This window comes from Shinella sp. 1A1 (assembly GCF_055379515.1).
The window spans coordinates 3,310,001-3,367,255 of record NZ_AP039671.1 but is presented as its reverse complement, the minus strand read 5'-3'; the positions used below and the strand labels follow the sequence as shown (position 1 = coordinate 3,367,255).

47 protein-coding genes, 1 tRNA gene and 2 rRNA genes (2 of these 50 only partly in view) are annotated in these 57,255 nt (G+C 65.9%); 18 read left to right on the top strand and 32 right to left on the bottom strand.

Annotated elements, in window-relative coordinates:
* Window positions 1–831 carry the 3' portion of a methyl-accepting chemotaxis protein gene (locus ACZ48C_RS16350; protein ID WP_464781746.1) on the top strand. 738 nt of this gene lie to the left of the window's left edge, so the window shows 831 of its 1,569 coding nt (coding positions 739–1,569); its start codon lies off the left edge, out of view; the stop codon is at window positions 829–831.
* 204 nt (window positions 832–1,035) lie between these two features.
* Here the strand turns inward: ACZ48C_RS16350 and ACZ48C_RS16345 are convergent, their stop codons facing one another.
* A complete protein-coding gene (locus tag ACZ48C_RS16345; protein ID WP_464781745.1) occupies window positions 1,036–2,097 on the bottom strand; it encodes a lysine-2,3-aminomutase-like protein in 1,062 nt (353 codons plus the stop codon).
* Window positions 2,094–3,158: an EF-P lysine aminoacylase EpmA gene (gene epmA, locus ACZ48C_RS16340; RefSeq protein WP_464781744.1), complete on the bottom strand. Its 1,065-nt coding sequence runs from the start codon at window positions 3,156–3,158 to the stop codon at window positions 2,094–2,096. The genes ACZ48C_RS16345 and epmA overlap by 4 nt, the downstream gene beginning before the upstream one ends.
* A 151-nt stretch (window positions 3,159–3,309) precedes the next feature.
* On the opposite strand from epmA, the gene efp reads away from it, so the two are divergent.
* Together efp and ACZ48C_RS16330 are read left to right on the top strand one after the other, a co-directional pair.
* Window positions 3,310–3,879 (top strand): elongation factor P, encoded by a 570-nt coding sequence (gene efp / locus ACZ48C_RS16335; protein WP_119257232.1) that lies wholly within the window; start codon window positions 3,310–3,312, stop codon window positions 3,877–3,879.
* Between the two features lie 125 nt (window positions 3,880–4,004).
* Window positions 4,005–4,997: an adenosine kinase gene (locus tag ACZ48C_RS16330; protein WP_464781743.1), complete on the top strand. Its 993-nt coding sequence runs from the start codon at window positions 4,005–4,007 to the stop codon at window positions 4,995–4,997.
* Here ACZ48C_RS16330 and ACZ48C_RS16325 read toward each other — a convergent pair.
* Complete coding sequence (locus ACZ48C_RS16325; protein ID WP_464781742.1) at window positions 4,990–5,526, bottom strand: SH3 domain-containing protein; 537 nt, start codon at window positions 5,524–5,526, stop codon at window positions 4,990–4,992. The genes ACZ48C_RS16330 and ACZ48C_RS16325 overlap by 8 nt on opposite strands.
* Window positions 5,527–5,707: 181 nt before the next feature.
* Here ACZ48C_RS16325 and ACZ48C_RS16320 point away from each other — a divergent pair, with 181 nt between their 5' ends.
* Entirely contained in the window at window positions 5,708–6,712 is a 1,005-nt protein-coding gene (locus ACZ48C_RS16320) for a 2-hydroxyacid dehydrogenase (protein ID WP_119257229.1), read from the top strand.
* A gap of 187 nt (window positions 6,713–6,899) precedes the next feature.
* On the opposite strand, the gene ACZ48C_RS16315 is transcribed toward ACZ48C_RS16320, so the two are convergent.
* Together ACZ48C_RS16315 and recF are read right to left on the bottom strand one after the other, a co-directional pair.
* Window positions 6,900–7,664 (bottom strand): molybdopterin-synthase adenylyltransferase MoeB, encoded by a 765-nt coding sequence (locus tag ACZ48C_RS16315; RefSeq protein WP_464781741.1) that lies wholly within the window; start codon window positions 7,662–7,664, stop codon window positions 6,900–6,902.
* A complete protein-coding gene (gene recF / locus ACZ48C_RS16310; protein ID WP_318910455.1) occupies window positions 7,661–8,785 on the bottom strand; it encodes a DNA replication/repair protein RecF in 1,125 nt (374 codons plus the stop codon). Before recF ends, ACZ48C_RS16315 begins: the two co-directional genes overlap by 4 nt.
* Window positions 8,786–8,982: 197 nt before the next feature.
* On the opposite strand from recF, the gene ACZ48C_RS16305 reads away from it, so the two are divergent.
* The gene (locus ACZ48C_RS16305) at window positions 8,983–9,654 is read left to right on the top strand and encodes an HAD-IA family hydrolase (protein WP_464781740.1); all 672 of its coding nucleotides are present in this window, start codon (window positions 8,983–8,985) and stop codon (window positions 9,652–9,654) included.
* Between the two features lie 4 nt (window positions 9,655–9,658).
* On the opposite strand, the gene ACZ48C_RS16300 is transcribed toward ACZ48C_RS16305, so the two are convergent.
* Window positions 9,659–10,270, bottom strand: a complete 612-nt coding sequence (locus tag ACZ48C_RS16300) for a TetR/AcrR family transcriptional regulator (RefSeq protein WP_464781739.1) — start codon at window positions 10,268–10,270, stop codon at window positions 9,659–9,661.
* Between the two features lie 98 nt (window positions 10,271–10,368).
* Between ACZ48C_RS16300 and ACZ48C_RS16295 the strand changes: the two genes are divergently transcribed.
* On the top strand, window positions 10,369–10,605 hold the full coding sequence (locus ACZ48C_RS16295; RefSeq protein ID WP_464781738.1) for a hypothetical protein: 237 nt from the start codon (window positions 10,369–10,371) through the stop codon (window positions 10,603–10,605).
* Between the two features lie 55 nt (window positions 10,606–10,660).
* Here the strand turns inward: ACZ48C_RS16295 and ACZ48C_RS16290 are convergent, their stop codons facing one another.
* Entirely contained in the window at window positions 10,661–11,320 is a 660-nt protein-coding gene (locus tag ACZ48C_RS16290) for a peroxiredoxin (RefSeq protein WP_313195646.1), read from the bottom strand.
* Window positions 11,321–11,584: 264 nt separating this feature from the next.
* Window positions 11,585–12,166, bottom strand: coding sequence for an IMPACT family protein (locus ACZ48C_RS16285; protein WP_464781737.1), 582 nt, complete (start codon window positions 12,164–12,166; stop codon window positions 11,585–11,587).
* 160 nt (window positions 12,167–12,326) lie between these two features.
* On the opposite strand from ACZ48C_RS16285, the gene ACZ48C_RS16280 reads away from it, so the two are divergent.
* Window positions 12,327–12,515 (top strand): hypothetical protein, encoded by a 189-nt coding sequence (locus ACZ48C_RS16280; RefSeq protein ID WP_162911414.1) that lies wholly within the window; start codon window positions 12,327–12,329, stop codon window positions 12,513–12,515.
* 53 nt (window positions 12,516–12,568) lie between these two features.
* On the opposite strand, the gene ACZ48C_RS16275 is transcribed toward ACZ48C_RS16280, so the two are convergent.
* The 6 genes from ACZ48C_RS16275 to polA form a co-directional block, all read right to left on the bottom strand.
* Window positions 12,569–15,028, bottom strand: coding sequence for a glycoside hydrolase family 2 protein (locus ACZ48C_RS16275; RefSeq protein ID WP_464781736.1), 2,460 nt, complete (start codon window positions 15,026–15,028; stop codon window positions 12,569–12,571).
* Window positions 15,028–15,996, bottom strand: coding sequence for a DUF1839 family protein (locus ACZ48C_RS16270; protein WP_464781735.1), 969 nt, complete (start codon window positions 15,994–15,996; stop codon window positions 15,028–15,030). The genes ACZ48C_RS16275 and ACZ48C_RS16270 overlap by 1 nt, the downstream gene beginning before the upstream one ends.
* 1 nt (window position 15,997) lies before the next feature.
* Window positions 15,998–16,912, bottom strand: coding sequence for an amino acid--[acyl-carrier-protein] ligase (locus ACZ48C_RS16265; protein WP_464781734.1), 915 nt, complete (start codon window positions 16,910–16,912; stop codon window positions 15,998–16,000).
* A 4-nt stretch (window positions 16,913–16,916) separates the two neighbouring features.
* The gene (locus tag ACZ48C_RS16260) at window positions 16,917–18,089 is read right to left on the bottom strand and encodes an acyl-CoA dehydrogenase family protein (RefSeq protein ID WP_464781733.1); all 1,173 of its coding nucleotides are present in this window, start codon (window positions 18,087–18,089) and stop codon (window positions 16,917–16,919) included.
* Complete coding sequence (locus ACZ48C_RS16255; RefSeq protein WP_119257217.1) at window positions 18,086–18,340, bottom strand: acyl carrier protein; 255 nt, start codon at window positions 18,338–18,340, stop codon at window positions 18,086–18,088. Before ACZ48C_RS16255 ends, ACZ48C_RS16260 begins: the two co-directional genes overlap by 4 nt.
* A 423-nt stretch (window positions 18,341–18,763) precedes the next feature.
* The gene (gene polA / locus ACZ48C_RS16250) at window positions 18,764–21,751 is read right to left on the bottom strand and encodes a DNA polymerase I (RefSeq protein ID WP_464781732.1); all 2,988 of its coding nucleotides are present in this window, start codon (window positions 21,749–21,751) and stop codon (window positions 18,764–18,766) included.
* A 460-nt stretch (window positions 21,752–22,211) separates the two neighbouring features.
* Here polA and ACZ48C_RS16245 point away from each other — a divergent pair, with 460 nt between their 5' ends.
* From ACZ48C_RS16245 to dnaJ, 7 genes are all read left to right on the top strand, one after another.
* The gene (locus ACZ48C_RS16245; protein ID WP_119257215.1) at window positions 22,212–22,652 is read left to right on the top strand and encodes a MarR family winged helix-turn-helix transcriptional regulator; all 441 of its coding nucleotides are present in this window, start codon (window positions 22,212–22,214) and stop codon (window positions 22,650–22,652) included.
* An 81-nt stretch (window positions 22,653–22,733) separates the two neighbouring features.
* Window positions 22,734–24,125 (top strand): dipeptidase, encoded by a 1,392-nt coding sequence (locus ACZ48C_RS16240; RefSeq protein WP_119257214.1) that lies wholly within the window; start codon window positions 22,734–22,736, stop codon window positions 24,123–24,125.
* 203 nt (window positions 24,126–24,328) lie between these two features.
* Complete coding sequence (locus ACZ48C_RS16235) at window positions 24,329–25,276, top strand: lysylphosphatidylglycerol synthase transmembrane domain-containing protein (RefSeq protein WP_464781731.1); 948 nt, start codon at window positions 24,329–24,331, stop codon at window positions 25,274–25,276.
* 101 nt (window positions 25,277–25,377) lie between these two features.
* Window positions 25,378–25,809 carry a BA14K family protein gene (locus ACZ48C_RS16230; protein ID WP_119257213.1) on the top strand — a complete coding sequence of 144 codons (432 nt, stop codon included), beginning with the start codon at window positions 25,378–25,380 and terminating at the stop codon, window positions 25,807–25,809.
* 153 nt (window positions 25,810–25,962) lie between these two features.
* Entirely contained in the window at window positions 25,963–28,194 is a 2,232-nt protein-coding gene (locus ACZ48C_RS16225; protein ID WP_464781730.1) for a transglycosylase domain-containing protein, read from the top strand.
* Window positions 28,195–28,474: 280 nt separating this feature from the next.
* Entirely contained in the window at window positions 28,475–30,379 is a 1,905-nt protein-coding gene (gene dnaK / locus ACZ48C_RS16220) for a molecular chaperone DnaK (protein WP_119257211.1), read from the top strand.
* A gap of 226 nt (window positions 30,380–30,605) precedes the next feature.
* Window positions 30,606–31,742, top strand: coding sequence for a molecular chaperone DnaJ (gene dnaJ, locus ACZ48C_RS16215; protein WP_119257210.1), 1,137 nt, complete (start codon window positions 30,606–30,608; stop codon window positions 31,740–31,742).
* Between the two features lie 220 nt (window positions 31,743–31,962).
* Here the strand turns inward: dnaJ and ACZ48C_RS16210 are convergent, their stop codons facing one another.
* The 4 genes from ACZ48C_RS16210 to gcl form a co-directional block, all read right to left on the bottom strand.
* Complete coding sequence (locus tag ACZ48C_RS16210; RefSeq protein ID WP_464781729.1) at window positions 31,963–33,231, bottom strand: glycerate kinase type-2 family protein; 1,269 nt, start codon at window positions 33,229–33,231, stop codon at window positions 31,963–31,965.
* A 158-nt stretch (window positions 33,232–33,389) separates the two neighbouring features.
* Entirely contained in the window at window positions 33,390–34,274 is an 885-nt protein-coding gene (locus ACZ48C_RS16205; protein WP_119257208.1) for a 2-hydroxy-3-oxopropionate reductase, read from the bottom strand.
* 33 nt (window positions 34,275–34,307) lie between these two features.
* Window positions 34,308–35,087, bottom strand: coding sequence for a hydroxypyruvate isomerase (hyi, locus tag ACZ48C_RS16200; RefSeq protein ID WP_119257207.1), 780 nt, complete (start codon window positions 35,085–35,087; stop codon window positions 34,308–34,310).
* A 17-nt stretch (window positions 35,088–35,104) separates the two neighbouring features.
* Complete coding sequence (gene gcl, locus ACZ48C_RS16195; protein WP_464781728.1) at window positions 35,105–36,892, bottom strand: glyoxylate carboligase; 1,788 nt, start codon at window positions 36,890–36,892, stop codon at window positions 35,105–35,107.
* Between the two features lie 165 nt (window positions 36,893–37,057).
* Between gcl and bhcR the strand changes: the two genes are divergently transcribed.
* On the top strand, window positions 37,058–37,879 hold the full coding sequence (bhcR, locus tag ACZ48C_RS16190; protein WP_234186841.1) for an HTH-type transcriptional regulator BhcR: 822 nt from the start codon (window positions 37,058–37,060) through the stop codon (window positions 37,877–37,879).
* A 195-nt stretch (window positions 37,880–38,074) separates the two neighbouring features.
* Here bhcR and guaD read toward each other — a convergent pair whose 3' ends face one another.
* Both guaD and ACZ48C_RS16180 read right to left on the bottom strand, forming a co-directional pair.
* A complete protein-coding gene (gene guaD / locus ACZ48C_RS16185) occupies window positions 38,075–39,418 on the bottom strand; it encodes a guanine deaminase (RefSeq protein WP_464781727.1) in 1,344 nt (447 codons plus the stop codon).
* Window positions 39,415–40,656 (bottom strand): urate hydroxylase PuuD, encoded by a 1,242-nt coding sequence (locus ACZ48C_RS16180; protein WP_424548781.1) that lies wholly within the window; start codon window positions 40,654–40,656, stop codon window positions 39,415–39,417. The genes guaD and ACZ48C_RS16180 overlap by 4 nt, the downstream gene beginning before the upstream one ends.
* A gap of 140 nt (window positions 40,657–40,796) precedes the next feature.
* Between ACZ48C_RS16180 and ACZ48C_RS16175 the strand changes: the two genes are divergently transcribed.
* The gene (locus ACZ48C_RS16175; RefSeq protein ID WP_464781726.1) at window positions 40,797–41,744 is read left to right on the top strand and encodes a LysR family transcriptional regulator; all 948 of its coding nucleotides are present in this window, start codon (window positions 40,797–40,799) and stop codon (window positions 41,742–41,744) included.
* Here ACZ48C_RS16175 and xdhC read toward each other — a convergent pair.
* Genes xdhC through uraH form a run of 4 tightly spaced genes read right to left on the bottom strand, consistent with a single transcriptional unit; the run spans window position 41,734 to window position 46,798 of the window.
* Window positions 41,734–42,582, bottom strand: coding sequence for a xanthine dehydrogenase accessory protein XdhC (gene xdhC, locus ACZ48C_RS16170; protein WP_119257201.1), 849 nt, complete (start codon window positions 42,580–42,582; stop codon window positions 41,734–41,736). The genes ACZ48C_RS16175 and xdhC overlap by 11 nt on opposite strands.
* A gap of 4 nt (window positions 42,583–42,586) precedes the next feature.
* Entirely contained in the window at window positions 42,587–44,941 is a 2,355-nt protein-coding gene (gene xdhB / locus ACZ48C_RS16165; RefSeq protein WP_464781725.1) for a xanthine dehydrogenase molybdopterin binding subunit, read from the bottom strand.
* A 3-nt stretch (window positions 44,942–44,944) separates the two neighbouring features.
* Window positions 44,945–46,429 carry a xanthine dehydrogenase small subunit gene (xdhA, locus tag ACZ48C_RS16160; RefSeq protein WP_119257199.1) on the bottom strand — a complete coding sequence of 495 codons (1,485 nt, stop codon included), beginning with the start codon at window positions 46,427–46,429 and terminating at the stop codon, window positions 44,945–44,947.
* 3 nt (window positions 46,430–46,432) lie between these two features.
* A complete protein-coding gene (gene uraH / locus ACZ48C_RS16155) occupies window positions 46,433–46,798 on the bottom strand; it encodes a hydroxyisourate hydrolase (RefSeq protein WP_424548786.1) in 366 nt (121 codons plus the stop codon).
* A 160-nt stretch (window positions 46,799–46,958) separates the two neighbouring features.
* Between uraH and puuE the strand changes: the two genes are divergently transcribed.
* Both puuE and ACZ48C_RS16145 read left to right on the top strand, forming a co-directional pair.
* Window positions 46,959–48,377: an allantoinase PuuE gene (gene puuE, locus ACZ48C_RS16150; RefSeq protein ID WP_464781724.1), complete on the top strand. Its 1,419-nt coding sequence runs from the start codon at window positions 46,959–46,961 to the stop codon at window positions 48,375–48,377.
* A 121-nt stretch (window positions 48,378–48,498) separates the two neighbouring features.
* Window positions 48,499–48,984, top strand: coding sequence for an ureidoglycolate lyase (locus ACZ48C_RS16145; RefSeq protein WP_464781723.1), 486 nt, complete (start codon window positions 48,499–48,501; stop codon window positions 48,982–48,984).
* A 353-nt stretch (window positions 48,985–49,337) separates the two neighbouring features.
* Here ACZ48C_RS16145 and ACZ48C_RS16140 read toward each other — a convergent pair whose 3' ends face one another.
* From ACZ48C_RS16140 to ACZ48C_RS16105, 8 genes are all read right to left on the bottom strand, one after another.
* Entirely contained in the window at window positions 49,338–50,630 is a 1,293-nt protein-coding gene (locus ACZ48C_RS16140; RefSeq protein WP_119257195.1) for an NCS2 family permease, read from the bottom strand.
* Between the two features lie 234 nt (window positions 50,631–50,864).
* A complete protein-coding gene (locus tag ACZ48C_RS16135) occupies window positions 50,865–51,323 on the bottom strand; it encodes a YbaK/EbsC family protein (protein ID WP_464781722.1) in 459 nt (152 codons plus the stop codon).
* A gap of 55 nt (window positions 51,324–51,378) precedes the next feature.
* A complete protein-coding gene (locus tag ACZ48C_RS16130) occupies window positions 51,379–52,776 on the bottom strand; it encodes a DUF2793 domain-containing protein (RefSeq protein ID WP_464781721.1) in 1,398 nt (465 codons plus the stop codon).
* Between the two features lie 154 nt (window positions 52,777–52,930).
* The gene (gene araD / locus ACZ48C_RS16125; protein ID WP_464781720.1) at window positions 52,931–54,673 is read right to left on the bottom strand and encodes an L-arabinonate dehydratase; all 1,743 of its coding nucleotides are present in this window, start codon (window positions 54,671–54,673) and stop codon (window positions 52,931–52,933) included.
* Window positions 54,674–54,801: 128 nt separating this feature from the next.
* The gene (locus ACZ48C_RS16120) at window positions 54,802–54,975 is read right to left on the bottom strand and encodes a hypothetical protein (protein WP_464781719.1); all 174 of its coding nucleotides are present in this window, start codon (window positions 54,973–54,975) and stop codon (window positions 54,802–54,804) included.
* A gap of 14 nt (window positions 54,976–54,989) precedes the next feature.
* Window positions 54,990–55,066, bottom strand: a tRNA-Met gene (locus ACZ48C_RS16115).
* A 94-nt stretch (window positions 55,067–55,160) separates the two neighbouring features.
* Window positions 55,161–55,275 (bottom strand): 5S ribosomal RNA (rrf, locus tag ACZ48C_RS16110).
* Between the two features lie 119 nt (window positions 55,276–55,394).
* Window positions 55,395–57,255 (bottom strand): 23S ribosomal RNA (locus ACZ48C_RS16105) (it continues 936 nt past the right edge of the window).

Here is a 57,255-nt window from a genome sequence, read left to right as displayed (position 1 = left end):
CTCGTCGCCCGCACCCGCACGGGGGCGGAAAAGTCCGGCGAGATCGTGCGCCGCGCCGTCGCCGCCATGCAGGAAATCGAAAAATCCTCCAGCGAGATCACCAGCATCATCGGCGTGATCGACGAGATCGCCTTCCAGACCAACCTGCTCGCCTTGAACGCGGGCGTCGAGGCCGCGCGCGCGGGCGAGGCCGGCAAGGGCTTTGCCGTCGTCGCGCAGGAGGTGCGGGAACTGGCCCAGCGCTCTGCCAAGGCAGCCAAGGAGATCAAGACGCTGATCAACACGTCGGAGGCGCAGGTGCGCACCGGCGTCTCGCTCGTCGGCGATACGGGGCGTTCGCTCCAGACCATCGTCGCCGAGGTGCAGGAGATCAACGGCCACGTCCAGGCGATCGTCGAGGCCGCACGGGAACAGTCGATCGGGCTTCAGGAAATCAACATGGCTGTCAACGCCATGGACCAGGGTACGCAGAAGAACGCCGCCATGGTGGAGGAGACGACCGCCGCCGCCCAGGGCCTCGCCTCGGAAGTGCAGGCGCTGAACGCGCTTATCGGCCAGTTCAACGTCGGCGGTTCGGCTGCCGCCGGCCGCACCATGCACGCGCCGCATCTCCACGTCGTCCCCGCCGCGCCGCCGGCACCGCCCACCGCGCCCACGCCCGCGCCGGAGCAGAAGGTCGCCCGCAAGTCTCCGGGCCAATGGAACATCAAGGCTGCGACGGAGAAATCCCGCCCCGTCACCTCCCCCGCCCTCGCGCTCAGCGAAAAGCTCGCCGGCGCGCTCGGCGTGCGGCAGGAGAAGGGCAATGAGGGGGATTGGGAAGAGTTTTGAGACGGACGTGAAGCCGTAGTTCAGGCGAGAGCGCGAGGCGCGCCCAGTCCATTCTCCTCAGGGCAGGGCTATCGCCTACGGAATTCGGCATTGCTGCTCTTCCCTTCCCCAGCGGGGAGAAGGGGGATGGGGAGGCGTCTTCCTCCCATATGCAACAGCCCTCCCTCCCCGGAAGGCACCCGCTCGCGGAACGAAAGGCCGGCGCTAGGCCAGCCCTTCCTCCGGCGGATAGACATGCGTCTGCCCGCGGAAATCGCGCAGGCGAAAGCAGCCGTCGTCCGCTTCCTCCACCGCCGGCGAATCCGCCCGCACCTTGCCGTGGCCGCCGGGGATATCCAGGATATAGGCCGGCTGGCAGAGGCCGGAAACGCGGCCGCGCAGGCTCTCGACCAGCGCCCGGCCTTCGGCGAGCGTCAGGCGGAAATGGGCCGTGCCGGGGGCGAGGTCGGGGTGGTGCAGGTAATAGGGTTTCACGCGGTTCTCGACGAAGGCGCGCATCAGGCTCGCCAGCACCTCTGCATCGTCGTTGACGCCCTTGAGCAGCACCGTCTGGCTGATCATCACCATCCCGGCATCGACGATGCGGGCGATGGCGGCGCGGGCTTCGGCCGTGAATTCGCGCGGGTGGTTGGCGTGGAGCGCCACATAGGTCGTCTTGCCGGAGGCCTTCAGGGCTTCGATGAGCGCGGCGTCGATCCGCTCGGGATCGACGACGGGAACGCGGCTGTGGAAGCGGACGATCTTAACATGCTCGATTGCCGCAAGCCGCTCCATGATCGCGCGGAGGCGGCGCGGGGAGAGGACGAGCGGATCGCCGCCCGTCAGGATGACCTCCCATATCTCCGGCCGCTCCGCGATATAGGCGATGGCCGTATCGAGCGCCCCGGGCGACAGGGTGCCGAGCCCTTCCGGGCCAACCATCTCGCGGCGGAAGCAGAAGCGGCAATAGACCGGGCAGACATGCACGGCCTTGAGAAGCACGCGGTCGGGATAGCGGTGCACGATGCCCTCGACGGGGCTGTGCGCGAGGTCGCCGATGGGGTCGGCCCGCTCTTCCGGCAGGGTGACGAGCTCGGCGGCATCGGGGATGAACTGGCGGGCGATGGGATCGAGCGGATCGTCCGCGTCGATCAGCGCGGCGAGCGCGGGCGTAACGGCGACGGCGTAGCGCTCGGCAACGGCGGTCGCGGCGGGCCGCTTCTCCTCCGGCAGGAGGCCGGCGGCGGCAAGCTCGGCAACCGTGGTCAGGCTGCGCGCGGCCGTCACGGCGCGGTCTCCGCGACGGGGGCCCAGAGCACCTGGTCGATGCGCGACGCGCCGGTCGCCAGCATGACGAGGCGGTCGAAGCCGAGGGCGATGCCGCTCGCTTCCGGCATCATGGCAAGCGCGGCCAGAAAGTCCTCGTCGAGCGGATAGGTCTCGCCATAGACGCGGGCCTTTTCCGCCATTTCCAGCTCGAAGCGGCGGCGCTGCTCGGCGGCGTCCGTCAGCTCGCCGAAGGCATTGGCGAGCTCCACGCCGCAGGCATAGAGCTCGAAGCGCTCGGCGACGCGCGGATCGTGCGGCGTTGGCCGTGCCAGCGCGGCTTCCGCCGTCGGGTACTCGCAGAGGATGGTGGCGCGGCCGAAGCCGAGTGCCGGCTCGACCTTTTCCACCAGCACGCGGCTGAAGAGATCGGCCCAGGTGTCGTCATCCGCAACGCGGAGGCTTGCTGCCCGCATGGCGGCGGCGAGGGCCTCGCGGTCGGTCGCGCCATCGGTGCGGATCGTCGCGAGGAGATCGATGCCGGCATGGCGCGTGAAGGCATCGGCTACCGTCAGCCGCTCGGGCGGCAGCGCGGGATCGCAGGTCGCGCCGCGATAAGAAAGAAGGGAGACGCCGGCCGTTTCGGCGGCGAGCGCCAGCATCTCGCCGCAATCGGCCATCAGCACGTCATAGGTCTCGCCGGCGCGATACCATTCCAGCATGGTGAATTCGGGATGGTGCAGCGGGCCGCGCTCGCGGTTGCGATAGACATGGGCGAAGCAGGCGATGCGCCGCTCGCCCGCCGCCAGCAGCTTCTTGCAGGCGAATTCCGGCGAGGTGTGCAGATAGAGCGGCGTTTTCGTACCCGCATGGCCGATGGCGGCGGTCTCGAAGGCATGCAGATGCGCCTCGTTGCCGGGCGAGACCTGCAGCGTCGCCGTATCCACCTCGATGAAGTCGCGCGCGGCGAACCAGCCGCGCAGCGCCGCCTGGATGCGGTTTCGCGCCATCAGGAACGGCCGGCGGTCGGCATGGACGTCGGGCGTCCACCAGGGCGAGGGCTTCGGGCTTGTGGCGCTCATGTGACAGGTTTCTTCGGCGATGCCGGCGGCAAGACTGGTCTTTTGCCGGAATATAGGGTAGTTGCGGCCCCGAAAACGTATTTTCAGCGTTCGCGGAAACGTCTTGTGGCGGTCCTCTACGACGCGAACCATCCAGTTACAAGGAAGACTTATGGTAAAGATCATCGCCTCTTCCGTCCGCAAGGGCAATGTCCTCGAGGTCGAAGGCAAGCTCTATGTCGTGCTGACGGCGCAGAACTTCCACCCGGGCAAGGGCACGCCGGTCACGCAGGTCGACATGCGCCGCATCTCCGACGGCACCAAGGTTTCCGAGCGCTACCGCACGACCGAGCAGGTCGAGCGCGCCTTCGTCGAGGACCGCGAGCACAACTACCTCTATGAAGACGGCGACGGCTACCACTTCATGAACCCGGAAACCTACGACCAGCTCACCATGTCGCAGGAAGACATCGGCGACCTCAAGGCCTACCTGCAGGAAGGCATGACGGTCGTTCTTTCCGTGCACGAGGGCGTCGCGATCGCCATCGACCTGCCGCGCCACGTCACGCTCGAAATCACCGAGACCGAACCGGTCGTGAAGGGCCAGACGGCCTCCTCTTCCTACAAGCCGGCGATGCTGTCGAACGGCGTTCGCACGCTGGTCCCGCCGCACATCACGGCCGGCACCCGCGTCGTCATCGCGACGGAAGACGGTTCCTACGTGGAACGCGCCAAGGACTGATTTTCCCGACGGAAAATCCGCAAAGCCGCCCGCCGGAAACGGCGCGGCGGCTTTTTTCTTTCAACTTCCGCAAAATCCGTTATGACCGACCCCCGGCTCCTACCAAACCGAGACGGGACTTCTGCATGACCAAATACGACGTGCTGACGGTCGGCAACGCCATCGTCGACATCATCGCGCGCTGCGACGAGAACTTCATCACCGACAACGGCATCATCAAGGGCGCGATGAACCTCATCGACGCGGAGCGCGCGGAACTGCTCTATTCGCGCATGGGCCCCGCGCTCGAAGCCTCCGGCGGCAGCGCCGGCAACACCGCCTCGGGCGTCGCCAGCTTCGGCGGCAGGGCCGCCTATTTCGGCAAGGTCGCGGGTGACCAGCTCGGCGACATCTTCATCCACGACATCCGCGCCCAGGGCGTCCACTTCGAGACGAAGCCGCTCGCCGGCACGCCGCCGACCGCCCGCTCGATGATCTTCGTGACGCCGGACGGCGAACGCTCGATGAACACCTATCTCGGCGCCTGCGTGGAGCTCGGCCCCGAGGACGTGGAGGAACAGGTCGTCGCGGACGCCAAGGTCACCTATTTCGAGGGCTATCTGTGGGATCCGCCGCGCGCCAAGGACGCGATCCGCGAATGCGCGCGCATCGCCCATGCGAACGGCCGCGAAGTCTCGATGACGCTTTCCGACAGTTTCTGCGTGCACCGCTACCGCGGCGAATTCCTCGAGCTGATGCGCTCCGGCACCGTCGATATCGTCTTCGCCAACAAGGCCGAGGCGCTGGCGCTCTACGAGACGGAGGACTTCGAGGAGGCGCTGCGCCGCATCGCCGAGGATTGCCGGCTTGCCGCGGTGACGATGAGCGAGGAAGGCTCCGTCGTCCTGACGAAGGGCGAGCGGACGAAGGTGGACGCGATCAGCATTCCAAGCGTGGTCGACACGACCGGTGCGGGCGACCTCTATGCCGCCGGCTTCCTCTACGGCTATACGGCCGGGCGATCGCTGGCCGATTGCGGCCGGCTCGGCAGCCTTGCCGCCGGGCTCGTCATCCAGCAGGTCGGCCCCCGCCCGCTGCTGTCGCTGGCGGAGGAAGGCCGAAAGGCCGGCCTTATTTGAAGGCTTCGCCGGGATAGGCGCCCCAGATCTCGTTCTGCGAGACCCAGCCGGCCGTGCCGTCCACTTCGGCACGGCACCAGTCGCCATTGCATTCGCCGACCTTGACGACGACGCCGGGCTGGATCTTGGCGACCACCGTGGCGTTCGCCAGCGCCTCGCGGCGCATGTTGACGAAGATCTCGTCGCCCTTGCCGCGCATCCACGGCGCGGTCACGGCGGTGCGCTCGCCGGACAGCAGCGCCTGGTTGACCCAGCCCTCCGTGCCGTCGGCATCGCGGATGCGGCGCCAGTTATCGTATTCCTGGATGATTTCCACCGGCACGCCGGATTTCATGTAGCGCCAGGAGACGGCATAATCGACGCTCGGGCCGACGCGCAGGTTCACGCTCCTGGCCTTGAGGCTGACGAAGCGGGGAAGCGGCAGGCCGCTCGGCCCCTTGGCCGCCTGCGCATGGGCGAACTCCACGCCGGCGACGGAAACGAGAATGCCCGCAAGGGCGGCGAGGCTGAAACGCACGAGGTGACGCATGGCAAGATCCGCACAAACTGAGGAAGGCATCGGGCTGCCGAACCGGAGCGGAGTGGCAAATCGCGCGGACCGCCCCATGAGCGGATTGTCTTCGCGACCGGGTCTGGTAGAAAATGCCCCTGATGAAGCAATCCTTGCCCAACTTGGTTAAGGACCCGTCAACAGCACGCCGGAACATCCCATGACGCAGAAGAAAAAACCGAAGGTCTACATCACCCGCCGCCTGCCCGAGGTGGTGGAGACCCGGATGCGCGAACTGTTCGACGCCGAGCTCAACATCGACGACAGCCCGCGCACCCAGCCCGAACTCGTCGCCGCCGTGAAGAGCGCCGACGTGCTGGTGCCGACGCTGACGGACCGGATCGACGCCGCGCTGATCGAGCAGGCGGGGCCGCAGCTCAAATTGATCGCGTGCTTTTCCAACGGCGTCGACAATGTCGACGTGGAAGCGGCCGCGCGAAAGGGCATAACCGTCACCAACACGCCGAACGTGCTGACCGAGGACACGGCCGACATGACCATGGCGCTCATCCTCGCCGTGCCGCGCCGGCTTGCCGAGGGTGCGCGCATCCTGACCGACCGCAAGGGCGAGTGGTCCGGCTGGTCGCCGACCTGGATGATCGGCCGGCGCATCTGGGGCAAGCGCCTCGGCATCGTCGGCATGGGCCGCATCGGCACTGCCGTCGCCAAGCGCGCCAAGGCCTTCGGCCTCTCCATCCACTACCACAACCGCAACCGCGTGCGCCCGGACACGGAAGACGCGCTGGAAGCGACCTACTGGGACAGCCTCGACCAGATGCTCGCCCGCGTCGACATCGTCTCGGTCAACTGCCCCTCCACGCCCGCAACCTACCACCTGCTTTCGGCCCGCCGGCTCGAGCTGATGCAGCCGACGAGCTACATCGTCAACACGGCGCGCGGCGGCATCATCGACGAGACGGCGCTGATCAAGTGCCTCAGGGAAGGCAGGATCGCCGGCGCCGGCCTCGACGTCTTCGAGAACGAGCCGTCGGTCAATCCGAAGCTGTTGAAGCTGGCGTCGGAAGGCAAGGTGGTGCTGCTGCCGCATATGAGCTCGGCCACCATCGAGGGGCGCGTGGACATGGGCGAGAAGGTCGTGATCAACATCCGCACCTTCTTCGACGGGCACCGGCCGCCGGATCGGGTGTTGCCGAGCAGGGTGTAGATGGAGCGGCGGGCATACCCCCTCTGCCCTGCCGGGCATCTCCCCCACAAGGGGGGAGATTGGATGGGGCAGCGTCTCGCCGATCTTTAACGTTCCTGCATGAGCAAGGTTTTTGCGTCTTGCCGATCTCCCCCCTTGTGGGGGAGATGCCCGGCAGGGCAGAGGGGGGTGAGCGGCAAACGCCTCGTCAGGAACCGCTCTTCCGTCGCCTGTATTTCAGCGTCTCGAACCGCGCCGCTAATCCATCATAGAGCAAGAGCCGCCCGACCAGCGGCTCGCCGGCGCCCGTCACCAGCTTGATTACCTCCATCGCCATCAGCGTGCCGATGACCCCCGTCAGCGCGCCGACGATGCCGGCCTCCGCGCAGGCCGGCACGACGCCCGGCGGCGGGGCGTCGGGGAAGAGGTCGCAGTAGCCGGGATGAGGCGTGCCGTCCGGTCCCGCCTCATAGGGCTTCAGCACCGTCACGGAGCCGTCGAAGCGGCCGACCGCACCCGTCACCAGCGGGATGCGCGCGGCTTCCGCCGCATCCGCCGAGGCATAGCGCGTGTCAAAATTGTCCGAGCCGTCCACTAGCAGGTCGTAACCGGAAAGCAGGCGCGCGGCACTCTCCGCCGTCAGCCGTTCGGCGATGCCGGTGAAGCGGACATGCGGGTTGAGGCGGGCGACGGCGGCCTCGGCGCTGGCGACCTTCGCCGTGCCGATACCGGCGGTGTCGTGAATCACCTGGCGCTGGAGATTGGAAAGCGAGACCGTGTCGTCGTCGAGGACGCCGATATGGCCGATGCCGGCGGCGGCGAGATACTGGATGACCGGCGCGCCGAGGCCGCCCGCCCCGACGACCAGCACATTGGCCGCCTTCAGCTTCTGCTGGCCGGCGCCGCCGATCTCGGCGAGCACGATGTGACGGCGGTAGCGGTCGATCTCTTCGGGGCTCAGCGGATCGGTCATGGCAGGATGCCTCCGTTCGAGACAGTGAGGAACTGGGCGCGCTCGCCGAGCGCATCGAACATCGCCCGGTCCGTGCCGGTCATGAAGGCCTGCCCGCCGAGCGCGTCGACCCGGTCGAACAGCGCGGCGCGGCGGCCCTCGTCGAGATGGGCGGCGATCTCGTCGAGCAGCAGAACCGGCGCATGGCCGGTCATGCCGGCGACGAGCCCGGCATGGGCGAGGATGAGGCCGACGAGCAGTGCCTTCTGCTCGCCCGTCGAGCAGCGCTCGGCCTCCATGTCCTTCTCGCGGTGGCGGATGAGGAGATCGGCGCGGTGCGGGCCGTCCAGCGTGCGGCCGGCGGCGGCGTCGCGGTAGCGGCCCTCCTGCAACATGCCGAGATAGATCTCCTCGATCTCATAGGCCGGGCGCTGCCATTCCCCGTCGAGGAAGCCGGAAAGCCGCATCGTGGCGGAGGGGAACGGTCCGTCGTCGCGCGCCGCCTCGACAAGGCCGGAGAGGAGGCCGACGAGCTCGTGGCGCGCATGGGCCATGGCAATGCCGAGTTCGGCCATCTGCTTCTCCAGCGCCGTCAGCCAGGCGGGATCGGGCCGGTGATCGGAGAGGAGGCGATTGCGGCCGCGCATCGCCTTCTCGAAATCCGCCGCGCGGCGGCCGTGCTCGGGATCGAGCGACAGGACCAGCCGGTCGAGGAAACGGCGGCGATCGGCGGAAGGGCCGGTGAAGAGCCCGTCCATGGAGGGCGTCAGCCAGACGACGCGCAGGTGGTCGAGAAGCTCATCGACGGTGCGGGCCGGCGTGCCGTTGAGCCGGAGCTTTCGCGACTGGCCGTCCTCGCCGCCCTCCGTGCCGGTGCCGATATCCACCTCGCCCTGCATGCCCTCCAGCGTCGCGAAGACGGAGAAGCCGGCCTCGCTGCCGGCGCGCGGCACGTCGCCATAGGCGGCGCGGCGCAGGCCCCGGCCGGGCGACAGGAACGAGACGGCCTCCATGAGATTGGTCTTGCCGGCGCCGTTCTGCCCCGTCAGCACGACATGCCGGCCGTCGAGCGGCAGCGACAGGGCCGCATAATTGCGGAAATCCGTGAGCTTGAGGCGGGAAAGAAAGACCTTGTGCGGCATGGCGTGAGAGCTAGAGCATTTTTTTCGCCCGAGTGGAATCACTTCGCGGCACATTCGTGGGTGAGCAACAGAAAGATGGGGCGGCGGGCCCGGCGACGCAAGCGCGTCAAGCACGGTTGCCTGCGCGGCCCGCAGCGGGTAATCCAGAACTCCCGCCGCGCTTCGCATCCTCCCCTCCCAGCCAGCAGGTCCTCTCTTTGTCCGCACGCCCCATCTTCGATCGCAGCTTCTCCGCCTTCCTCTTCGACATGGACGGCACGATCATCAACTCCATTCCGGCGACCGAGCGCGTCTGGACGCAGTGGGCGCTGAAGCACGGGCTCGACGTCGCGACCTTCCTGCCGACCATGCATGGCGTGCGCGGCATCGACACGATCACGCGGCTCGGCCTGCCGGGCGTCGACCCGGTCGCGGAAGCGAAGGAGGTGGAACAGGCGGAGCTGGAGGATATCGACGGCATCCTGCCCATTCCCGGCGCCATCGCGTTCCTGTCCGCCCTGCCCGCCGACCGCTGGGGCATCGTGACCTCCGCGCCGGTCGCGCTTGCCCATCGCCGCCTTGCCGCCGCCGGCATTCCGCTGCCGAAGGTCATCGTGACGGCAGAAGACGTCACCAAGGGCAAGCCGGCGCCGGACGGCTACCGCCTCGGGGCCGAGCGGCTCGGCTTCGCCTCGTCCGATTGCCTCGTCTTCGAGGACGTGCCGGCCGGCATCCTCGCCGGCGAGGGTGCGGGCGCGCAGGTCGTCGTGATGACGGCGACGCATCATCACCCGATCGAGACCAGCCATCCGCTGCTGACGAGCTACGAAGGCGTCGCCACCGAGATTGACGCCGACGGCAGGCTGCGGCTGGTGCGCACGGCGGACTGAACGGTCAGCCGGCCGGTTTCGCGAGGATGCCGGCCAGCACCGTGTCGACCACGGCGTCCACCTCCTCGTCGGAAACGTCGAGCCGCTCGGTCAGGAGCCGCCCCCAGGCGAAGCTCGACAACAGTTCGGTGATCAGCTCCGGCCGGACATCCGCGCGCACCTCGCCGCGCGCCTGTGCCCTGGCGACGATGCCGCCGCTCTCGCGGCGGCGCTCGGCCATATAGGCGCAGAGCGCGGCGAGCGCATCCGGCTCGCCCTGCGCCTTCGCCAGCACGGAGCGGAAGACCGCGCCGCTCGTCCCCTCCCGCCAGGTCACCAGCAGGCTGGAAAGATAGGTGCGCAGGTCGTCGCGCACATTGCCCTTGTCCGGGAAGACGAAGCTCACGCGCTTGCGGCTGTGATAGACATCGAGCAGGAGGGCGGCCTGCGAGGGCCACCAGCGATAGATCGTCGGCTTGCCGGCGCGCGCGCGGCGCGCGACCGCCTCGATGGAGAAGCCGCCGATCCCGTTCTCCACCAGCACCGCTTCCGCCGCCGCAAGGATCGCCGCCTCGCTTGCCGGATTGCGCGTCGCGCCGATGGAGCGGCGGGCGGGCGTCGTCTCTGTCTCTGCCATGGCCTTTTCCTTTTTTCCGCTTGTAACACGGACGGCACTTGAACGGAACGTTTCGTTTCTATATAAACGAAACGTTCCGTTCCATAAAGGTTGCTCCCATGCCCCACACCGCATCCCCCCGCAAGCTCTCGAAATTCCACTTCGCGCTCGCCATGCTGCTGCCCGTCTATCCGCTGATCACCGCGCTTCTCTACCTCGTCCTGCCGCTCACCGGGGGCTGGACGACCTGGCAGCGCACGGCGGTCATCGCGCCGATCATGGTGTTCGCCATCGTCTTCGTCGTCTCGCCCTTCGTGCAGAAGCGGTTCGCCGGCTTCATCCTGCGCGGGGCATGAAAAAGCCGGGGTCTTTCGACCCCGGCTTCCTTGCTTTCCGAAGATGCCGCGGCGCTCAGGCGGCCGGCTGGCGGGTCTTGCGCAGGTAGGGCAGGACCGTGTCGAAGGCGCCGAAGCGCGTGATGGCGTCCTCGTTGGAAACGGCGGCGGTGATGATCACGTCGTCGCCCTGCTGCCAGTTGGCCGGCGTTGCCACCTGATGCTTGCTGGTGAGCTGGATCGAATCGATGGCGCGCAGGATTTCCGCGAAGTTGCGACCCGTCGTCATCGGATAGGTGAGGATCAGCTTGATCTTCTTGTCCGGGCCGATGACGAAGACCGAGCGCACGGTGGCGTTGTCGGCGGGCGTGCGGCCTTCCGAGCTGTCGCCGGCGGCGGCGGGCAGCATGTCATAGAGCTTGGCGACCTGGAGGTCCTTGTCGCCGATCAGCGGATATTCGACGTCGAAGCCGGTCGCCGTGCGGATATCGGCCTTCCATTTGGTGTGGCTGTCGACCGGATCGACGGAGATGCCGATGATCTTGACGCCGCGCTTGCGGAACTCGCCCTCGATGCCGGCCATGGCACCGAGCTCGGTGGTGCAGACCGGGGTGAAGTTCTTCGGGTGCGAGAAGAGCACGGCCCAGCCGTCGCCGATCCATTCGTGGAAGCTGATCGGGCCAACGGTGGTTTCAGCCGTGAAGTCCGGAGCGATGTCGTTGATGCGCAGGCTCATGGGTCTCGTCCTCTCTATTCGATCGTGCGGGAGCGCGGGCAAGCGCCCGCGAAGATAAGTCAGGCCGGGTAGATAGACCGAAATGCCGGCCTTGCCTATAGCCGCGCGCGCCTCGGGAAAACCGGGCGGAAGGGCAAGTTTGCGCCGATCCGCCGGCTTGCAAGACAGCGTTCGGCGAGTCCTTGCGAATGCGCCAAACCGTTCTCCCGGCAGGCCGCGCGGAGGAAAGACGATTTTATTTCGCCCCGAGGGGAAATTCCGGCTTCAGGCGCCGATTTCGGCCCGCCCGCTCGTCAGATCGACGATCAGCCGGCCGATCTCCCCGGCCTTTTCGACGGGGACGCGGAAGGCAAGGCGCGCGCCGGTATCGTGATACGCCTCTTCGTCCATCACCAGCCCGGCGAAAGCGCCGAGGCGCGCCTTGACCAGCGCGAGATCGGAAAAGCCGAGCGAGACGGTGAGCGCGACACGCTCAACATATTCGGTCTTCTCCGCCGCGCGCAGGCACATCGCCGCCGTGCCGCCATAGGCGCGGATGAGCCCGCCGCTGCCGAGCAGGATGCCGCCGAACCAGCGCGTGACGACGACCAGCGTGCGGTCGAGCGCCTGGCCGTCGATGGCCTGAAGGATCGGCTTTCCCGCCGTGCCGCTCGGCTCGCCGTCGTCGCTGAAGCGATAGACCTGGCCGATGCGGAAGGCCCAGCAATTGTGGTTGGCCGCGGGATCGGAGACCTCGGCGAGCCGCGCCTTCGCCTCCGCCTCGCTTTCCACCGGGCAGGCGATCGCCAGGAACCGGCTCTTGCGGATTTCCTGCTCGAAATGTTCGGTGCGGTCCAGCGTATACACGGCCAGCCTTCGGCGGTTTCGGTTCGGTCGAGCCTGTCTCGTAGCCCCTCCCTGCCCGGCGTTTCAAGCATGGAATAGATCACTAATTCTATAGACTATTGACACATGCCACGTTTTCGCCATGATGTTGACCGGATCGTAACAACGCGGAGGCGATGGCATGATGTATCTCGGTGGCGTGACGCTCGGCTACTTCAACCTCTATCCGGTCGGCTTCCAGCCGAAGACCGAAGAGGCGGATCGCGACGATGCGCGCGGCGCGGCGACGGAAGACAGGCTTCCGCTGGAAGGCAGCCGGCTTTCCTCCTCCCGCCGCCCGGTCCAGTGGCCGCTGCACGTTTTCTTCTGAGATGACCCTTACAGGAAATCATCGGTGATTTCCTGTAGTCCGCCCGCGATCTCCTAGAAGGAGACGACGGAATCGGCGCCGATGCCGCGGATTTCGCCGGCCGGGCGCGCCGCCGGGTCCATGCCGGCGCGGGGCGCAAAGCGCAGCACCTTCACGCCGCCCGGCGCGAGGTGGAACCAGTTGTCCGAGGGCAGGAAGCCTTCGGCCTCGATGGCGACGGACTGGACGAAGCGGTCCGTGGAAAGTTCCAGCAGCCATTCTCCATCGTCCTGCCGAAGCTCGGCCGACAGCATTGCCGAACAGAGCGCCTTCGCCCGGCCGCGCGGGAAGTGGAACGCTTCCGCGATCACCGTTCCGTTGCCGTCGACCAGCCGGCCGACCGTGACATCGTGCGATGGCGGGCCGAAGCGGAAGGCATAGGTCGTGTCGAAGAACGCGCCGAAGAGGTCGGTCGCCGGCAGCGTCTTAGCCGAATACGGGGCGAGCCGGACCTCCCGCCGCCCGCCGACGACCGGCTGGCGGCCTTGGCGCAGGCAGGAAAGCTCCAGCGTCAAGGTCTGTTCTTCCGCACCGTCGTTGATGACATGCACATCGAGCCCGTTCGTGCCCTCGTCGGAAAGTACGAGCTGCACCGGGCGGAAGGCGCGGCGCAGGGCATGCCATGCGGATTTCGGCAGGCCCGTCGCATCGACGATGCCCCAGCCCGCGCCGGGCAGCAGGTCCTGGAAGGTCCAGACCAGCGCGCCGTTGCAGGTGGATTGCGGCCGGCGCCATTCGGCGAAGGTCGCCTCCATCACCTCGCCGGGGACGGCGCGGGAAAGGTCGAGATAGCGACCGGGATCCTCGCGGCGCAGGCGCGCCGGGTCCTCGCCATAGAGCAGGCCGAGATAGTGGTCGCGCACGTCCTCGAAATCCCAGGAGGCGCCGCGGTCGCGCGGCACGCGGGCCTTCCAGCGCGGATCGTGCACGGCCGGCACCGGCAGGTGCGCGTCGAGCGTCTCGCGTTCCGGCACATTGGCGAAGGCGAGGCTTTCGGCGGCGAAGCGCACCTCGGCGCGCCGCGCATCCTCCAGCGGCCGGCAATAGGCGCCGACGCCGTAATAGTGCGTCACGCCGGCATTGGGCGCAAAGGGCATGGCGCCGCCGCCCGGCGAATTCTCGACATAGGGCACGTCCGGCCGGTGCGCGGCGACGAGTTCGGGCAGGATTTCGCGGGTGAGCGGCCCGGCCCAGGCGCTTTCCGGCAGGCCGAGCATCGCCGCCTGCTGGTCGATCTCGCTGCCGCCGCACAGGACGGCGAGCGACGGGGAGGCGGCATTGGCCTCTAGGAACTGCGCGATTTCCTTGCGGACATTCCCGATGAATGCGGGATCGTTAGCCGGATAATCGAAATTGGCGAACTGAAAGTCCTGCCAGACCATCAGCCCCAGCTCGTCGCAGAGCGCGAAGAAATCCGGCACCTCATAGGTCATGGTACCGCCGATGCGCAGCATGTTCATGTTCGCATCCGCCGCCAGTTTCAGGAGCGGCGCATAGCGCTCGCGGCTGCCAGGCAGGTCGACGATATCGGCATTGGTCCAGACCGCGCCGCGGCAGAAGATTCTCGTGCCGTTGACATGCAGCGCGAAATCCCGGCCGTCCGCGCCGCGGTCGATCTCGATGCGGCGGAAGCCGGTGCGGCCGAGCCTGTGGCGTGCGCCGTCCACGACGAGATGGATATCGTGCAGCACGGGCGCGCCATGCGTGCGCGGCCACCATGCCGCGACCTCGGGGATGGCGAGGCTTGCCGCAAACCGGCCCTCCCCGTCCCGCGTGGCGACAACGGCCATGCCGGCGCATTCGATGCGCGGCGATGCGGCACCATCGAGGCGGAGGCGGATATCGAGCCGGCCGGTGCCGTCCTCCTCCAGACGGGCGGCGATGCGCACATCGGCCGGCAGTGCGGGCGCGGGCCGTAAGAGGCGGACCGGCCGCCAGGGTCCGGCGGCATGGACCTGCGGGCACCAGCCGGGCATGCGGCCGAGCAGCGTGGTGCGGACGAGCCGAAGGCCCTGCGGCGTGATCATCTGCGGACGCCAGCGGGCGCGGGGGCCGCGCTTTTCCAGATGCGGTTTCAGGGCGCGGAAGCAGAGGACGAGACGGTCGCGGCCCGTCAGCGTGACGGGCAGATCGTGGCGCACGAACATGCTGTCGGAGGAGAGCGCCGGCGCGCCGTTCCACCAGACCTCCGTCACGGTCGCGAGCCCGTCGAAATGCAGCATAGCCTCGCCCGGCGCCTCGCCGGCAAGGTCGAGGACGTACCAGGCGTCGAGATGGTCGAGCGGCTCGGGCGCCGTCCGGTCGAAACGGCCGGCGCGCTCCAGCGCCCCGGCGACGGTGCCGGGCACGGGGGCGTCGATGAAGCCGGAGAGGCCGTCGAGCCCTGCCGGATCGGCGATCGCGCCGGCCGGCGTCAGCAGCATGCGCCAGCCGTCCGAGAGCATCCTGCCGGTCGCGGGCACGCCGTCCTCCATCAGCCGATCCGCGCGGCAAGCGCCGCCATCAGGCCATCCCAGGCTTCGGCGGCCGGGTCGAGCGCGGTCGCGAGCGGTTCGAACCGACGGCGCGTCACGGCGCGGGCAAGCTGGAACTGCACTGTCTTCGCGGTCTCCGAGACCTTGCGCGCGGCATCGGCGGCGTCCTTTAGGTGGCCGTCGGGCGCGAGCCAGTCGAGATGGCTGCCGGCAAGCTCGAAATTGGCGCCGACCTGGCGCAGCGTGTTGAAGGCATATTTGTGGAAGAAGCCGAAGGGACGGTCCGCCACGGCCTCGACCTGCGCCGGAAACACCCTGGCAAAGGCCGCAAGCGGGTTTTCCGCCGGGCGCCGGGCGAAGTGGACGGCGAGCAGGCGCTTCGCCTCGCGGCGAAGATGGGCCTCGTCGGGCAGCCTTTCCGGGAATTTCGCGAATTCCGTATAAGGCAGGAAGGGCAGGTCCGCGGGATCGTCATTCCGGTGGAATAGGCCGTCGAAGTCCTCGCCCTCCAGCCGGAAGAAGCCGGCATTGTGGAAATAGTCCAACCGCTTCGCCGCAAGGTCGAGCCGGTTGATCGCGACGGTCGTCTTGCCGTGCTCCTGCCGATAGGCGACGCCGCGCGTGTCCGGCATGTAGAAACTGTCCATCTCGACGAGGCAGAGCCGGCCGCGGGCGATCTGCGTCGCGACGTGGTCCTCCACCCGGTCGAAGATGGCAAGCTCGGTGCTGCGGATGCCGTAGAGGGTTTCGAGGTCTTCCAGCGGCACCTTGAAGAAGGTGAACTGGTCGCCCTCGAAATCCTGCGCCAGCGTGAAGCCGAGCATCGCCTCGGGCGGGGCGCCGAGCGCGTTCAGCACCTCGATCCACAGATCGACATAGCAATTCGTCTCCGGCCACATGCGCTCCGCGTCGTGCAGCGCGTGCGGCCGGTAGGTTTCGGGGTCGAGCCCGGCGAAGACGGCGGCCATGTCAGTCCTGGTATCCCAGCACCTTGCGGACATCGGCCGGCCAGACGGCGATGTCGAGGCCGTGGCGGGCGAAAAGCGCGAGCGCGATGCGCTCCAGGCCGAAACCGACGCAGGCGGTATGCGCAACGTCGCCGTTCTCGAGATGGAGGCCCCATTTCGCGCCGAAGGCGTCCTGATGGTAGTTGAAGCTCATGCAGGCCGTCGGCTTGGCGGCCGAAGTCACGGGGATGAGCAGTTCGAACTTCAGGTTCTGGTCGCGCTGATTGTTGGCGAGCATGCGGCCGGCACGGCCGAAGAACGGGTCATTGGCGACATCCATCGTCACGTCGAGGCCGAGCCGGCCCATCATCTCGAGGCCACGGTCCATCCAGCTCTGGCGGAAATCCGTCACATGACCCTCGGTGCCCATGCAGACATATTCGCGCATGCGGAAGAGCTGTTGGCGGGCGGGATCGTTGGAGGGCTCGTGCCGGAAGCAGTAGGACTGCAGGTCGTAGAGCCCGCCCTTCGCCGGCAGGCGGCCGCGCTTGGCGATGGTCGGATAGAGCGGGTAGCAGGCCGCCGGCGTCAGCACGATGTCCGTCGCCTTCTGGTCCTTCGTCCAGTCGTCGCCGACCTCCATGCATTGCAGGAGGCTCATATGGTCGAGCTCGCTGCCGCAGAAGCTGTGCACCGTGCCGGCAAGCTGCGGGAAGCTCTTCATGTAGCCGCTGCTTTCGAAATGCGCGCGGCTCATGCCGGGGGGAAAGCGCATGGCTTCCGCGCCGTCGGCGCCGCCATAGGCGTCGATCAGCCGCTCGAAGCGGGCGATGACGTCCTCGAAGACGCCGCTGCGGCCGTAGAGGCCCTCGACGCCGGTATCGATGAGAAGACCGGTATCGAAGAGCCGGTCGAGAAGCGAGGTCTGCATATCCATGGTGTCACCCGATCAGGCTGGTGTCCTGCTTGTGAACGAGCAGGAGGTTCGACGTGTTGCCGAGGATGCGGTCGTTGGAGATCATGAGCTGGGCGGAATGCGCGTCGCGCAGGTGCCGGCCGAGGCTGAAGGGCGTGCCGTTCTTGTAGCCCATGATGCCGCAGATCAGCATGGCCTGGTTGACGATCGAAAGGATCGTTTCCGAAGCGGCGATCTTGACGTTGTTCATCGCCACCGCGAAGCCGACGGAGGAGAGCCGGTCCGCATCCGCCTTGGCCGCCTCGTATTCACGAAGGCCGGCGACCGTGCTCGCCTTGACGAGCTGGAGAAGGTTGGAGGCTTCCGCGAGGCGCAGCGCGCCGGGCGGTGTGACGCCGGGGCTCTTGCGGGCGGCGGCGCGCACGAAGGCCTGCGCCCGGGCGACCGCGTTGACGGCGATGCCGTACCAGACCGCGCTCCACAAGAGGTGCGAGGTGGCGAGCATCGACTGGGCGGCGATCTCGGCGAAAGGCTTCGGCAGGATCTGCGCCTTCGGCGCCTCGCCCTTGAAGAGCCAGCCGTCCGAGCAGGTGCCGCGCATGCCGAGCGTATCCCAGACATGGGTCCGCTCGATCGTGTACTGGTCCCTGGTGAAGACGGTCATGACCTGGTCGGTCGAGGCGGCGTCGGCATGGGCGCGCGAGGTGATGAGGATCGCGTCGGCATGGGCGCCGTAGGAGATCACCGTCGCATCCTTGGTGAGGCGGCAAGTGTCGCCCTCGACCTCGATGGCGCAGATGCTGTTGCGCAGGTTTCCGCCGATGCCGCCCTCGGTCGTCGCCGAGGCGAGCAGCAGTTGCCCGGCGGCGATCCGGCGCATGAAGCCGGCGTGCCAGGGATCGTCCGCGCCGTGCGAGACGAGGCTCGACAGCTTGATGTGGTGCATGGCGAAGACCATGGCGGCGGCCGCACAGCTCTGGCCGACCAGCGAGCAGATCTCGGCGATTTCCGAAAGCGAGGCATCCTCGCCGCCGAGCGCGGCGGGGATCTGGATCGACAGCAGCCGTTCGGCGATCATCGCGTCGACCGCTTCCCGGGGGAAGCGGCCCTTGGCGTCCACGTCGTCGGCATGCGCGGCAGCCACGGCGGCGACGCGCTCGGCGCGCTCCGTGTAGCCTCTCCCGACAGTGACGGTCATTCGGCCGCCTCCGCGCTGCCGACAAGGCTTTCCACCGCCCGGGCGATAGCCGCGATGCTCTGGAAGGACTTGCGGTTGAGCAGGCTGTCGGGGAACTCGATGTCGAAGGCGTCCTCGATGCCGAGCATCACCTGAACGGAAGCGAAGGAGGAAAGGCCCGCCGCGTAGAGATCGGCATCGTCCGCGAGCTGATCGACCGGAACCGGAAGGCCGCCATGCTTGCTGAGGATTTCACGGATTTTCTGCTTCATGCTTTTCTCCCATCGGGCTCGTCCGGCCAAACATCTGGCCGCCATTCATCCTGCCCAATGACTTAGGCCCGGCCGGATAAGATCGACTGAAGGGACATGGATAAGATTTCGTGAACCGCCTCGCAGCGCTGCTCCAGCCTGGAACGCGTGCCTATCGCCATTTCTGAAGAAAAGATGAGAAGGCCCGGATTTTCGGGCGATTGCGCGAGAGGCCAAGTGTTTCGCAACGATACGAATCGGGGCCATTCAAGCTTTATCAACCATAAGGCGAAAAGCTGCCCGAAAACCGCAATCGCTCACCAAAATGGGGGATTACGGCGCCGCCGAACACGGCATCGGCGATTGACGCCGTGCCGTATCGTGCCGGACAGGGAGCGCGTACCTTGCCGGCTCAGATCGTCCCGACGGGCCGCGCGGCCTTCGTCAGTGCGCCTCGTCCCAGTTGGTCGCGGCACGTGCATCCACTTTCAGCGGCACCTTCATCGACAGCGCCGGCATGGAGGCGTTTTCCATGATGTCGACGATGACGGGAATGGTCTTGTCGACCTCCCCGTCCTCGACCTCGAAGATCAGTTCGTCATGCACCTGCAGCAGCATGCGGGCGGACAGGCCGGCAGCGGCGAGCGCGGGCTCCATCTTCACCATGGCGCGGCGGATGATGTCGGCGGCCGAGCCCTGGATCGGCGCGTTGATCGCGGCGCGCTCGTTGAAGGCGCGCACCGACGGGTTGGACGACTTGATCTCCGGGTAATGGGCGCGGCGGCCGAAGATCGTCTCGACATAGCCGTTCTCGCGGGCGAAGGCCTTGGTACTGTCCATGTAGTCCTTGATGCCCGGGAAACGCTCGAAATACTTCTTGATGTAGTCGCCCGCCTCCGAGCGCTCGATGGAGAGCTGGTTGGCGAGGCCGAAGGCCGAGATGCCGTAGATGATGCCGAAATTGATCGCCTTGGCGCGGCGGCGGATTTCCGCCGGCATGCCTTCCACCGGCACGCCGAACATTTCGGACGCGGTCATGGCATGGATGTCGATGCCATCGGCGAAAGCCTGCTTGAGCTGCGGAATCTCGGCGACATGGGCGAGCACGCGCAGTTCGATCTGGCTGTAGTCGGCCGAGACCAGCCTGTTGCCGGGCGTCGAGATGAAGGCCGTGCGGATCTTGCGACCTTCGGCCGTACGCACCGGGATATTCTGCAGGTTCGGGTCCGAGGAAGAGAGGCGCCCGGTCGTCGTCGCGGCGAGCGCGTAGGACGTGTGCACGCGCTTCGTCTCGGGATGTACGAAACCGGGCAGCGCGTCGGTATAGGTGGATTTCAGCTTGGTGAGCTGGCGCCAGTCGACGATCTTGCGCGGCAGCGGGATGCCCTGCGCGGCAAGGTCCTCCAGAACCTGCGCGGAGGTCGACCACTGGCCGGTCTTGGTCTTCGATGCGCCCGGAAGACCCATCTTGCCGAAGAGGATGTCGCCGAGCTGCTTGGGCGAGCCGATGTTGAAGCGTTCGCCGGCAAGTTCGTAGATCTCTTCCTCGAAGCCGGCCGCGCCCTGCGCCAGCTCGCCGGAAAGGCGCGAGAGCACCTGCCGGTCGATGGTGATGCCGCGCTCCTCCATGCGAGCCAGCACGGGCACCAGCGGGCGTTCCAGCCGCTCGTAGACCGCCGTCATGCGCTCGGCCGCAAGGCGCGGCTTCAGGACATGCCAGAGCCGCAGCGTCACGTCGGCATCTTCGGCCGCATAGGCGGTGGCGCGAGCGATATCGACCATGTCGAAGGTCTGCGCGCCCTTGCCGGAGCCGGCGACCTCCTTGTAGGCGATCGGCTTGTGGCCGAGCCAGCGCTCGGAAAGCGTATCCATGCCATGGTTGCCCGCGCCGGCATCCAGCGCATAGGACATCAGCATCGTATCGTCGAAGCCCTGCATGGTGATGCCGTGCCGGCGCATGACGAGATAGTCGTATTTGAGGTTCTGCGCGACCTTGAGGACGGACGGATCCTCCAGCAGCGCCTTCAGCCGCTCCAGCGCGGCGCGGACCGGGATCTGCCCCTCGGCAAGCCCGCCGCCGAGGAGGTCCCCGACGCCGGTCTTGTGGTTGACCGGCACGTAGCAGGCGCGGATCGTTATGCCCGACGGGTCCTTGGAATTGTCGGCGATGGCGAGCGAGAAGCCGCAGAGCTCGGCCTGCATGGCGTCGAGCGAGGTCGTCTCGGTGTCGAAGCCGACGAGGCCGGTCTCGCGCGCTGCCGCGATCCAGTGGTCGAGCGCGTCGAGGTCGCGCACCGTCTCATAGGTCGAATGGTCGATCGGGCCGGCGGAGAAGCGCTCGGCGCGGGACTTTGCAAGGGCCGCGGGCGTGGCTTCGCCGGGCTTTGCGGTCGGCAGCAGGGTCTCGGCGGCCTCGGCCGCTGTCTCGTCGCCGTCAAGATCGAGCGCGGGACCGGCGACCTCGCCCTTGTCGAGATCCGGGCCATGCGCCTCGGCGCCCCATTCGACCGGCACGCTCGCCGCCTCGATGGCGCCGGCATCGCAGTCGCAGGCTTCCGCGACGCGGCGGGTCAGCGTGGTGAATTCCATGGCCTTCAGGAAGGCGATGAGCTTCGGCCCGTCCTGCGGATGCAGGATCAGGTCGTCCAGCGGCATGTCGAGCGGCGTGTCGGTCTTCAGGGTGACGAGCTGGCGCGAGAGCAGCACGAGCTCGCGGTTGGCGATGATGTTCTCGCGGCGCTTGACCTGCTTGATCTCGTCGGCGCGGGCGAGCAGCGTGTCGAGGTCGCCATACTCTTCCAGAAGCTGCGCAGCGGTCTTCGGGCCGATGCCGGGCACGCCCGGCACGTTGTCGGTCGAATCGCCGGTCAGCGATTGCAGGTCGATCATCTTCTCCGGCGGCACGCCCCATTTCTCGATCACTTCGGGAATGGAGATCTGCTTGTCCTTCATGCCGTCATACATCGAGACGCTCTGCGTCACGAGTTGCATGAGGTCCTTGTCGGAAGAGACGATGGTGACGTCGGCGCCATCGGCCTCGGCGAGGCGGGCATAGGTGGCGATCAGGTCGTCCGCCTCGAAGCCTTCCTTCTCGATGCAGGGCAGGTTGAAGGCGCGCGTGGCGTGGCGGATCAGGCCGAATTGCGGGATCAGGTCTTCCGGCGGCGCGGTGCGGTTCGCCTTGTACTGGTCGTAGAGTTCGTTGCGGAAGGTCTTCGAGGAATAGTCGAAGATGACGGCGAAATGCGTCGGCGTCACGCCTACGTCGGTATTGCGCGCATCCTTCAGGAGCTTCCACAGCATGTTGCAGAAACCCGAGACGGCATTGACCGGCAGCCCGTCCGACTTGCGGTTGAGCGGCGGGATGGCGTGGAAGGCGCGGAAGATGAAGCCGGAGCCGTCGACGAGGAAGAGATGATCACCTTTTTTCATGGGGTGAATGGATAGCGCGGGCCGTCTGCCACGTCCATCTCTCATTGCGGATACAGGCCCTCCCCAACCCCTTCCCCCAAGGGGGAGATACCGGCAGGCAGAGGAGGTTTCCCGGCCCTGCGAAGCCTCACGCGAACGTTACCAATTTGTAATTTTCAGCGGGGCAGGAATCCCTTGAAAAGCCACATTCGGACCCACAGATATTGGTCATCGGCACCTGATCAAAGCCGTTGTCTGGCATACGGCCTGTCCCCCGCCGCGCCAGACGAGGACAAAGGCCTCATCCCCCTCTCCGGGCCTTTGTCCATAATTCGCAGAAGCCGCCGCGACACGCCTCCTGTCGCCGGCGGCTTCTCGCATTTCGGGGCCTCCGCACGGATATACGAGACGCCTTCGCGCCCACGCGGATCGCGGGCGATCCGACATTGTCTTCCGCCGCGAACCGGCATAGCTTTCCCGCATGGACTTTGATCGCAAGGAGTCGGCAGCCTACCTCGCCAATCTTCTGGCGAAGGCGGCCTCGCGCGCCCTCCATGCGCGGGCGGACGGCGCGGGCTTCGCGCCCGGCCAGTTCCCGGTCCTGCTCGAACTGTGGGGCGGCGACGGCCTGACCCAGCGCGAACTTCTCGACCGGCTCGACATCGAACAGGCGACGATGGCCAACACGCTCTCGCGCATGGAGCGCGACGGACTGATCTTGCGCCGCCGGCACCCGAAGGACCGGCGGGCGCAGCTCGTCTTCCTGACGACGCGCGGCAAGGCGCTGCGCGAGACCGCGATGGCCGCCGCATCCGCCACCGAGGAGGCGCTGTTCCAGGGCTTCCGGCGCTTCGAGCGGGAGCTGCTTCTGGAATATATGCGCATGGTGCTCGCCAATCTCGGCCGCGATCCGCGCGTCTGACCGTCGCAAGACCGTCATACGATTTGCCCTCGCCGAGGCGATCGGTCTAATGTCGCCGCGCAATTCGCAAGGGATTCGACCATGACCAACATTCTGCCCGTCCTCGATCGCGCCAGCGCCGGCATTCCCGCCAGCCTCGAACGGCTTTTCGAGCTGGTGCGCATCAAGTCCATTTCCACAGACCCGGCCTTCAAGGCCGATTGCCGCAAGGCGGCCGAATGGCTGGTCACCGAGCTGCGCTCGCTCGGCTTCGACGCCACCGTGCGCGACACCCCCGGCCATCCGATGGTCGTCGCCCATCATGACGGCGCGCGTGCCGATGCCCCGCATGTGCTGTTCTACGGCCATTACGACGTCCAGCCGGTCGATCCGCTGAACCTTTGGGACCACGATCCCTTCGAGCCGGCGGTGCGTGATGCCGAAGGCGGCCGCCGCATCATCACCGGCCGCGGCACCTCCGACGACAAGGGCCAGCTCCTGACCTTCGTCGAAGCCTGCCGCGCCTACAAGGAAACGGCCGGCACGCTGCCCTGCCGCGTCACGATCCTCTTCGAAGGCGAGGAAGAGTCCGGCTCGCCCTCGCTGAAGCCCTTCCTCGAAGCCAATGCGGCGGAGCTGAAGGCCGATTTCGCCCTCGTGTGCGATACCAGCATGTGGGACGCCGACACGCCGGCGATCTCGGCGGGCCTGCGCGGCCTCGTCGGCGAGGAGATCGTCATCAAGGCGGCCGACCGGGACCTGCATTCCGGCTATTTCGGCGGCGCGGCGGCAAACCCGATCCACATCCTTTCCGACATTCTCGCCGGCCTTCACGACGAGACGGGCCGCGTGACGCTCGACGGCTTCTACGAGGGCGTCGAGGAGACCCCGACGCAGATCAAGGCCGCCTGGGAAAAGCTCGGCAGCTCGGCGGAAAGCCTTCTCGGCGAGGTCGGCCTGTCGATCCCGTCCGGCGAGAAGGGCCGCTCCGTGCTGGAGCTCACCTGGGCGCGGCCGACCGCCGAGGTCAACGGCATCACCGGCGGCTATACCGGCGAGGGCTTCAAGACCGTGATCGCGGCGGAAGCCTCGGCGAAGGTCTCCTTCCGCCTCGTCGGCAAGCAGGATCCCGCGAAGATCCGCGACGCCTTCCGCGCCTATGTCCGCTCGAAGGTCCCGGCCGACTGCTCGGTCTCCTTCCACGCCCATGGCGGCTCGCCGGCCATCCAGCTTCCCTACGATTCGGCGCTCTTGGAAAAGGCGAAGTCCGCGCTGTCGGACGAATGGCCGAAGCCGGCCGTCGTCATCGGCATGGGCGGGTCCATCCCCATCGTTGGCGATTTCCAGAAGATGCTCGGCATGGAATCCTTGCTCGTCGGCTTTGCGCTGTCGGACGACCGCATCCATTCGCCGAACGAGAAATACGAACTGCGTTCCTTCGAGAAGGGTATCCGCTCCTGGGTACGGATCCTCTCCGCGCTGGCGGCGCGTTGACGCAGAAGTGATGACGCGGCTGGCTGGCATTCACCGGGCGAACCGGAAATGCTGGCCAACCGACCAACGACAAGAATGGCCGCGTCGCACCGCGCGATGACAGGCCCATGATGGGGAAGGGTGAGGATGGCGCCAGCACGGACTGCGAAGGCAACCTGCTGCTCGAACGACGGCCTGTCGAAGACGGCCGAAGGCGGGGCGGCATGAAGCGACTGCGGAAATTCTTCTGGCCGCTCGTCAGCACCCTCGCGATCGTCCTGTCGGTCTATGTCCTCTATAAGGACCTGCGCGGCCTTTCGCTCGACGAGTTCATGGCCAGCATCAACGCCATTCCGGTGTCCGGCTGGATCCTCGCCTGCGGGGCGACGCTTGTCGCCTATGCGGCGCTCGCCGGCTACGACCACCTGGCGCTGGAGCATCTCGGCCACCGCATCTCGCTGTGGTTCATCACCCTCACCTCCTTCACCACCTATGCGCTGTCGCACAATATCGGCGCCTCGGTGTTTTCCGGAGCGCTGGTGCGCTATCGCGCCTATACGTCGAAGGGGCTCACCGGATCGGAGGTGGGCGTTCTCGTCGCCTTCTGCTCCTTCACCTTCGCGCTCGGCACCTTCATGCTGTTCGGCTTCGTGCTGGTGCTGGAGCCGGAGATCATCGAGCGCTTCGCCGATTTCCTGCCGATCGAGGCGGCCTTCTCGACGGGGGTCTTCATCCTCGCGGTGGTCGCGCTCTACGTGGTGGGCAGCCTCGTCGGCTTCCGGCCGATCGACACGCGCTGGCTCAAGCTCGAATATCCCAAGCCCTCGCTCGTCTTCCGCCAACTCATCATCGCACCGATCGAACTGATCGGCGCGGCGGGGATCATCTATTTCGTGCTGCCGGCGGAGGGCAATCCCGGCTTCTTCGTCGTGCTCGGCATCTTCCTCGCCTCCTTCTCCGTCGCGCTCCTCTCCCATGCGCCGGGCGGCATCGGCGTGCTCGAGCTCGTCTTCCTCGCCGGCCTGCCGGACATGGATCCAGCCGTGGTGCTGGCGGCGCTCGCCGTCTTCCGCCTCTTCTACCTCATCGTTCCCTTCGTCATGGCGCTGGTCGTCATCCTCGTCTTCGAGCGATCACGTTTTCTTGCGCGAGCGAGGAACGGAGAGGATTGAAACCAGGAATAGTTTCGGTTCATCTTCGGTTCAGTCGAATTGTTTCATGCTCTGATCCGTCCAGATCATTGTGAAGCAATGAAAAACCAAGGGAGACCGACATGAAGACAACGATCAAGACCGGCCTTTCCGCCGCCATGGCCGTCGCCATGTTCGCCACGACGTTCGTCCCCGCACAGGCTTTCGCCGTTCCGATGCCCAAGGCCGGCGTTTCTCAGAGCAGCGACGTCGAGCAGGTGCAGTATCGCAGGAGACATGGCGGCTGGTATCACGGCCACCGCGGCTATCGTCATGAGCGCCGGGGCTATCGCCGCCATTCGGACGGCTGGTGGTATCCGCTGGCCGCCTTCGGCGCAGGCGCGATCATCGGCGGCGCGATCGCCAACGACGGCTATTCGCGTCCGCGTTACGAAGGCATCAATCCGCGCCACACCGACTGGTGCTATGCGCGCTATCGCTCGTACCGGGCCTACGACAACACGTTCCAGCCCAATTACGGCCCGCGCCGCGAGTGCCTCTCGCCCTACTATTGAGACGGCCTTCCGGGCGGCCTTCGGGCCGCCCGATCCCGTCGACCCGATTCCGTCGAATTGACGGCAGCGCGTTCACCGCTTCTTAACGACCCCTTAAATCGCCGCATTTAAGGTCCACCGACCGGCGATATCAGAGGGTTCATCCGACCGCTTATGGCAGGCAACCGAAAATCCCAGCGCATCGAACCGTCCTTCCGGGGAGCGGCAGGGCGAGACGACGACGATGATCTCCATCTCGGCGCGGAGGATCGTGTGGCCGGCGGCGGGCGGAACGGCCGCGGCAAGCCGCCGAAGGCCGCCAGGGCGCGGCGCGGCGAGAAGCGGCGGCGGCAGCCCTCGCTCGGCATCTTCGGCCTCTTCCGACGGCTCGTCTACTGGTGCCTGGTGCTCGGTCTGTGGGGCGCCATCGGCGTCGGCGGACTCGTGCTCTACTACGGCTCGCGCATGCCGAGCGCCACGAGCTGGGCGATCCCCGACCGGCCGCCGAACGTCAAGATCCTCTCGGTCAACGGCGACATCATCGCCAACCGGGGCCTGACCGGCGGCGAGGCGCTGTCGCTGGAGAACATGTCGCCCTACATTCCGCAGGCGGTCATCGCCATCGAGGACCGGCGCTTCTACTCGCATTTCGGCATCGACCCGCTCGGCCTTGCCCGCGCGATGCTGACGAACGTGACGTCCGGCCGCATGGTGCAGGGCGGCTCGACCCTGACGCAGCAGCTCGCCAAGAACATGTTCCTCTCGCCCGAGCGCACGCTGGAGCGCAAGGTGCAGGAAGTGCTGCTCTCGATCTGGCTGGAGCACAAATACACCAAGGACCAGATCCTTGCGATGTATCTCAACCGCGTGTTCTTCGGCTCAAACTCCTACGGCGTGGAAGCGGCCTCGCGGCGCTACTTCAACAAGTCGGCGCGCGACGTCAATCTCGGCGAGGCCGCGCTGCTGGCGGGCCTCCTGAAGGCGCCCTCCCGCCTTTCGCCGGCGCGCGATCCGGAAGCGGCGGAGGCGCGCGCCCAGGTCGTCCTCGGCGCGATGCGCGAGGAGGGCTACATCACCGACGCGGAGATCAAGACCGCGATGTCGCAGAGCCCGGCGCGGGCGAAGAGCTACTGGTCCGGCGCCGAGCACTATGCCGCCGACATGGTCATGGCCCAGCTTCCCGGCATGATCGGCGACATCAAGGAAGACCTCGTCATCGACACGACCATCGATCTCGACCTCGAGAAGAAGGCCGACGAGGCGATCTCGAAGATCCTCGACAAGGACGGCGCCAAGTCCAATGCCTCGCAGGCCGCCCTCGTCTCCATCGACGGCACGGGCGCGATCCGCGCGCTGGTCGGCGGGCGCGACTATGCCGAAAGCCAGTTCGACCGCGCCTCCAAGGCCAGGCGCCAGCCCGGCTCGGCCTTCAAGCCCTTCGTCTATGCCGCCGCGCTTGAAGCGGGCCGCTCGCCGCTGTCGCTGCGCAACGACGCGCCCGTCAGGATCGGCAAGTGGACGCCGGAGAACTACGACCAGAAATATCGCGGCGAGGTGACGCTGGCCGCGGCCTTCGCCGAATCGCTCAACACCATCGCCGCCCAGCTCGTCATGGAAGTGGGGCCGGACGAGGTGGTCAAGCTCGCCCGCCGGCTCGGCATCGAATCGGACCTGCAGGCCAATGCCTCGATCGCGCTCGGCACCTCCGAGGTGACGCTCGTCGAGCTGACATCGGCCTATGCGCCCTTCATGAACGGCGGCTACAAGGCGACGCCCCACATCATCCGCCGCATCTCGACCGCCGAGGGCAAGGTGCTCTACGAGAACACCTACGACAATCCGCCCCGCGTGCTGGAGCCCAACATCGTTTCCATGATGAACGGCATGATGATGCGCGTGATTTCGCAGGGCACCGGCAAGAACGCCCGCATTCCCGGCTGGCCGGCCGCCGGCAAGACCGGCACGACGCAGTCCTTCCGCGACGCGCTCTTCGTCGGCTATACCAGCAACCTGACGACCGGTGTCTGGTTCGGCAACGATGACGGTAAGTCGATGAAGAAGGTGACGGGCGGCGGGCTTCCGGCGCGCGCCTGGAGCCAGTTCATGACGGCGGCCCATGCCGGCCTTTCGCCCTCGCCGCTCTTCGGCACGGCGGGCGGCGACCCGCTGCAGGCCACCGAGCCGGCGCCGGAAGGCGACCAGCTCTTCGACATCATCTCGCGCACGCTCGGCACCGACGAACGGCCCACGGACACCGGCGCGGCCGTCGCCAACGAGCAGACCGGCACCGTGCCGCTGGATAACGGGCCGCTCGACGACGGGATGATCCCGCCGGCCGAGGTCGGCGGCGATGGCCGGCCGGCCACGCACCGCACGACGCTTCTCGACATCCTGATGGGCGGCTGACATCCGCATCAAACCTGCACCGCGCGGTACGGACCGTTCTGCCGGCTTGACGCCCGCCGGCAAGCTCACCACATTGCCGGCGGCGACCCTTTCACCTTGCCGGACACGCTGATTTTGCGCGCTTTGCGCCTCGTCCATGTCTTGCAGTCGTCTGGAGGGGTCCTTATATACCCCGCAAAGCTTCGGTTCAGACCGGCGCTTTCGACAAGACCATACCATTAGGGGCTGCCAAAAGAATGCCTGAATGGGTTCCGGCAGCTCGCTTCAAGGAGAGAATGACATGGCTAAAGTAATCGGTATCGACCTCGGAACGACCAATTCCTGCGTCTCCGTCATGGATGGCAAGGACGCGAAAGTCATCGAAAATGCCGAAGGCGCGCGCACGACGCCTTCCATGGTCGCCTTCACCGAAGACGGTGAGCGGCTGACCGGCCAGCCGGCCAAGCGCCAGGCGGTCACCAACCCGGAAAACACCCTGTTCGCCGTCAAGCGCCTCATCGGCCGCCGCTACGACGACAAGCTCGTCGAGAAGGACAAGGCGCTCGTTCCCTACAAGATCGTCAAGGGCGACAACGGCGACGCCTGGGTCGACGCCCGCGGCAAGGGCTATTCCCCCTCGCAGATCTCCGCGATGATCCTGCAGAAGATGAAGGAAACCGCCGAATCCTACCTCGGCGAGACCATCACGCAGGCCGTCATCACGGTTCCGGCCTACTTCAACGACGCGCAGCGCCAGGCGACCAAGGACGCCGGCAAGATCGCGGGTCTTGAAGTGCTCCGCATCATCAACGAGCCGACGGCTGCCGCGCTCGCCTACGGCCTCGACAAGAAGGACGGCAAGACCATCGCCGTCTACGACCTTGGCGGCGGCACGTTCGACATCTCGGTCCTGGAAATCGGCGACGGCGTCTTCGAAGTGAAGTCGACGAACGGCGACACCTTCCTCGGCGGTGAAGACTTCGACATGCGTCTGGTCAACTACCTCGCCGACGAGTTCAAGAAGGACCAGGGCATCGACCTGAAGAACGACAAGCTCGCCCTGCAGCGCCTCAAGGAAGCTGCCGAAAAGGCCAAGATCGAGCTGTCGTCCTCGCAGCAGACCGAAATCAACCTGCCGTTCATCACGGCGGACGCTTCCGGCCCGAAGCACCTGACGATGAAGCTGACCCGCGCCAAGTTCGAAGCGCTCGTCGACGACCTCGTCCAGCGCACCGTCGCTCCGTGCAAGGCAGCCCTCAAGGATGCCGGCGTCACGGCGGCCGAGATCGACGAAGTCGTTCTCGTCGGCGGCATGAGCCGCATGCCGAAGGTGCAGGAAACCGTCAAGCAGCTGTTCGGCAAGGAGCCGCACAAGGGCGTGAACCCGGATGAAGTGGTCGCCATGGGCGCCGCCATCCAGGCCGGCGTTCTGCAGGGCGACGTCAAGGACGTTCTGCTCCTCGACGTGACCCCGCTGTCTCTCGGCATCGAAACGCTGGGCGGCGTCTTCACCCGTCTGATCGAGCGCAACACGACGATCCCGACGAAGAAGAGCCAGACCTTCTCGACCGCCGAGGACAACCAGTCGGCCGTGACCATCCGCGTCAGCCAGGGCGAGCGTGAAATGGCCGCGGACAACAAGCTGCTCGGCCAGTTCGACCTCGTCGGCATTCCGCCGGCACCGCGCGGCATGCCGCAGATCGAAGTCACCTTCGACATCGACGCCAACGGCATCGTGCAGGTCTCGGCCAAGGACAAGGGAACCGGGAAGGAGCACCAGATCCGCATCCAGGCTTCCGGCGGTCTTTCCGACGCCGACATCGAGAAGATGGTCAAGGATGCCGAGGCCAATGCCGAGGCCGACAAGAAGCGCCGCGAGGGCGTCGAGGCGAAGAACCAGGCCGAAAGCCTGATCCATTCGTCGGAGAAGTCCCTCAAGGAATACGGCGACAAGGTCACGGAAGACGACCGCAAGGCCATCGAGGAGGCGATCGCCGCCCTCAAGACCTCGGTCGAAGCCTCCGAGCCCGACGCCGAGGACATCAAGGCCAAGACCAACACGCTCATGGAAGTCTCCATGAAGCTCGGTCAGGCGATCTACGAGGCCCAGCAGGCCGAAGAGACCGCCTCCTCCTCGGGTGAGGCCGGCGACAATGTCGTCGATGCCGACTACGAGGAAGTCAAGGACGACAAGAAGTCGGCCTGAGCCTCCTGACATGCCGGCCGCGCCCGACGCGGCCGGTGCAACGGATAGTGAAAAGGCGGAAGTCAGCACGAAGGGAAACAAGGCAGCATGATCACTCCCGTTTATCGCGGCGATGACGTCATGGCCTTCCCTTCGCCCGGCTTCCGCCTTTCGCATGCGTGAGGCCAAGGCAAGCTTCCCCATCCATAATAACAAGACCGTTCCCGCGAAACGGACGTGAACCCGAATGGCAAAAGCTGATTTTTACGAGACGCTGGGTGTCTCCAGGACCGCCGACGAGAAGGAGCTGAAGAGCGCCTTCCGCAAGATGGCGATGAAGTACCACCCCGACAAGAATCCGGGCGATGCCTCCGCAGAACAGAAGTTCAAGGACGTCAACGAAGCCTATGAAATGCTCAAGGACCCGCAGAAGCGGGCGGCCTACGACCGCTATGGCCATGCGGCCTTCGAACACGGCGGCATGGGTGGCGGCGGCTTCGGCGGTGGCGGTTTCGGCGGCGGCGGCGGTTTCTCCGACATCTTCGAGGACATCTTCGGCGAGATGATGGGCGGCGGGCGCCAGCGGCGTTCCTCCGGTGGACGCGAGCGCGGCGGCGACCTTCGCTACAACATGGAAATCTCCCTCGAAGAGGCCTATGCCGGCAAGACCGCGCAGATCCGCGTGCCGACATCGATCACCTGCGACGTCTGTACCGGCTCCGGCGCCAAGCCGGGCACCAGCCCCAAGACCTGCGCTACCTGCCAGGGCTCCGGCCGCGTGCGCGCCGCACAGGGCTTCTTCTCCATCGAGCGCACCTGCCCGACCTGCCACGGCCGCGGCCAGACGATCAGCGATCCCTGCACCAAGTGCCACGGCAATGGCCGCATCACGGAAGAGCGCTCGCTGTCGGTCAACATTCCGGCCGGCATCGAGGACGGCACGCGCATCCGCCTTTCCGGCGAGGGCGAGGCCGGCGTTCGCGGCGGACCGGCGGGCGACCTCTACATCTTCCTGTCGGTGAAGCCGCACGAGTTCTTCCAGCGCGACGGGGCGGACCTCTACTGCGCCGTGCCGATCTCGATGACGACGGCGGCTCTCGGCGGCACCTTCGACGTCGCCACGCTCGACGGCACCAAGTCGCGCGTCTCGGTGCCCGAGGGCACCCAGGCCGGCAAGCAGTTCCGCCTGAAGGGCAAGGGCATGCCGGTGCTACGCTCCAGCCAGGTCGGCGATCTCTACATCCAGATCCAGATCGAAACGCCGCAGAAGCTCACCAAGCGCCAGCGCGAGCTGCTCAAGGAATTCGAGGAGATTTCCTCGAAGGAGAACAATCCGGAATCGGCGGGCTTCTTCGCCCGGATGAAGGAATTCTTCGAAGGCTGAGACCTTGGGAGACAAACGAAAAGCCCCGGCAGCGCCGGGGCTTTTTTGCATGTTCAATAGAACCGCAAACCTCTCCTCCGTCATGCCCGGGCTTGTCCCGAGCATCTGCAACGTCTCGATATTTCAATGCGTTGGCAGATCCTCGGCACAAGGCCGAGGATGACGACAGCGGGTGGAGCGAGGTTAAAGGCTCCGGCGTGCCGGAGCTTTCCCGCCTGGGCTACTGAATCAGGATCGCCCGGAAATCGTTGACGTTGGTGCCGGTCGGGCCGGGCACGAAGAGGTCGCCGAGGGCGTCGAAGGCGGTCCAGCTGTCGTTGCGCGACAGGAATTCGGCGGCATCTTTGCCCTTGTCGGCGAGGCGCGAGACCGTGGTGCCGTCGGCGAAGGCGCCGGCATTGTCCTCCGAGCCGTCGATGCCGTCCGTATCGGCGGCGAGCGCATAAAGGCCTTCGAGGCCATCGGCGGCGCAGGCGAAGGAGAGCAGGAACTCGCCGTTGCGGCCGCCCTTGCCCTTGCCCCTGATCGTCACGGTGGTTTCGCCGCCCGAGAGGACGACGACGGGTTTGTGGAACGGCCGGTCGCGGCGCACGACTTCCGCGGCGATGGCGGCATGCACGCGGCCGACTTCGCAGGCTTCGCCCTCGATGGCGTCGGAAAGGATGACGGCCTCGATGCCGGCTTCCTTCGCGGCGGCGGCGGCGGCTTCCAGCGAGACGGCGGCGGAGGCGACGAGCCTCACCTCGTTGCGGGCATAGCGCGGATCGGAGGGCAATGGCGGCTCGTCCGTGCCGCCCTCGATATGGCGCATGACGGCGTCCGGCAGGTCGAGGCGATAGCGCTCGATGAGGCGGAGCGCATCGGCGCGGGTCGTCTCGTCGGCGATGGTCGGGCCGGAGGCGACGAGGGCGGGATTGTCGCCCGGAATGTCGGAGACGACCAGCGAGACGACGAGGGCGGGATGGGCGAGCGCGGCCAGCCGGCCGCCCTTGATGCGCGAGACCTGCTTGCGCACGGCATTCATGGCGCTGATCGGCGCGCCGGAGGCGAGCAGCGCCTTGTTGACGGCGATCTCGTCGGCGAGCGTCAGGTCGCCGGCGGGCGCGGGCAGCAGCGCCGAGCCACCGCCGCAGACGAGGGCGACGACGAGGTCGTCCTCGGTGAGGCCCCGCACGGCGGCCATCAGCCGGCCGGAGGCGAGAAGGCCGCTGTCGTCCGGCACCGGATGGGCCGCTTCCAGCACCTCGATACGCTCGCAGGGCACCGCATAGCCGTAGCGCGTGACGACGACGCCCGTCAGCGGCGCATCCCACAGGCGCTCGAAGGCGCGGGCCATCTGCGCGGCGCCCTTGCCGGCGCCGATCACCACCGTGCGGCCCTTCGGCTTTTCCGGCAGGTTGGCGGCCAGCACCTTTTCCGGATCTGCCGCATCGACCGCGACGGAAAAGAGATGTTCGAGAAAGGCGCGCGGGTCGGCGATGATGGGCATGGGGTTCCTCCGGGTCTGCGGGTAGCTCATATAAACACAGCCCCTCATCCGCAAGCCAGCGCCCTCTCCTCCAAGACGGCGCGGCGGGACGAGGGGCTGTCTCTCCTCCTCAGGATGGGGTGACCGGGCGGGGCTCCCCTCCCCGCCCGGTCAGGCCGTCATGCGACGGCGTGGTTCGCCATGCGCTCCAGCGCAGTGACGAGACCGGAGTGATCGAGGCCCGCATCGCCGTGGGCCGCGCACTGATTGAAAAGCTCCTGCGTGGATGCCGTGTTGGGCAGCGCGACGCCGAGCGTCTTGGCCCCCTGAAGGGCAAGGTTAAGGTCCTTCTGGTGCAGCGAGATACGGAAGCCCGGATCGAAGGTGCGCTTGACCATGCGCTCGCCATGCACTTCGAGGATGCGCGAGGAGGCAAAGCCGCCCATCAGCGCCGCGCGCACGCGCGCCGGATCGGCGCCGGCCTTGGAGGCGAAGACGAGGGCTTCGGCGACGGCCTCGATGGTGAGCGCCACGATGATCTGGTTGGCGACCTTGGTCACCTGGCCGTCGCCGCAATCGCCGACGAGCGTGATGTTCTTGCCCATGAGCTGGAAGAGCGGCAGCGCCCTGTCGAAGCTTTCCTGCGAGCCGCCGGCCATGATGGAGAGCGAGGCGTTCTTGGCGCCGACCTCGCCGCCCGAGACCGGGCCGTCGACATATTCGGCGCCGGTCGCGCGGATCTTCTTGGCGAATTCCTTCGTCGCGATCGGCGAGATCGAGCTCATGTCGATGACGAGCTTGCCGGCCGAAAGGCCGTAGGAGACGCCGTTCTCGCCGAAGAGCACGTCCTCGACTTCCGGCGTATCCGGCAGCATGAGGATGATCGTATCGACGGTCTCGGCGAGCGCCTTCGGGCTGTCGACGATCTTCAGGCCGTTATCGACAAGCTCCTGCCGCGGCGCGATCGAGAACTTCGAGGTGATGACGGTGTGGCCGGCATCCTGAAGGTGACGCGCCATGGGCGTGCCCATGATGCCGAGGCCGATGAAACCGATATTTGCCATGATCTAACTCCCAGTCTTGAAATGGTTTGAGGCTCAGCGGCCGACTTCGGCCAGCCAGCCGAGGCCTTCCCCGGTGGTGGTGCGCGGCTTGTATTCGCAGCCGATCCAGCCGTCGTAACCGAGCGCATCGAGCGTCCTGAATACGAAGGGCCAGGCGATCTCGCCGGTGCCCGGCTCGTTGCGGCCCGGATTGTCGGCAAGCTGCACGTGGGGGATCTGCGCCTGGTGCTTCTTGAACGTACCGATCAGCTCGCCCTCGGTGCGCTGCTGGTGGTAGAGGTCGTACTGGATATAGAGGTTGTCGGAGCCGACCTCGGCGATGATCGAGGCCGCCTGATCCGGCGTGTTGAGATAGAAGCCGGGAATGTCGAAATGGTTGATCGGCTCGATCAGCAGCTTGATACCGTGCTTGCCGAGCTCGCTCGCCGCCAGCTTGAGGTTGGAGACGAAGGTGGTGCGCAGCACGCTGTCCGGCACGCCGGCCGGTGCGATGCCCGACAGGCAGTTGACTTGCTTGCAGCCGAGCGCCGTCGCATAGTCGATGGCCGAGGCGACGCCCCGGCGGAACTCGTCGACGCGATCCGGCAGCACCGCGATGCCGCGCTCGCCGCCGGCCCAGTTGCCGGCCGGCAGGTTGTGCAGGACCTGGGTGAGGCCGTGCTTCTTCAATTCGGCGCGCAGGGCTTCCTTGTCGAAATCGTAGGGGAAGAGATACTCGACCCCCTCGAAGCCGGCCTTGGCGGCCAGGGCGAAGCGCTCCATGAAGGGCACTTCATTGAAGAGCATGGTCAGGTTGGCCGCAAATTTCGGCATTGTATTCTCCCTCTAACTCAATCCAGCAGGGCGGCCAGCGTTGCCGTCGGCGCATCCTCGCCGCGTTCTGCCAGTTCCTCGAATTCGACGACAGCGTTGATGTCGGCGCCCATGGCGATGTTCGTGACGCGCTCGAGGATGAACTCGATGACGACGGGAACCTGGTGCTCCTTCATCAGCTTCTGCGCCGTGTTGAAGGCTTCCTGGAACTCGTTGGCGCTGCGGACACGGATCGCCTTGCAGCCGAGGCCTTCGGCGACCGCGACGTGATCGACGCCGTAGCCGGCTTCCGAGTCGGCATTCGCATTGATGTTGTCGAAAGCGAGCGAGACCTCGAAGTCCATGTTGAAGCCGCGCTGGGCCTGCCGGATGAGGCCGAGATACGAGTTGTTCACGACCACATGCAGGTAGGGCAGCTTGTGCTGGGCGCCGACCGCAAGCTCCTCGATGAGGAACTGGAAGTCGTAGTCACCCGACAGCGCGACGATCGGACGATCCGGATCGGCGGCGCGCACGCCGAGCGCTGCCGGCAGCGTCCAGCCGAGCGGGCCGGCTTGGCCGCAATTGATCCAGTTGCGCGGCTTGTAGACATGCAGGAACTGCGCGCCGGCGATCTGGCTGAGGCCGATGGTCGAGACGTAGCAGGTGTCGCGGTCGAAGGCCCTGTTCATCTCCTCGTAGACGCGCTGGGGCTTCAGCGGCATCTGGTCGAAATGGGTCTTGCGCAGCATGGTGCGCTTGCGCTCGCGGCATTCGCCGGCCCAGCCGGACCAGTCGCGCAGCTTGCCCGCCGCCTTCCATTCCGTGGCGACCTCGACGAAGACCTGAAGGGCCGCGCCGGCATCGGAGACGATGCCAAAATCCGGCGTGAAGACGCGGCCGATCTGCGTCGGCTCGATGTCGACATGGATGAACTTGCGGCCTTCCGTATAGGTCGGGATGTTGCCGGTGTGGCGGTTTGCCCAGCGGTTGCCGATGCCGAAGACGAAGTCCGAGGCAAGCAGCGTGGCATTGCCGTAGCGGTGCGAGGTCTGCAGGCCGCACATGCCGGCCATCAGCGGGTGATCGTCCGGAATGACGCCCCAGCCCATCAGAGTCGGGATGACGGGAACGCCGGTGATTTCCGCAAGCTCGACCAGAAGGTCCGAGGCATCCGCATTGATGATGCCGCCGCCGGCGACGAGCAGCGGGCGCTCGGATTCATTGAGCATGGCGAGCGCCTTCTCGGCCTGGGCGCGGGTGGCGGCCGGCTTGTAGGGTGTCAGAGGCTCGTATGCGTCGATGTCGAACTCGATCTCCGCAAGCTGGACGTCGATCGGCAGGTCGATGAGGACCGGGCCGGGGCGGCCGGAGCGCATCGTATGGAACGCCTTCTGGAAGACGTAAGGCACGAGGCCCGGCTCCATGACCGTGACGGCCCATTTGGTGACGGGCGCAGCGATCTTGGCGATGTCGACCGCCTGGAAGTCTTCCTTGTCGAGGCGGGCGCGCGGCGCCTGGCCGGTGATGCAGAGGATCGGGATCGAATCGGCGGAAGCCGAGTAGAGGCCGGTGATCATGTCGGTGCCGGCAGGGCCGGACGTGCCGATGCAAAGGCCGATATTGCCGGCACGGGCACGGGTATAGCCTTCGGCCATGTGGCTGGCGCCCTCAACATGGCGGGCCAGGATATGGCGGACCGAGCCGCGCGCCTTCAGCGCCGAATAGAAGGGATTGATCGCAGCGCCCGGAACGCCGAAGGCACAATCGATGCCTTCCTTCTCCAGAACCAGCACCGCCGCATCGACAGCACGCATTTTAGCCATGGGTTTTCCTCCGTCTCTCGAGAAGGAAGGTAGCGCATCCGTATTTCGGCGCAATCATAAAATGGAAATCAATCCCATTATACGGAAATAAACATTTTCAACGAAACTGGAACAATCGCTCCGGGCCGGCTATGGGAATGGCAAGGCAGGCAGGAGAAGACCATCATGGCAGAGCATCAGGAAAAGACGCGCGGACGGCCCGGCCGGAAGCCGGCGGAAAATGCGGCGCCGTCCTCGGTGCAGGTGCTCGACCGGAGCCTGAAGCTGCTCGATCTGGTGGCCGCGGCTGACGGCGCGGCGCTGACGGACCTTGCGGACGCTTCCGGCATGGCGCCCTCCACCGTGCACCGGCTGCTCACCTCGCTCGCCCAGCACGGCATGGTGACGCATGACGGGGAGACCGGCGCCTGGACGATCGGCGTCAAGGCCTTCGAGATCGGCACCGCCTATCTGCGCTTTCGCAAGCTCGGCACGATCAGCCGGCCGTTCCTCAAGCAATTGATGGAGGGATGCGGCGAGACCGCCAATATCGCCATCGAGGACGACGGCGACGTCGTCTTCATCTCGCAAGTCGAAAGCCATGCGCCGATGCGCGCCTTCTTCCGCCCCGGCCGGCGCGGGCCGATCCATGCTTCCGGCATCGGCAAGGCGATTCTCTCGACCTGGCCCAACGCCCGGATCGAGGCGCTGCTTACCGGCCGCACGCTGCAGCATTTCACCGACAAGACCCGCGATACGATCCCGACGCTGCTGGAGGATATCGGCAGGATCCGCGCCCGCGGCTGGTCGATCGACGACGAGGAGCACACGCTCGGCATGCGCTGCGTGGCGGCGCCGATCTTCGACGAATATGGCGAGGCGGTTGCCGGCATCTCGGTGTCTGGCCCGGCGGTGCGGCTTCCCGACAGCAAGGTGGATGCCTTCGGCCCCGTGGTTCGCGCGGCGGCGGAGGGCGTGACGCGGGCGATGGGCGGACGGCTGGCGTAGTCGACCGGACAGCACGGCCCCTCATCCCGCTGCCGCGACCTTCTCCCCGCAAGCGGGGAGAAGGGGGATGATGCGCCGTTTTCCTCCAGCAATTCCTGCAGAGGGAAGGAAAGCCGTGCCACGCTTTTCCTTCTCCCCGCTTGCGGGGAGAAGGTGGCCGGCAGGCCGGATGAGGGGCGATCCGCCCCGGATCCGTCAGGCGGTTTCGAGCAGACGGCTTGCGGCCGCCGCGCGCTTTGCGCCCTTGCCCTTCATCGCCTTGCCGGCGACATAGACTTCGGCAACGCAGCGGTCGTCGCCCATGGTCTGGAGGATGAAGAGCTCCTCCAGCAGCGATTTCGCCGTGCGCATGCGGTATTCCATCGCCGTCTTGGCGCTCGAATCGAGCACGACGATATCCGCATCCGCCCCGGCATGGAGCGAGCCGATATGCTTCTCCAGCCCGAGCGCGCGGGCATTGCCGAGCGTCATGCGGTAGAAGGAATTGAACGGCGTCAGCTTCTGGCCGCGAAGGTGCAGCACCTTGTAGGCCTCGTCCATGGTTTCCAGCATGGAGAAGCTGGTGCCCGCGCCGACATCCGTCGCTACCGACCAGCGCGCGCCGGCCTTGTCGAAGCGGTCGCGGTCGAAGAGGCCGGACCCCAGAAAGAGGTTCGACGTCGGGCAGAAAACGCCGACGCTGCCGGTCTCGGCGAGCACGCCGATTTCCCGGTCGCTGAGATGGATGCAATGGCCGAGCAGCATGCGCTCGTTCAGCAGGCCGTAGCGGGCGTAGATATCCGTATAGTCCTTGGCGTCCGGATAGAGCGAGGTCGCGAAGGCGATCTCGTCGTGGTTTTCGGAAAGGTGAGTCTGGACGTAGCAGGTCGGATTTTCGGCGACGAGCGCCTGGCTCATCTCCATCTGCTCCGGCGTCGAGGTGATGGCGAAGCGCGGGCTGATCGCATAATGCGCGCGGCCGCGGCCGTGCCATTTCGCGATCAGCGCCTTCGTCTCGTCATAGCCCTTCTGCGGCGTGTCGCGCAGCGCGTCGGGCGCGTTGCGGTCCATCATCACCTTGCCGCCGACCATGCGCATGCCCCGCGCCTCGGCCGCCGAGAAATAGGCGTCGACGCTCTCGGGATGCACCGAGCAATAGGCGACGGCAGTGGTGGTGCCGTTCGACAGAAGCTCGTCGAAGAAGCGGTCCGCCACGGCGCCCGCATGGGCGGCGTCGGCGAATTTCTGCTCCTCGACGAAGATGTAGGTGTTCAGCCATTCGAGAAGCTGTGCACCGTAGGAAGCGATGGCCTGGGTCTGCGGGAAGTGCAGATGCGTATCGATAAGGCCCGGCAGAACGAGGTTCGGCCGGTGGTCGGCCACCTCGACATCCGCGCCGGCGAGTTTGCTGATGACAGCATGATCGCCCGTGTCCACCACCTTGCCGCCACGCACGAGGACGGCACCGTCCTCGAAATAGCGGTAGGCAGCCGTGTCGTCGATGCCCTGCGGCTCGGCGACGAAGGTCAGCACCCGTCCGCGGATCAGGAGATCGCTCATTGCGTCTTCTCCCCGCTGACGGCGCTTTCGTACCAGGCGACGAAGAGCTTGCGCTCCTCGTCGGAGACCTGCGTGACGTTTGCCGGCGGCATGGCATGCGAACGGCCGGCCTGCAGGTAGATCTCGCGCGCGTGGTTGGCGATATCGTGGTCCGTTTCGAGGACCACGCCCTTCGGCGGCGCGATCAGGCCTTCCCAGCCGGGCTCCTTGGCATGGCACATGGAGCAGCGGCCGAGCACGGTGTCGCGCACCTTCGGGAAGGCTTCCGCCGTCATGAAGGGTTGCGCCGTCGCGGAAACCTTCGCGTCGGCCGTCTCGCCCGTCAGGATCTTCGGCACCGTGGAGAGCCACATGATGGCGACGAAGAGCAGGGCCGTGGCGAGCCAGGTCCAGGTCGGGTTGCCGGCATTGGCGTGGCGGGTGTTGAAGTAATGGCGGATGGTGACGCCCATCAGGAAGACGAGCGAGGCGATGATCCAGTTGAACTGCGTGCCGAAAGCCAGCGGATAGTGGTTCGACAGCATGAGGAACAGCACCGGCAGCGTCAGGTAGTTGTTGTGCGTGGAGCGCTGCTTGGCGATCTTGCCGTATTTCGGATCGGGCGTGCGGCCGGCGATGAGATCGGCGACGACGATGCGCTGGTTCGGCATGATGATGAAGAAGACGTTCGCCGACATGATCGTCGCCGTGAAGGCGCCGAGATGCAGGAACGCGGCTCTACCCGTGAAGAGCTGCGTATAGCCCCAGGCGACGACGACCAGGATGAAATAGAGCGCCACCATCAGCCGCGTGTTGTCGTTGCCGAAGGGCGACTTGCAGATGAGGTCGTACATGATCCAGCCGAAGGCGAGCGAACCGAGCGAGATGGCGATCGCCACCGGCTTGGAGACGTTCAGCACGTTCGGATCGATGAGGTAGAGGTCGGCGCCCGCGTAATAGACGAGACAGAGCATGCCGAAGCCGGAGAGCCAGGTGGCGTAGCTTTCCCATTTGAACCAGACGAGGTGCTCGGGCATCTTGGCCGGCGCGACGAGATACTTCTGGATATGGTAGAAGCCGCCGCCATGGACCTGCCATTCCTCGCCATGGGCGCCCGGCGGCAGATCGGGATGCTTCTTCAGGCCCAGGTCGAGGGCGACGAAATAGAATGACGAGCCGATCCAGGCGATCGCCGTGATGACGTGCAGCCAGCGGACGGCGAACATGACCCAGTCCCAGGCAATGGCGTATTCGTACATAGGGACCTCCTCCCATTTTCCATGGGCTTGTTTGCCATCAAGTGATTTTCCCGGAAATCCCGGTGAATCACCAACACTTTCAAAAAAAACTAAAAGATGAAGCCCACTTTGCTCCATACGCCGATGTGGTAGAAAGGGCCATGTCCTATCTCGATAATGTACGCGTCTTCGTTCGCGTGGTCGAACTCGGTACGCTTTCCGCGGCAGGGCGCGACCAGCGCGTCACCCCTGCGGTCGCCAGCAATCGCATCAAGGAGCTGGAGCGCCATCTCGGCGTGCGCCTCTTCAACCGCACCACGCGCAAGCTCTCGCCGACCGAGCACGGCCGCGTCTTCTACGAGGGCGCGGTGAAGATCATCGAGGCGGTGAACGAGGCGGAAGCGGCCATCGCGGACCTTTCGCGCAACCCCAAGGGGTCTCTGCGCATCACCGCTCCGCTCGGCATCGGCCGCCGGCTCATCGCTTCGGGCATTCCGGAATTCCACGACAAGTATCCCGATATCGAGGTGCGCGTGCGCCTGTCGGACCACAATGTCGACATCCTCGCAGAGGGCGTGGACGTCGCCTTCAAGCTCGGCGTGCTGGAGGATTCGAACCTGCGCATGCGCGGCATCCTCAAATGCGAGCGCGTGCTCTGCGCCTCGCCCGCCTATCTGGCGCGCCGCGGCATGCCCGCCAGTGCGGACGCGCTGATCGCCGACAAGCACGACTGTCTCCTGCTGCGCTATCCCGGCTCGAAGGAATATTTCTGGACGCTGGTGACGCCCGAAGGCCCGCGCAAGTTCGAGGTCGCCGGCCCCTATGACAGCGACGACGGCGACGTGCTCACCCAATGGGCGTTGGAGGACCGCGGCATCATCAACAAGCCGCGCTTCGAGGTGAACAGCCACCTGAAGGACGGAAGGCTCATCGAAATCCTGAAGGACAGCCCGCCCGCCTCCGTGCAGCTCGCCGCGATCTACCCGCACAAGCGCTTCCAGGACCCGAAGGTCCGCCTGATGATCGACTTCATGGCCGAGCGCTGTCAGCGGCTGATCGGCAGGCTGCTCGACGAGGAGCCGGCGGCGCTCGAGGAAACTATCGACTGAACGTTTCGGCAGCCTTCACCTGCTCCGCAGTCCATGACAGCGCGGCCGTCATGATCTCGGCGGCGGCAAGCGTGGCGATGACGGCGGGGCGCTTGTCCTTGAGGGCGGTGCCGCCGATGGGGCAGACGAGCTTTTCGAAGAGGCCGGGCGAACCGCTTTCGCGCGACAGCCAGTTGCGGAAGGTGGCACGCTTCGTCTTCGAGCCGATCATGCCGACATAGGCGGCATCCGTACGCCTCAGCGCCTCGGCGGCGATGAGGAAATCGAGCGCATGGTCGTGGGTGAGGATCACGAAGCTGCTGCCGGCGGGCGCATCGCGCACCACGGCCTCGGGCATGGGGGTGAGGCACGTCTCGATGCGCGGCACCGTGGAGGCCATCAGCTCGTCCTCCCGCGTATCCACCAGGATGACGCGCAGCGGCGCGAGCGAGAGCGCCATGGCAAGCGCATCGCCGACATGGCCGGCGCCGAAGACATAGACATGCGGGCGCGCCGCCATTTCCCGCTCGCTGCGGGCGACGAGGTCGCTTGCCAGCGAAGGCCCGACCGCGGTGAAGGCAAGGCCGACCCGGCCGCCGCAGCACTGGCCGATCTCCGGGCCGAGCGGTACGTTCATCGGCTCGGCGGCAAGGCCGGAGCGCAGCGCCCGCCTTGCCTGGTCGATGGCCATGTATTCGAGCTGCCCGCCGCCGATCGTCGCGAAGATCGCCCGCTCGGAGACGAGCATCCAGGCATCGGTGTCGCGCGGCGTGGAGCCCGCGGCTCCCGTCACCTCGACAAGGATGACCGCTCGCTCGCGGCGAAGGAAATCCCTGATATCTTCGCGCGCGACAGGCATCGTTTCACCCCTTTTTACCGGCTTTCAGCCGCTCGATGGCCATCAGCACGCGCTCGGGCGTCGCGGGAGCATCGAGTTTCGGGCAGACCTTGTGATCCGCCACGCTCGCTACAGCATCCGACAGTGCGTGCAGCACGGAAAGACCCAGCGGCAGCGGCGGTTCGCCGACCGCCTTGGAGCGGTGGATCGTCGGCTCGTAGGCTTCCGACCAGTCGGTGAGCGCCACGTTGAAGATCTTCGGACGGTCCGAGGCGAGCGGGATCTTGTAGGTGGAGGGCGCGTGGGTGCGCAGCCGCCCCTTGCCGTCCCACCACAATTCCTCCGTCGTCAGCCAGCCCATGCCCTGGATGAAGCCGCCCTCGACCTGGCCGATATCGATGATCCGGTTCAGCGAGCGGCCGGTATCGTGCAGGATATCGGTGCGCTCGACGACATATTCGCCGGTCAGCGTATCGATGGAGACTTCCGAGCAGGCCGCGCCGTAGGCGTAGTAGTAGAAGGCGTGGCCGCGGCCCTTGGAGCGGTCCCAGTGGATCTTCGGCGTCTTGTAGAAGCCGGCCGCCGAGAGCTGGACGCGTGCCATATAGGCCTGCTTGACGAGATCGTTGAAGGCGATCTCGGCATTGCCGATGCGCACCCGGTTGGGCAGGAAGACGACCTGGTCGCGCGGTACCTGATGGCTTTCCGCGGCAAAATCGATCAGCCGGTCCTTGATCTGGCGGGCGGCATTCTGCGCCGCCATGCCGTTGAGGTCGGCGCCCGAGGAGGCGGCGGTCGGCGAGGTGTTGGGCACCTTGGCGGTGGTCGTCGCGGTGATCTTCACCCGGTCGAGATCGATCTGGAACTCTTCCGCCACGACCTGCGCCACCTTCAGATGCAGGCCCTGGCCCATTTCCGTGCCGCCATGGTTCATGTGCACGGAGCCGTCCGTATAGACATGCACCAGCGCGCCGGCCTGGTTGGATTCGGTCTTGGTGAAGGAGATGCCGAACTTGACCGGCGTCAGCGCGATGCCGCGCTTGACGATGCGGCTCCCGGCGTTGAATTCGGCGATCGCCTTGCGGCGGCCGGCATAGTCGGCGCTCTGCTCCAGCTCGGCGACGATGCGCTGGATGATGCAGTCCTCGACCTTCTGGTGATAGGGCGTGAGGTTGCGCGTGCCCTCGACACCGATCTCGTCGTAGAAGTTCAGCTTGCGGATCTCGAGCGGGTCCTTGCCGACGGCGAAGGCCACCTCGTCGATGACGCGCTCGGCACCCACCATGCCCTGCGGGCCGCCGAAACCGCGGAAGGCGGTGTTCGAGACCGTGTTGGTATGCAGCAGCGCCGTCTTGGCATGGACATGCGGGAAGAAATAGGCGTTGTCGCAGTGGAACAGCGCCCGGTCGCCCACCGGGCCGGAGAGGTCGGCCGAAAAGCCGGCACGAAGCGCGAAGGTATAGTCCACGGCGAGGATGCGGCCCTCCTCGTCGAAGCCGACATCGTAGTCGATGGCGAAGTCGTGCCGCTTGCCGGTGGCGACCATGTCCTCGTCGCGGTCGAGCCGCACCTTCACGGCGCGGTTCAGCTTCTTGGCGGCGATGGCGGCGAGCGCCGCGCACTGGTTCGCCTGCGTTTCCTTGCCGCCGAAGCCGCCGCCCATGCGGCGCACTTCCACCGCCACGGCATGGCTCGGCACGCCGAGCGCATGGGCGATCATGTGCTGCGTCTCGCTCGGCCCCTGGGTCGAGCAATGGACCATGACCTCGTCGTCCTCACCCGGTACGGCGAGCGAGACCTGGCCTTCGAGATAGAAATGGTCCTGCCCGCCGAGCCGCATGCGGCCCTTCACGCGGCGCGGGGCGCCGTCGAGCGCGGTAGCCGCATCGCCGCGCTTCAGCGTCAGCGGCGGAAAGACCTGGCGGTGGGTGGACTGGTCGAGATCCCATATGTCGATATCGGCCGGCAGTTCCTCATATTCGATCTTCGCGAGCCGGGCGGCGCGGCGGGCCTCCTCGCGCGTCTCGGCGATGACGCAGAAGATCGGCTGGCCGTGGAACTCCACCTTGCCCGCGGCAAGCACCGGATCGTCGTGCATGCCCGAGGGCGAGATGTCGTTGACGCCGGGAATGTCCTCGTGCGTCAGCACCGCGACGACGCCGGGGGCGGCGCGCACCGCCGAGAGGTCGACGGATTTCAGCACGCCGTGGGCGACGGTGGAGAGGCCGAGGCCGCCATGCAGCGTGCCGGCGGGCTCGGTGATGTCGTCGATATAGACGGCGGTGCCGGCGACATGCTTGTGGGCGGAGTCATGGCGGGGGCTGGAATGCACGCCGCCGGTGATCTTCTCGGCCTTGAGGTCGGTCGTATGCTTGTTCATGGCTCACGCTGCCTCGTATCGTTGCACCTGCGCGCTCGCCGCGCCGGATGTGGTTTCCACGAAGAACCGCAGAAGCAGGTTTCTCGCCGCCAGCGCACGATATTCGGCGGTCGCACGCATGTCGGTCAGCGGCGCATAGTCTTCCGCGTATTTTTCCATGGCCGCTTCCACGGTCGCCTCGGTCCAGGGCTTCCCAAGGAGTGCGGCCTCGACGGCGAAGGCGCGCTTCGGCGTCGCCGCCATGCCGCCATAGGCGATCGTGATCGCCGCCACCGTGCCGTCGTCGGCAAGCGCCAGACGGAAGGCGCCGAGCGTCGCGGTGATGTCCTCGTCGCGGCGCTTGGTCACCTTGTAGATGGCGACCTTTTCCGACGCCGCCGGCACCGGCACATGCACGGCCTCGACGAATTCGCCCGGCTGGCGATCCTGCTTGCCATAGGCGATGAAGAAGTCCTGCAGGGAGATGGTGCGCCGTTCGGCGCCCTTGCGCAAGGTCAGCGTGCTGCCGAGCGCGATGAGCGCGGGGGGCGTATCGCCGATGGGCGAGCCGTTGGCGATGTTGCCGCCGATCGTACCCATGTTGCGCACCTGCTGGCCGCCGATGCGGTGGATCAGGGGCGCGAGGACCGGAATATGCTGCGCGAGGACCGAAACGGCCTCGCTATAGGTGACGCCGGCGCCGATGGAGACCGTGCCGTCCTTCACCGTGATGGATTTCAGCTCATCGAGGCCGGCGATGAAGACCGCAGGCGCGATGTCGCGCATGTGCTTCGTCACCCAGAGGCCGACATCGGTGGAGCCGGCGACGACCGTCGCGGTCGGCGAGGCTTCCAGCACGGCGGCAAAGTCGTCGAGGCCGGCGGGAACGACGAAGCGGTGCTTGCCCTCGCCGATCTCGACGCGGGCGCCGTCGCGCAGGTCCTTGAGGCGGGCGATCATGGTCTCGCGCTCGGCCAGCAGCGGATCCTTGTCCGTGCCGCCATAGGTCGAGATAGCGCGGGCGGCACGCAGGATCGGCTCGTAGCCGGTGCAGCGACAGAGATTGCCCTGCAGGGCCGTCTCGATCTCACGGTCGCTCGGGTTTGGCGTCGTCATCCAGAGCGCATAGAGCGACATGACGAAGCCCGGGGTGCAGAAGCCGCATTGCGAGCCGTGATAGTCCACCATGGCCTGCTGCACGGGATGGAGGCGTCCGTCGGCGGCGGCCAGATGCTCGACCGTCACGACATGACAGCCGTCCAGCGAGCCGAGGAAGCGGATGCAGGCATTGACGCCCTCATAGACGAGCCCGCCTTCCGGCGTCAGGCGTCCCACCAGCACGGTGCAGGCGCCGCAGTCGCCCTCGGCGCAGCCTTCCTTCGTGCCTTTCAGCAGGCGGGAGAGGCGCAGCCAGTCGAGCAGGGTCTGGTCCGGCGCGACGTCGCGCAGGGACACGTCCTTGCCATTGAGGATGAAACGCAGTTCCGAGCGGATCGTCACGGCCGCCATGGTTTAGCTCCCGCGGTAGGTGGAATAGCTGAAGGGCGAGACGAGAAGCGGTACATGGTAATGCGCGCCCTCGTCGGCAAGGCCGAAGCGGATCGGGATGATGTCGAGGAAGAGCGGGCCGTCGCCCGTGCGGCCGAGATAGTCGCCGGCATGGAAGCGCAGCTCGTAGGTGCCGGCCTTCATCGTCTCTCCCGACAGCAGCGGCGCGTCGCAGCGGCCGTCATCGTTCGTCTCGGTGGTCTTGAGGTGGTGGAACACATCGCCTTCGACCCGGTAGAGATCGATGCGCAGACCCTCCGCCGGCTTGCCGCGGGCGGTATCCAGAACGTGGGTCGTGAGCCGGCCGGCTCCGTGCGAATGAGACTGCATGTTTTCCTCCCGAGCACAATGCGCCTGCAATCACTATCCGCCAGCCCGTTTCCACTGAAAAGCAGAAAGATCGTTCGAGACTTTCAAATTTTCCGGGGGAATGGCACGCGCGATTTTCGGGTTAGACATGCACCATCGAAAACGTTTGGAGGAGCGTTCCATGCGATATTGCCGTGACATGCACGGATACGGAGAGACCCCGCCCAAGGCCGCATGGCCGGGCGAAGCGCGCGTCGCCGTTCAGTTCGTGCTGAACTACGAAGAGGGTGGGGAGAACTGCGTGCTGCATGGCGATGCGGCATCCGAAGCGTTCCTCTCCGAGATCGTCGGGGCCGCGCAATGGCCCGGCCAGCGCCATTGGAACATGGAATCGATCTACGAATACGGCGCCCGCGCCGGCTTCTGGCGCCTGCACCGGCTGCTGACGGAAAAGAGCGTTCCCGTGACGGTCTATGGCGTCGCGACCGCGCTCCGGCGCTCGCCCGCCCAGGTCGCCGCGATGCTCGAGGCCGGCTGGGAAATCGCCTCGCACGGCCTGAAATGGGTCGAGCACAAGGACATGAAGCCGGAGGAGGAGCGCGAGGCCATCGCCGAGGCGATCCGCCTGCACACGCTCGTCACCGGCGAGCGGCCGCGCGGCTGGTATACGGGCCGCTGTTCGGTCAACACGGTCGACCTCGTCACCGAGGCCGGCGGCTTCGACTATATCTCCGACACCTATTCGGACGACCTGCCCTACTGGTACGAGCATGGCGGCCGGCAGCAGCTGATCATTCCCTATACGCTCGATGCCAACGACATGCGTTTCGCCACCCCGCAGGGCTTCAATTCCGGCGACCAGTTCTTCAGCTACCTGAAGGATTCGTTCGACGCGCTCTATGCGGAAGGGGCGGCGGGCAGTCCGAAGATGATGAGCATCGGCCTGCACTGCCGCCTGATCGGCCGGCCCGGCCGCGTCATGGCGCTCGCCCGCTTCATCGACTACGCCAGGAGCCACGAGAAGGTCTGGATCGCCCGGCGCATCGACATCGCCGAGCACTGGGCGAACACCCATCCGCCGCGCCTGCCCGCCGAGCGGCCGTCGCAGATGAGCGAGGAGGCCTTCGTCGAGCGCTTCGGCGGCATCTTCGAGCATTCCGACTGGGTGGCCCGCCGGGCGTGGGCAGACGAGCTCTCGCCGGCGAACGACACGGCCGTCGGCCTTGCCGCCGCGCTCACCTTCCAGTTCCGCGCGGCGAGCGACGAGCAGCGGCTCGGCGTCCTCGTCGCCCACCCGGACCTTGCCGGCAAGCTGGCGCAGGCCAGACGCCTGACGGCAAGCTCGACGGAGGAGCAGGCCTCCGCCGGCCTCGATGCGCTGACGGACGAGGAGCGGACACGCTTCACCGAACTCAACGAGCGCTATGTCATGAAATTCGGTTTCCCGTTCATCATCGCCGTGCGCGACAACACGAAGGCGAGCATCCTTGCGGCCTTCGAAAAGCGCATCGCGAACGACCGCGACACCGAATTCGCCACCGCCTGCCGCCAGGTGGAGCGGATCGCCCTGCTCCGGCTGAAGGCGCTGCTTCCCGCCTGAGCGGAATATGATAGACCTTGGCGAGACGGGGAGCCTCCCCACCCTGTCCCGCTGCAACGTTCACCAGCACGGCCTGTCGCCGGCAAACGTATCCGGCCATTCCGGCCGAGGGAGGAAATCCATGAAGACCATCGAGATCAAACCGCTGACCCGCGAGGCTTTCGCGCCTTTCGGCCAGGTCATCGAGCAGGACGGCGCGCACAATTTCCCGATCAATGCGGGCAAGTGCGTGCGCTACCACGACCTTGCGCATATCGAGACGACCGGCGAGAAGGCGCGGCCGATGATCAGCCTCCTGCGCGGCGAGCCCTATCCGCTACCGCTGGAGCTCAACATGGTCGAGCGGCATCCGCTCGGCAGCCAGGCCTTCATTCCGCTTAGCGACAGCACCTTCCTGGTGGTCGTCGCGGAGGAGACGGAGAACGGCCCGGCCGAGCCGATCGCCTTCCGCACCTCGCCGGGCCAGGGCGTCAATATCGGCCGCAACATCTGGCACGGCATCCTGACCCCGCTCGACAAGCCCTCCGACTTCGCCGTGGTCGACCGCGGCGGCGAGGGGGTCAACCTCGAGGAGCATTTTTACGAGGAAGCGTTTCTGATCCGCTGAGACTTCCACCGGCCTCACGGATCTGCCGGCCCGCCTCCACGGGCCGGCTTTTTCGTATCCGGATTTTGTGAGCCATGAAGGAACGGGCTGCGCGACGAGCGTGGCCCTTTCGTGTCCGGAGACCTTTACCCATCAACGTCATGCTCGGCCTTGGGCCGAGAACCCACCCGCGAGCGGGGTGTGGGTGGTCGGGTTAAACCCGACCATGACGGACGGGAGGTGGGCGGGCAGGTGCAGAGCGCGGAAGACGGTGCGGCGAAATCCGCCGCTCCTGGCGATCTTTCTATCCTTACATCCCAAACGAAAAGGGCCGCGCTCGTCGCGCGGCCCTTTCCCGTCTTATGCGTCCCTTCCTATTCCGCGAAGAAGGCGAAGCGGATGACGAAGAGGATGGCGACGATGGCGGTTGCCGGGTGAATCTGGCGCCACTGACCGGTGAAGAGCTTCAGCACGACATAGCTGACGAAGCCGAAGGCAAGGCCGTTGGCGATGGAATAGGTGAAGGGCATGGCGAGCGCGGTGAGCGCGGCCGGAACCGCTTCCGTCAGTTCTTCCCAGTCGACTTCCGTCAGTTCGCGGATCATCAGGCCGGCGACGTAGAGCAGCGCCGGAGCCGTCGCGTAGCTCGGCACGGAGGCAGCGAGCGGCGAGATGAAGAGGGCGGCGAGGAACAGGATGGCGACGACGAAGGCGGTGAGGCCCGTGCGGCCGCCGGCCTGGACGCCCGAGGCGCTCTCGACATAGGCGGTGGTGCTGCTCGTGCCCATCAGCGAGCCGGCGACGATGGCCGTGCTGTCCGCGAGAAGCGCGCGGCCGAGGCGGCTCTTCTGGCCTTCCTGGATGAGGCCGGCGCGCTTGGCGACGCCGATCAGCGTGCCCGTGGCGTCGAAGACCTCGACCAGCACGAAGACGAGGATGACATGCAGCAGGCCGCCATGCAGCGCGCCGACGATGTCGAGCTGCAGGAAGGTCGGCAGGATCGACGGCGGGGCCGAGACGATGCCGCGGAACTCGCTGACGCCGAAGATCCAGGAGAGGACCGTCACGACGAGGATGCCGATGAGGATGGCGCCACGAACGCGCAGCGCATCGAGCACGGCAATGACGAAGAAGCCGAGGATCGCCAGAAGCGGGCCGGTCTGCTTGAGGTCGCCGAGGCCGACGAGGGTCGCCGGGTTGTCAACGACGATGCCGGAGCTCTTCAGGGCGATGATGCCGAGGAAGAGGCCGATACCGGCAGCAATCGCGCTTCTCAGCGAATGCGGGATGCCCTCGATCAGCCAGCTTCGCACGCCCGTCACCGTGAGGATGACGAAGATGGTGCCGGAGATGAAGACCGCGCCGAGCGCCTGCTGCCAGGTGAAGCCGAGCGCCGCCACGACGGTGAAGGCGAAGAAGGCGTTGAGGCCCATGCCGGGCGCCATGCCGATCGGCCAGTTGGCGACGAGCGCCATGACCATGGAGCCGAGCGCCGCGGCAAGACAGGTCGCGACGAAGACGGCGTCCCGGTCCATGCCCGTCGTCGACAGGATGTCCGGATTGACGAAGATGATATAGGACATGGTGAGGAAGGTCGTCAGACCCGCGATCACTTCGGTGCGAACCGACGTGCCGTGCTCACTCAGCTTGAAAAGCTTTTCAAACATATTTTCTCCCCCTGGCGGACGCAGGTCGCGTCGCCGTGCGATAGATCCGGGCCAGATGCTCCTCCAGCAGCCCGTTCGCGGCTCCTTCCGCGCCTGTGCACGGCGGTCCGCAAGAGACGGGCCACCGGTGATCACAGCTTCGTTATATTGCGATTTCCCGTGCAACCGCGCCAGCCGGGGATTTCCCCGGATTTTAGCGAAACTCTTTCACGGCGGGCGGCGCCCGCCACCGCCTCAATCGCAGACATCGACCCATTGCCCGCCGACGAGACCCGCCATGCGGTCCGGCGCGATGCGCACCGCCGCATTGGTCGCGCCGGCTGCCGGCACCACCTCGTCGAAGGCGCGCAGCGACACGTCGCAATAGACCGGAAGCGCCGAGGGAAGGCCGAAGGGGCAGACGCCGCCGACCGGGTGGGAGGTCGCCGACACCACCTCTTCCGCCCCGAGCATGCGCGGCTTTGCGGCAAAACGGTCCTTGAACTTGCGGTTGCTCAGCCGCGCCGTGCCGGCCGCGACGATGAGCACGATCTCCTCGCCGACGCGCAGGCAGATCGTCTTGGCGATCTGCGCGGGTTCGACGCCATGCGCCTCGGCGGCGAGCGGCACGGTCGCCGAGCTCTGCTCGGTGACGAGCACGTCGATATCGGGAGCATTCCGGGCGAAGAAGGTGCGGACGGATTCGAGCGACATGGCCTGTCATAACCAGACCGGCGGCCCCGATGCAAGAGCCGCCGCGTCGATCCCGTCAGGCATAGATGCCGCCGGAGGGGGTGGTGCCGGCCGCCGAGCCGGGCAGGAAGGTTGCCACCTTGCCGAAGGTGTTGACGACGCCGTTGGTCTCGGCAAGGTAGCGGCTGCCGGTGGCGCTGCCGACGATCACCGGGCTCGACAGCGATACGGTGCCGGCATTGCGGGCCGCGACGAACTGGGTGAAGGCGGGGGTGCCGGTCAGCGTGAAGGTGCGCCCCTCGCCGGTGAGGAGGCCGGCGCCGATGTTCATGTGCCGGCGCGCACCGCCATTGATGGTGTAGTTCTCCTCCAGCACGATTCGGCAGGGATTGTCGGAGAAGATGTGATCGGCATTCGCCCCGATCGCACCGAATTCCATCTTGCCGAGCCGGAGGGTGACGCCGTTGCCGACGGAGAGCCCGTGCACGAGGTCCGTCGCGATGGCGATGCGGATGCCGGAGACGCGGACCTGCGCGCCGTTGGAAAAGACGAGGCCGCCCGTGAGGACCACGGAGGCCGGCGTCGTCTCGTTGCCCTTGATGAAGAGCGTGCCGCCGCCGAGCAGAGGCCGGGCGACCGTCGCCCCGGCGTAACTGCCGTCGGCAAGCTGGATGGTGACGTCATGGCTGGCGCAATCGAGCCCGTGCGCGGCGTCCACCGCCTTCTGCAGGGTCGCGAAGGGCGCGCCGGGTGACAAGCCGTCATTGCCGTCGCTGCCGCCGGCCGCGACGTGATAGGTGCGGCTTGCGGAAAGCTGCGGGCGAAGCCCCTCCACGCCGGCGGGAAAGCGGACGCGCCCCGTCGTCGGGTCCGCCACCATGGCATCCACGAAGGATGCACCGTCCGCGCTCACCTTGACGCGGAAGACATCGCTGCCGGCAAGCCCCATCTCGGCGCGGCCGGACCAGCCCGTCTGGAAGAGCAGCGAGGCCGTATCGCCGGCACTGGCCTTGTTGACCTTGATCTGGTGCCCCGCGCCCTCGTTGGTGAAGAGCGATGCGGGCGCGGCGACGGCCAGCCGGTTCGTCGCATCCGCCGTCGCGTTGATGCCGATCCGGTCGGGCAGCACGATATCGAAGCCGGCGGGCGCCCATTCGCCGTCCTTGAAGGCCAGCATGACATTCTCGTCGAGAACATAGGCAAGCCAGCCGGCGCGCGGCGGATAGAAGGTCCAGGCATCGTCCTGCCAGGCGGCGACCGCCTTCGCCTGGCCGGTCCAGGCGCCCGTCGCGCCCGCCGGCACGAGATAGCGCTCGCCGCCCGCCGGGCTTGCCGGCGGGCTCGAAAGCGCGCGGCTCAGGACGGCGAGATGCAGGATCGCATCCAGCGCCTTGATCGCCTCGTTATGGGTGACGTGCTTCTGCGCCTGCGCGGGCAGGATATAGGGAAGGTTGAGGTTTTCGGTCGCGTCCATTTCGTCCGGCTCCAGTCCTGTCGGTTCGGGACGAGTATAGGAGGGCGGCGGAAGGCGGGGAAAACGCGGCTTCGAAAAGCTTGCAACGGGGCGGCGGCCGGTAGAGGTGGCCGCCGCATTGGCAAAGGGCGATCCCACGGGATCGCCCGGCCGGTCAGTGCGAATCCTTCGGCACGGCATTGCCGCGGGCGCCGCGCAGGAAATCGAAGTCGGCGCCGGTATCGGCCCCGGTGACATGGTCGTGGTAGAGCATGCCGTAGCCGCTGGCGGGGCGCTCGACCGGGCTCTTCCATTCGGCAAGGCGGCGCTCGATCTCACCCTCCGGCACATCGAGATGCAGCCGCCGGTTCGGCACGTCGAGCTCGATGAAATCCCCGTCGCGCACGATGGCGAGCGGCCCACCGGCGGCGGCCTCCGGGCTGGTGTGCAGCACGACGGTGCCATAGGCAGTGCCTGACATGCGGGCGTCGGAAATGCGCACCATGTCGGTAATGCCCTTCTTCAGCACCTTGGGCGGCAGGCCCATATTGCCGACCTCGGCCATGCCCGGATAGCCGCGCGGACCACAGTTCTTCAGCACCATCACGCAGGTCTCGTCGATGTCGAGATCGGGATCGTTGATCTTGCGCTTGTAGTCGTCGATATCCTCGAAGACCACGGCGCGGCCGCGATGCACCATCAGCGAGGCAGTGGCGGCGGAGGGCTTCAGCACCGCACCCTTCGGCGCGAGGTTGCCCTTGAGCACGGCGATACCGCCGGCTTGCGCCAGCGCCTTCTCCGTCGGCAGGATGACGTCCTCGTTCCAGTTGGTGACGTCCTTGACCTCGTCCCAGATCTTCTCGCCGGAAACGGTGAGCGCCTCCTTATGGAGGAGACCCGCCTCACCGAGGCGCTTCAGTACCACCGGCAGGCCGCCCGCATAGAAGAACTCCTCCATGAGGTACTTGCCCGACGGCATGAGGTTGACGATGGTCGGCACGTCGCGGCCGAGACGGTCCCAGTCGTCGAGCGTCAGATCGATGCCGACGCGGCCGGCGAGCGCCAGGAGGTGCACGACGGCATTCGTCGAGCCGCCGATGGCGCCGTTGGTGCGGATGGCGTTCTCGAAGGCTTCGCGGGTGAGGATATCCGACGGCTTCAGGTCGTCCTTGACCATCTGCACGATCCTGCGGCCGGTGAGCTGCGCCATCACGCGGCGGCGGCTGTCGACGGCGGGGATGGCGGCATTGCCGGAAAGCGCCATACCAAGGGCTTCCGCCATGGAGGCCATGGTGGAGGCCGTGCCCATCGTGTTGCAGGTGCCCGACGAGCGGCTCATCGCCTGTTCGGCCTCGAGGAAGTCCTCCTTGCTCATCGTGCCGGCCTTGATGGCCTCCGACATCTGCCAGAGCGCCGTGCCCGAACCGACGCGCTCACCGCGGAACCAGCCGTTCAGCATCGGCCCGCCGGTGACGACGATGGAAGGGATGTCGGTGGAGGCCGCACCCATCAGAAGCGAGGGCGTGGTCTTGTCACAGCCGACGAGCAGCACCGCCCCGTCGATCGGCTGGGCACGCATCGTCTCCTCCACCGCGAGCGCGGCAAGGTTGCGGTACATCATGGCCGTCGGCCGGTAGGTGTTTTCCGAGGCCGAGAAGACCGGAACCTCCAGCGGAAAGCCGCCCGCCTCCCAGACGCCCGCCTTCACCTTCTCGGCAAGCTCGCGCAGATGCCCGTTGCAGGGAGTGAGGTCCGACCAGGTGTTGAGGATGCCGATCACCGGGCGCCCGTCGAACAGGTCGTGCGGGTAACCCTGGTTCTTCAACCAGCCGCGGTGATAGATGTTGTCGCGCGAGGTGCCGCCGTACCACTCCTGCGAACGCAGCTTGCGCGGCCAGGGGGAGGGTTTGAATGTCATTGTCGTGCCTTGCTTTCTGTTCTGCGGGCGATGCGGAGCGCGCGCTCGCGCGCAAATCGCCATCCTCCCTGTGACCCACAGGGAAGCGCGGAACTCACATAACAGTCAAATCATCAATCCGGATCGCTTCATATCAATAGCGTCATAATGACGTCGCCAACATCATGGCGTCGATGGATGTGATCGACATCATGCAACAGCAGTTTGTCGCTTCCGCCCAGAACGATATGATGGCCCGCATTGCGTCCGGCGAGCTTGAGACGGAGCACAAACACTAAAAAGCCCCGCGACATTTCTGTCATCGGGGCTTTTGATTTGGTTGCGGGGGCAGGATTTGAACCTGCGGCCTTCAGGTTATGAGCCTGACGAGCTACCGGGCTGCTCCACCCCGCGTTATGTTTTTGCATGCAAAAGGGCCGCTTTGAGGGCGGCCCGATTTCGGCTTGGGCCGAGGATTGTTTTGAGAAGATTTGATTGCCTTTAGCAGACCTGGCAGCGACCTACTCTCCCGCGTCTTAAGACGAAGTACCATTGGCGCTGGGGCGTTTCACGGCCGTGTTCGGAATGGGAACGGGTGCAGCCACCCCGCCATAACCACCAGGTCGGCTAAGGGCAATCTTTTGAGAAGCTGGTAGAAGGCGGAGCCTTCGTTTGTTTAGTCTGTGAACACGTCTGGCTTCATCGCCCTTTTTCAAAGGGCCGATGAGCATGAACAATGAGAACGATCAAGCCAATCGAGCTATTAGTACCGGTAAGCTTCACACATTGCTGCGCTTCCACACCCGGCCTATCAACGTGGTCGTCTTCCACGGCTCTCAAGGGAATACTCGTTTTCAGGTTGGTTTCCCGCTTAGATGCCTTCAGCGGTTATCCATTCCATATATAGCTACCCTGCTATGCCCTTGGCAGGACAACAGGTCCACCAGAGATATGTCCATCCCGGTCCTCTCGTACTAGGGACAGATCCTGTCAATATTCCTACACCCACGGCAGATAGGGACCGAACTGTCTCACGACGTTCTGAACCCAGCTCACGTACCGCTTTAATTGGCGAACAGCCAAACCCTTGGGACCTGCTCCAGCCCCAGGATGCGATGAGCCGACATCGAGGTGCCAAACAACCCCGTCGATATGGACTCTTGGGGGTCATCAGCCTGTTATCCCCGGCGTACCTTTTATCCGTTGAGCGATGGCCCTTCCACGCGGGACCACCGGATCACTATGACCGACTTTCGTCTCTGCTCGACTTGTCAGTCTCGCAGTCAGGCGGGCTTATGCCATTGCACTCGACGACCGATTTCCGACCGGTCTGAGCCCACCATCGCGCGCCTCCGTTACTCTTTCGGAGGCGACCGCCCCAGTCAAACTACCCACCATACACGGTCCCGGATCCGGATAACGGACCGCGGTTAGACATCCATGACGATAAGGGTGGTATTTCAAGGATGGCTCCACAGAAACTGGCGTCCCTGCTTCAAAGCCTACCACCTATCCTACACATGCCGACACGAATGCCAGTGTAAAGCTATAGTAAAGGTGCACGGGGTCTTTCCGTCTAACCGCAGGAACCCCGCATCTTCACGGGGAATTCAATTTCACTGAGTCTCTGCTGGAGACAGCGGGGAAGTCGTTACGCCATTCGTGCAGGTCGGAACTTACCCGACAAGGAATTTCGCTACCTTAGGACCGTTATAGTTACGGCCGCCGTTTACTGGGGCTTCGATTCAAAGCTTGCACCTCTCCTCTTAACCTTCCAGCACCGGGCAGGCGTCAGACCCTATACGTCGTCTTGCGACTTCGCAGAGCCCTGTGTTTTTGATAAACAGTCGCTACCCCCTGGTCTGTGCCACCCTTCTACGGTTGCCCGCAAAAGGGTCACGCTTCTTCCGAAGTTACGCGTGCAATTTGCCGAGTTCCTTCAGCAGAGTTCTCTCAAGCGCCTTGGTATTCTCTACCTGACCACCTGTGTCGGTTTCGGGTACGGTCTATACGGTGGAGCTATTTCCTGGAACCGCTTCCCTGCACACCCAATCCAATAAGAATGTACAAGTTACGCAATCCGTCACTACCACCAGGCCCACGAATATTAACGTGGTTCCCATCGACTACGCGTGTCCGCCTCGTCTTAGGGGCCGGCTAACCCTGCTCAGATTAACTTTAAGCAGGAACCCTTGGTCTTTCGGCGAGGGAGTCTCTCACTCCCTTTATCGTTACTCATGTCAACATTCGCACTTCCGATACCTCCAGAGGCCCTCACGGGTCCTCCTTCGCAGGCTTACGGAACGCTCCGCTACCACTGGACTTGCGTCCAATCCTCAGCTTCGGTGCATGGCTTTAGCCCCGTTACATTTTCGGCGCAAAACCCCTTAATTAGACCAGTGAGCTGTTACGCTTTCTTTAAATGATGGCTGCTTCTAAGCCAACATCCTGGTTGTTTTGGGAGTCTCACATCCTTTCCCACTTAGCCATGACTTGGGGACCTTAGCTGGAGGTCAGGGTTGTTGCCCTTTTCACGACGGACGTTAGCACCCGCCGTGTGTCTGCCGACTAGTACTCCTCGGTATTCGGAGTTTGGTTAGGAT

Coding starts and splice junctions, on each gene's coding strand:
- araD (WP_464781720.1), bottom strand. CDS start 54,673: ATGACATTCAAACCCTCCCCCTGGCCGCGCAAGCTGCGTTCGCAGGAG.
- ACZ48C_RS16210 (WP_464781729.1), bottom strand. CDS start 33,231: ATGCCCATCATCGCCGACCCGCGCGCCTTTCTCGAACATCTCTTTTCC.
- ACZ48C_RS16315 (WP_464781741.1), bottom strand. CDS start 7,664: ATGACCGATCCGCTGAGCCCCGAAGAGATCGACCGCTACCGCCGTCAC.
- ACZ48C_RS16280 (WP_162911414.1), top strand. CDS start 12,327: ATGATGTATCTCGGTGGCGTGACGCTCGGCTACTTCAACCTCTATCCG.
- ACZ48C_RS16320 (WP_119257229.1), top strand. CDS start 5,708: ATGACGCAGAAGAAAAAACCGAAGGTCTACATCACCCGCCGCCTGCCC.
- gcl (WP_464781728.1), bottom strand. CDS start 36,892: ATGGCTAAAATGCGTGCTGTCGATGCGGCGGTGCTGGTTCTGGAGAAG.
- ACZ48C_RS16120 (WP_464781719.1), bottom strand. CDS start 54,975: ATGACAGAAATGTCGCGGGGCTTTTTAGTGTTTGTGCTCCGTCTCAAG.
- xdhB (WP_464781725.1), bottom strand. CDS start 44,941: ATGAACAAGCATACGACCGACCTCAAGGCCGAGAAGATCACCGGCGGC.
- puuE (WP_464781724.1), top strand. CDS start 46,959: ATGCGATATTGCCGTGACATGCACGGATACGGAGAGACCCCGCCCAAG.
- ACZ48C_RS16245 (WP_119257215.1), top strand. CDS start 22,212: ATGGACTTTGATCGCAAGGAGTCGGCAGCCTACCTCGCCAATCTTCTG.
- ACZ48C_RS16270 (WP_464781735.1), bottom strand. CDS start 15,996: ATGGCCGCCGTCTTCGCCGGGCTCGACCCCGAAACCTACCGGCCGCAC.
- ACZ48C_RS16295 (WP_464781738.1), top strand. CDS start 10,369: ATGCCCCACACCGCATCCCCCCGCAAGCTCTCGAAATTCCACTTCGCG.
- xdhA (WP_119257199.1), bottom strand. CDS start 46,429: ATGGCGGCCGTGACGATCCGCTCGGAACTGCGTTTCATCCTCAATGGC.
- recF (WP_318910455.1), bottom strand. CDS start 8,785: ATGCCGCACAAGGTCTTTCTTTCCCGCCTCAAGCTCACGGATTTCCGC.
- ACZ48C_RS16290 (WP_313195646.1), bottom strand. CDS start 11,320: ATGAGCCTGCGCATCAACGACATCGCTCCGGACTTCACGGCTGAAACC.
- ACZ48C_RS16265 (WP_464781734.1), bottom strand. CDS start 16,912: ATGGATATGCAGACCTCGCTTCTCGACCGGCTCTTCGATACCGGTCTT.
- efp (WP_119257232.1), top strand. CDS start 3,310: ATGGTAAAGATCATCGCCTCTTCCGTCCGCAAGGGCAATGTCCTCGAG.
- ACZ48C_RS16130 (WP_464781721.1), bottom strand. CDS start 52,776: ATGGACGCGACCGAAAACCTCAACCTTCCCTATATCCTGCCCGCGCAG.
- dnaJ (WP_119257210.1), top strand. CDS start 30,606: ATGGCAAAAGCTGATTTTTACGAGACGCTGGGTGTCTCCAGGACCGCC.
- ACZ48C_RS16140 (WP_119257195.1), bottom strand. CDS start 50,630: ATGTTTGAAAAGCTTTTCAAGCTGAGTGAGCACGGCACGTCGGTTCGC.
- ACZ48C_RS16230 (WP_119257213.1), top strand. CDS start 25,378: ATGAAGACAACGATCAAGACCGGCCTTTCCGCCGCCATGGCCGTCGCC.
- ACZ48C_RS16255 (WP_119257217.1), bottom strand. CDS start 18,340: ATGAAGCAGAAAATCCGTGAAATCCTCAGCAAGCATGGCGGCCTTCCG.
- ACZ48C_RS16325 (WP_464781742.1), bottom strand. CDS start 5,526: ATGCGTCACCTCGTGCGTTTCAGCCTCGCCGCCCTTGCGGGCATTCTC.
- ACZ48C_RS16300 (WP_464781739.1), bottom strand. CDS start 10,270: ATGGCAGAGACAGAGACGACGCCCGCCCGCCGCTCCATCGGCGCGACG.
- ACZ48C_RS16205 (WP_119257208.1), bottom strand. CDS start 34,274: ATGGCAAATATCGGTTTCATCGGCCTCGGCATCATGGGCACGCCCATG.
- ACZ48C_RS16135 (WP_464781722.1), bottom strand. CDS start 51,323: ATGTCGCTCGAATCCGTCCGCACCTTCTTCGCCCGGAATGCTCCCGAT.
- ACZ48C_RS16240 (WP_119257214.1), top strand. CDS start 22,734: ATGACCAACATTCTGCCCGTCCTCGATCGCGCCAGCGCCGGCATTCCC.
- ACZ48C_RS16175 (WP_464781726.1), top strand. CDS start 40,797: ATGTCCTATCTCGATAATGTACGCGTCTTCGTTCGCGTGGTCGAACTC.
- dnaK (WP_119257211.1), top strand. CDS start 28,475: ATGGCTAAAGTAATCGGTATCGACCTCGGAACGACCAATTCCTGCGTC.
- polA (WP_464781732.1), bottom strand. CDS start 21,751: ATGAAAAAAGGTGATCATCTCTTCCTCGTCGACGGCTCCGGCTTCATC.
- bhcR (WP_234186841.1), top strand. CDS start 37,058: ATGGCAGAGCATCAGGAAAAGACGCGCGGACGGCCCGGCCGGAAGCCG.
- guaD (WP_464781727.1), bottom strand. CDS start 39,418: ATGAGCGATCTCCTGATCCGCGGACGGGTGCTGACCTTCGTCGCCGAG.
- ACZ48C_RS16275 (WP_464781736.1), bottom strand. CDS start 15,028: ATGGAGGACGGCGTGCCCGCGACCGGCAGGATGCTCTCGGACGGCTGG.
- uraH (WP_424548786.1), bottom strand. CDS start 46,798: ATGCAGTCTCATTCGCACGGAGCCGGCCGGCTCACGACCCACGTTCTG.
- ACZ48C_RS16180 (WP_424548781.1), bottom strand. CDS start 40,656: ATGTACGAATACGCCATTGCCTGGGACTGGGTCATGTTCGCCGTCCGC.
- ACZ48C_RS16235 (WP_464781731.1), top strand. CDS start 24,329: ATGAAGCGACTGCGGAAATTCTTCTGGCCGCTCGTCAGCACCCTCGCG.
- ACZ48C_RS16260 (WP_464781733.1), bottom strand. CDS start 18,089: ATGACCGTCACTGTCGGGAGAGGCTACACGGAGCGCGCCGAGCGCGTC.
- hyi (WP_119257207.1), bottom strand. CDS start 35,087: ATGCCGAAATTTGCGGCCAACCTGACCATGCTCTTCAATGAAGTGCCC.
- ACZ48C_RS16225 (WP_464781730.1), top strand. CDS start 25,963: ATGGCAGGCAACCGAAAATCCCAGCGCATCGAACCGTCCTTCCGGGGA.
- epmA (WP_464781744.1), bottom strand. CDS start 3,158: ATGAGCGCCACAAGCCCGAAGCCCTCGCCCTGGTGGACGCCCGACGTC.
- ACZ48C_RS16145 (WP_464781723.1), top strand. CDS start 48,499: ATGAAGACCATCGAGATCAAACCGCTGACCCGCGAGGCTTTCGCGCCT.
- ACZ48C_RS16330 (WP_464781743.1), top strand. CDS start 4,005: ATGACCAAATACGACGTGCTGACGGTCGGCAACGCCATCGTCGACATC.
- xdhC (WP_119257201.1), bottom strand. CDS start 42,582: ATGCCTGTCGCGCGCGAAGATATCAGGGATTTCCTTCGCCGCGAGCGA.